44 protein-coding genes (1 of these 44 cut by a window edge) are annotated in these 54,146 nt (G+C 51.6%); 5 read left to right on the forward strand and 39 right to left on the reverse strand.

What is annotated here, in order from left to right:
• Window positions 1-1,887 carry the beginning of an NPCBM/NEW2 domain-containing protein gene (locus ACFO9Q_RS05715; protein ID WP_379179609.1) on the reverse strand. The gene continues 5,958 nt to the left of window position 1, outside the view, so the window shows 1,887 of its 7,845 coding nt (coding positions 1-1,887); it begins with the start codon at window positions 1,885-1,887; its stop codon lies beyond the left edge, outside the window.
• A 142-nt stretch (window positions 1,888-2,029) separates the two neighbouring features.
• Between ACFO9Q_RS05715 and ACFO9Q_RS05720 the strand changes: the two genes are divergently transcribed.
• Entirely contained in the window at window positions 2,030-2,872 is an 843-nt protein-coding gene (locus ACFO9Q_RS05720) for an AraC family transcriptional regulator (protein ID WP_379179611.1), read from the forward strand.
• 134 nt (window positions 2,873-3,006) lie between these two features.
• Window positions 3,007-3,777: an SDR family NAD(P)-dependent oxidoreductase gene (locus ACFO9Q_RS05725; RefSeq protein WP_379179613.1), complete on the forward strand. Its 771-nt coding sequence runs from the start codon at window positions 3,007-3,009 to the stop codon at window positions 3,775-3,777.
• 34 nt (window positions 3,778-3,811) lie between these two features.
• Here ACFO9Q_RS05725 and ACFO9Q_RS05730 read toward each other — a convergent pair whose 3' ends face one another.
• The 17 genes from ACFO9Q_RS05730 to ACFO9Q_RS05810 form a co-directional block, all read right to left on the reverse strand.
• Window positions 3,812-4,561, reverse strand: a complete 750-nt coding sequence (locus ACFO9Q_RS05730; RefSeq protein WP_379179616.1) for an IclR family transcriptional regulator — start codon at window positions 4,559-4,561, stop codon at window positions 3,812-3,814.
• A 30-nt stretch (window positions 4,562-4,591) separates the two neighbouring features.
• Window positions 4,592-5,266 carry a hypothetical protein gene (locus tag ACFO9Q_RS05735; protein ID WP_379179618.1) on the reverse strand — a complete coding sequence of 225 codons (675 nt, stop codon included), beginning with the start codon at window positions 5,264-5,266 and terminating at the stop codon, window positions 4,592-4,594.
• Complete coding sequence (locus ACFO9Q_RS05740) at window positions 5,263-6,108, reverse strand: amidohydrolase family protein (RefSeq protein ID WP_379179620.1); 846 nt, start codon at window positions 6,106-6,108, stop codon at window positions 5,263-5,265. The genes ACFO9Q_RS05735 and ACFO9Q_RS05740 overlap by 4 nt, the downstream gene beginning before the upstream one ends.
• A gap of 280 nt (window positions 6,109-6,388) precedes the next feature.
• Window positions 6,389-7,243, reverse strand: coding sequence for a patatin-like phospholipase family protein (locus ACFO9Q_RS05745; RefSeq protein WP_379179622.1), 855 nt, complete (start codon window positions 7,241-7,243; stop codon window positions 6,389-6,391).
• A 179-nt stretch (window positions 7,244-7,422) separates the two neighbouring features.
• Entirely contained in the window at window positions 7,423-9,693 is a 2,271-nt protein-coding gene (locus ACFO9Q_RS05750; protein ID WP_379179624.1) for a GH36-type glycosyl hydrolase domain-containing protein, read from the reverse strand.
• A 51-nt stretch (window positions 9,694-9,744) separates the two neighbouring features.
• A complete protein-coding gene (locus tag ACFO9Q_RS05755) occupies window positions 9,745-11,043 on the reverse strand; it encodes an FAD-dependent oxidoreductase (RefSeq protein WP_379179626.1) in 1,299 nt (432 codons plus the stop codon).
• 26 nt (window positions 11,044-11,069) lie between these two features.
• A complete protein-coding gene (locus ACFO9Q_RS05760; protein ID WP_379179628.1) occupies window positions 11,070-11,864 on the reverse strand; it encodes a sugar isomerase domain-containing protein in 795 nt (264 codons plus the stop codon).
• A 25-nt stretch (window positions 11,865-11,889) separates the two neighbouring features.
• Window positions 11,890-12,669, reverse strand: a complete 780-nt coding sequence (locus ACFO9Q_RS05765; RefSeq protein ID WP_379179630.1) for an SDR family NAD(P)-dependent oxidoreductase — start codon at window positions 12,667-12,669, stop codon at window positions 11,890-11,892.
• Window positions 12,666-13,655 (reverse strand): phosphotriesterase family protein, encoded by a 990-nt coding sequence (locus ACFO9Q_RS05770; RefSeq protein WP_379179632.1) that lies wholly within the window; start codon window positions 13,653-13,655, stop codon window positions 12,666-12,668. The genes ACFO9Q_RS05765 and ACFO9Q_RS05770 overlap by 4 nt, the downstream gene beginning before the upstream one ends.
• A 338-nt stretch (window positions 13,656-13,993) precedes the next feature.
• Window positions 13,994-14,176, reverse strand: a complete 183-nt coding sequence (locus tag ACFO9Q_RS05775) for a hypothetical protein (protein ID WP_379179635.1) — start codon at window positions 14,174-14,176, stop codon at window positions 13,994-13,996.
• Window positions 14,177-14,183: 7 nt separating this feature from the next.
• Window positions 14,184-15,146, reverse strand: coding sequence for an ROK family protein (locus ACFO9Q_RS05780; RefSeq protein WP_379179637.1), 963 nt, complete (start codon window positions 15,144-15,146; stop codon window positions 14,184-14,186).
• Window positions 15,147-15,374: 228 nt separating this feature from the next.
• Window positions 15,375-16,112 carry a GntR family transcriptional regulator gene (locus ACFO9Q_RS05785; RefSeq protein WP_379179639.1) on the reverse strand — a complete coding sequence of 246 codons (738 nt, stop codon included), beginning with the start codon at window positions 16,110-16,112 and terminating at the stop codon, window positions 15,375-15,377.
• A gap of 91 nt (window positions 16,113-16,203) precedes the next feature.
• Complete coding sequence (locus tag ACFO9Q_RS05790) at window positions 16,204-17,979, reverse strand: right-handed parallel beta-helix repeat-containing protein (protein ID WP_379179641.1); 1,776 nt, start codon at window positions 17,977-17,979, stop codon at window positions 16,204-16,206.
• A gap of 71 nt (window positions 17,980-18,050) precedes the next feature.
• The gene (locus tag ACFO9Q_RS05795) at window positions 18,051-22,037 is read right to left on the reverse strand and encodes a sugar-binding protein (RefSeq protein WP_379179643.1); all 3,987 of its coding nucleotides are present in this window, start codon (window positions 22,035-22,037) and stop codon (window positions 18,051-18,053) included.
• Window positions 22,038-22,218: 181 nt separating this feature from the next.
• The gene (locus ACFO9Q_RS05800; RefSeq protein WP_379179645.1) at window positions 22,219-23,790 is read right to left on the reverse strand and encodes an extracellular solute-binding protein; all 1,572 of its coding nucleotides are present in this window, start codon (window positions 23,788-23,790) and stop codon (window positions 22,219-22,221) included.
• A gap of 61 nt (window positions 23,791-23,851) precedes the next feature.
• On the reverse strand, window positions 23,852-24,721 hold the full coding sequence (locus ACFO9Q_RS05805) for a carbohydrate ABC transporter permease (protein WP_379179647.1): 870 nt from the start codon (window positions 24,719-24,721) through the stop codon (window positions 23,852-23,854).
• A 31-nt stretch (window positions 24,722-24,752) separates the two neighbouring features.
• Window positions 24,753-25,736 carry an ABC transporter permease gene (locus tag ACFO9Q_RS05810; protein ID WP_379179649.1) on the reverse strand — a complete coding sequence of 328 codons (984 nt, stop codon included), beginning with the start codon at window positions 25,734-25,736 and terminating at the stop codon, window positions 24,753-24,755.
• 333 nt (window positions 25,737-26,069) lie between these two features.
• Between ACFO9Q_RS05810 and ACFO9Q_RS05815 the strand changes: the two genes are divergently transcribed.
• The gene (locus tag ACFO9Q_RS05815) at window positions 26,070-28,337 is read left to right on the forward strand and encodes a helix-turn-helix transcriptional regulator (RefSeq protein ID WP_379179651.1); all 2,268 of its coding nucleotides are present in this window, start codon (window positions 26,070-26,072) and stop codon (window positions 28,335-28,337) included.
• A 178-nt stretch (window positions 28,338-28,515) separates the two neighbouring features.
• Here the strand turns inward: ACFO9Q_RS05815 and ACFO9Q_RS05820 are convergent, their stop codons facing one another.
• From ACFO9Q_RS05820 to coxB, 16 genes are all read right to left on the reverse strand, one after another.
• A complete protein-coding gene (locus ACFO9Q_RS05820) occupies window positions 28,516-29,865 on the reverse strand; it encodes an extracellular solute-binding protein (RefSeq protein WP_379179653.1) in 1,350 nt (449 codons plus the stop codon).
• A 114-nt stretch (window positions 29,866-29,979) separates the two neighbouring features.
• Window positions 29,980-31,554: a response regulator gene (locus tag ACFO9Q_RS05825; RefSeq protein ID WP_379179655.1), complete on the reverse strand. Its 1,575-nt coding sequence runs from the start codon at window positions 31,552-31,554 to the stop codon at window positions 29,980-29,982.
• Window positions 31,551-33,332 carry a cache domain-containing sensor histidine kinase gene (locus ACFO9Q_RS05830; protein ID WP_379179657.1) on the reverse strand — a complete coding sequence of 594 codons (1,782 nt, stop codon included), beginning with the start codon at window positions 33,330-33,332 and terminating at the stop codon, window positions 31,551-31,553. Before ACFO9Q_RS05830 ends, ACFO9Q_RS05825 begins: the two co-directional genes overlap by 4 nt.
• Before the next feature lie 26 nt (window positions 33,333-33,358).
• On the reverse strand, window positions 33,359-34,207 hold the full coding sequence (locus ACFO9Q_RS05835) for a carbohydrate ABC transporter permease (protein ID WP_379179659.1): 849 nt from the start codon (window positions 34,205-34,207) through the stop codon (window positions 33,359-33,361).
• 14 nt (window positions 34,208-34,221) lie between these two features.
• Window positions 34,222-35,109 (reverse strand): carbohydrate ABC transporter permease, encoded by an 888-nt coding sequence (locus ACFO9Q_RS05840; protein ID WP_379179661.1) that lies wholly within the window; start codon window positions 35,107-35,109, stop codon window positions 34,222-34,224.
• Window positions 35,110-35,297: 188 nt separating this feature from the next.
• Window positions 35,298-36,608 carry an ABC transporter permease gene (locus tag ACFO9Q_RS05845; protein WP_379179663.1) on the reverse strand — a complete coding sequence of 437 codons (1,311 nt, stop codon included), beginning with the start codon at window positions 36,606-36,608 and terminating at the stop codon, window positions 35,298-35,300.
• The gene (locus ACFO9Q_RS05850; protein WP_379179665.1) at window positions 36,605-37,504 is read right to left on the reverse strand and encodes an ABC transporter ATP-binding protein; all 900 of its coding nucleotides are present in this window, start codon (window positions 37,502-37,504) and stop codon (window positions 36,605-36,607) included. The genes ACFO9Q_RS05845 and ACFO9Q_RS05850 overlap by 4 nt, the downstream gene beginning before the upstream one ends.
• Window positions 37,505-37,587: 83 nt before the next feature.
• Window positions 37,588-38,505 (reverse strand): ABC transporter ATP-binding protein, encoded by a 918-nt coding sequence (locus tag ACFO9Q_RS05855; protein ID WP_379179667.1) that lies wholly within the window; start codon window positions 38,503-38,505, stop codon window positions 37,588-37,590.
• A 2-nt stretch (window positions 38,506-38,507) separates the two neighbouring features.
• Window positions 38,508-38,900: a GntR family transcriptional regulator gene (locus ACFO9Q_RS05860; RefSeq protein ID WP_379179703.1), complete on the reverse strand. Its 393-nt coding sequence runs from the start codon at window positions 38,898-38,900 to the stop codon at window positions 38,508-38,510.
• Between the two features lie 43 nt (window positions 38,901-38,943).
• The gene (locus tag ACFO9Q_RS05865; RefSeq protein ID WP_379179669.1) at window positions 38,944-39,666 is read right to left on the reverse strand and encodes a hypothetical protein; all 723 of its coding nucleotides are present in this window, start codon (window positions 39,664-39,666) and stop codon (window positions 38,944-38,946) included.
• A gap of 167 nt (window positions 39,667-39,833) precedes the next feature.
• Window positions 39,834-40,298, reverse strand: coding sequence for a DUF420 domain-containing protein (locus ACFO9Q_RS05870; protein ID WP_379179671.1), 465 nt, complete (start codon window positions 40,296-40,298; stop codon window positions 39,834-39,836).
• A gap of 54 nt (window positions 40,299-40,352) precedes the next feature.
• Window positions 40,353-41,243, reverse strand: a complete 891-nt coding sequence (ctaG, locus tag ACFO9Q_RS05875; RefSeq protein ID WP_379179673.1) for a cytochrome c oxidase assembly factor CtaG — start codon at window positions 41,241-41,243, stop codon at window positions 40,353-40,355.
• A 78-nt stretch (window positions 41,244-41,321) separates the two neighbouring features.
• On the reverse strand, window positions 41,322-41,639 hold the full coding sequence (locus tag ACFO9Q_RS05880; protein ID WP_379179675.1) for a cytochrome C oxidase subunit IV family protein: 318 nt from the start codon (window positions 41,637-41,639) through the stop codon (window positions 41,322-41,324).
• A gap of 3 nt (window positions 41,640-41,642) precedes the next feature.
• A complete protein-coding gene (locus tag ACFO9Q_RS05885; RefSeq protein ID WP_379179677.1) occupies window positions 41,643-42,263 on the reverse strand; it encodes a cytochrome (ubi)quinol oxidase subunit III in 621 nt (206 codons plus the stop codon).
• Complete coding sequence (gene ctaD, locus ACFO9Q_RS05890; protein WP_379179705.1) at window positions 42,260-44,077, reverse strand: cytochrome c oxidase subunit I; 1,818 nt, start codon at window positions 44,075-44,077, stop codon at window positions 42,260-42,262. The genes ACFO9Q_RS05885 and ctaD overlap by 4 nt, the downstream gene beginning before the upstream one ends.
• 69 nt (window positions 44,078-44,146) lie before the next feature.
• On the reverse strand, window positions 44,147-45,196 hold the full coding sequence (coxB, locus tag ACFO9Q_RS05895) for a cytochrome c oxidase subunit II (protein ID WP_379179679.1): 1,050 nt from the start codon (window positions 45,194-45,196) through the stop codon (window positions 44,147-44,149).
• Between the two features lie 345 nt (window positions 45,197-45,541).
• Between coxB and ACFO9Q_RS05900 the strand changes: the two genes are divergently transcribed.
• Window positions 45,542-46,282, forward strand: coding sequence for a hypothetical protein (locus tag ACFO9Q_RS05900; RefSeq protein WP_379179681.1), 741 nt, complete (start codon window positions 45,542-45,544; stop codon window positions 46,280-46,282).
• 47 nt (window positions 46,283-46,329) lie between these two features.
• Here ACFO9Q_RS05900 and ACFO9Q_RS05905 read toward each other — a convergent pair whose 3' ends face one another.
• Together ACFO9Q_RS05905 and ACFO9Q_RS05910 are read right to left on the reverse strand one after the other, a co-directional pair.
• Window positions 46,330-47,178 carry a DUF421 domain-containing protein gene (locus ACFO9Q_RS05905; protein WP_379179683.1) on the reverse strand — a complete coding sequence of 283 codons (849 nt, stop codon included), beginning with the start codon at window positions 47,176-47,178 and terminating at the stop codon, window positions 46,330-46,332.
• Between the two features lie 522 nt (window positions 47,179-47,700).
• On the reverse strand, window positions 47,701-48,660 hold the full coding sequence (locus tag ACFO9Q_RS05910) for a carbohydrate kinase family protein (RefSeq protein WP_379179685.1): 960 nt from the start codon (window positions 48,658-48,660) through the stop codon (window positions 47,701-47,703).
• A 164-nt stretch (window positions 48,661-48,824) separates the two neighbouring features.
• On the opposite strand from ACFO9Q_RS05910, the gene ACFO9Q_RS05915 reads away from it, so the two are divergent.
• Window positions 48,825-49,799: an aldo/keto reductase gene (locus tag ACFO9Q_RS05915; protein WP_379179687.1), complete on the forward strand. Its 975-nt coding sequence runs from the start codon at window positions 48,825-48,827 to the stop codon at window positions 49,797-49,799.
• A gap of 85 nt (window positions 49,800-49,884) precedes the next feature.
• Here ACFO9Q_RS05915 and ACFO9Q_RS05920 read toward each other — a convergent pair whose 3' ends face one another.
• From ACFO9Q_RS05920 to ACFO9Q_RS05930, 3 genes are all read right to left on the reverse strand, one after another.
• Window positions 49,885-51,438 (reverse strand): ATP-binding protein, encoded by a 1,554-nt coding sequence (locus ACFO9Q_RS05920; RefSeq protein WP_379179689.1) that lies wholly within the window; start codon window positions 51,436-51,438, stop codon window positions 49,885-49,887.
• Window positions 51,439-51,627: 189 nt separating this feature from the next.
• On the reverse strand, window positions 51,628-52,362 hold the full coding sequence (locus ACFO9Q_RS05925) for a GTP cyclohydrolase II (protein ID WP_379179691.1): 735 nt from the start codon (window positions 52,360-52,362) through the stop codon (window positions 51,628-51,630).
• 220 nt (window positions 52,363-52,582) lie between these two features.
• A complete protein-coding gene (locus ACFO9Q_RS05930; RefSeq protein WP_379179693.1) occupies window positions 52,583-53,893 on the reverse strand; it encodes a glycoside hydrolase family 140 protein in 1,311 nt (436 codons plus the stop codon).
• Window positions 53,894-54,146 lie beyond the last annotated feature (253 nt).

Raw genomic sequence — 54,146 nt, forward strand, 5'->3', positions numbered from 1 at the left:
CACGTTCCCAGCTGCATCATAGGCCTTAACCGTGAACGTATAGGACGCGCCCGGTGTTAGACCCGTTGCACTGAAGCTAAGCTTGTTCGTACTTCCTGCCAGCTCTGTTCCGTTATAGATATGATAGCCGCTCACGGCAAAATCATCTGTCGATGGATCCCAAGCGAGATTAACCGTAGTCGACAAGGCATTGACCGCGGTTAGCTGCGCAGGAGCTGTCGGAGCTGTCGTATCCGGGGTCTGAAGCTTCTCCGACACGGCAGCAAGTGCATGATACTTCGGGGTATTCAGGTTCTTAATATCTTCCACCGCTCCCCAGCTTCCATAGCGGGAGAATGGACCGGACAGGCTGAAGTAATTGAACAGCTCTCCCCCCTCCGCATACCAATTCTGCATAAGATCCTTATAGACGAGCTCACCCATCCTCGGATCGCGATTCGCCAGGATGCGATTGCCTACATTCTCTGTTCTTCCGCCGCCATTGTCAGGACCGCCTTCGTATACCATGTTGTGCAATCCGTATGTGCCAGCCACATTCCTTAGATCCTGCCTTAAGGCCCGATAGTTATCGCTGCTCTTACTCATCGCCTCAATGATCTGATCGACGGTAGCATCGTCTGAGACGTTATCTGGTCCGAAGTAGGGAGCTCCTGCAATCGCATACAAGTATTGGGCGGGATCTCCATAGGTGGCCTTCAGCCAGCTCAGCTGCTCCTCATACTGCCAAGGCTGTACAATCTGCCAGGCGTGAACAGGGCGGATTCTCTCGTTAATTGCATCCTCTCCGAACACTCCCTTGAACAAGCGGCTTATATCTACAATGCGCTTAGCTGCATTGCGTCTGCCCCACAAGTACTTGTCATCAGAGCCATCATTGTTCAGTACAGAGCCGCCCATAGCCACTTCTGCTTCGGCTTGCTGCTGGTTGTACGTGGCCTGAGAGAACATCCAGTTCCACACTTCATTGGAGTTCTCCACGTAGATATTGGCCTCAGGATCAAGCGTTGTCTTGAGGAGCTCAGCAAGCTGGGTAATGTAATCCTCTGTTGCTGCTATTGGAATATTAATCCATACATGCTTGCCAGTCTGATTAGCGAGCGCAATAATATCTTCCCATGCTACGCCATGTCGATCCCCTCTAGGCGCATCGTCCGGCAGCTTACGCTCGTTCCAATCCCATGTATGATCCGCATCGCCGTAATAGGGGTTCGTCCCGTTCGTACTAAGCCAATCCATGAAGCGGATTGTACTGAACGGAGCAAGAGAGGCTATGAACTCATTGGTGAATAGCTGAGTGGTATTCCCCTCATAGCCGGGGCGGATAATGCGGACATCCTTAATTCCGCCATTCGTATTCGCGAAGTTCAAGTACATTAGCTGCGCGCCTGAAGGCATCACAATCTCAGCAGTAGTCGTATTCGTATCTGCAGCGTAGACTTGATTCTCAACTAGCAGCCCCCCTCCTTCAGCCGAGCTGATCTCAGCCTGACCTGTGAAGGAGATATGGTATATACCGCTAATATCTACCCGATAACCCTCCGGATCATCAATCGTTCCGGCCCACTCTGCAATTGGCCGTACATCAAGTACCACGGTTCGCGCATCGGCGAGCGGCCAGCCTTGCTCATCGAGAGCGACCTCTCCACCCCCTATTGCTTCGAACGGTCTAGCCGTTCTCATCACATCAACGAACTCCATTGCTCTGCTGCCTGTTCCTGGTCCTTCCAGATTAACCCCAAGCGGGAACTCCTTGAACCGAGAGTCCGCTGACGCCGGCTCTGGAGCAGCTTGCGCAACGGCACTGAGAACGGGCAGAGGAACCCCCGTTACTACAAGTACGATCGACAACAGCATGGCTAACCACTTCACCCTTACTTGCCTGTTCACGAATATTTTTCCTCCTCGACACATTGTAAACGCTTCACATGCATTGTACTATCAGTCTCAGGGAGATTGACATGGAGGATTAAGACATCTGCTGGATTTATACGTGTGGAATTATTTGTATATGATTAAGGAGGTTACGAGGATGAACGAAGAGCTTGATTGGTCGTATGTCGTCAACCCTGCACCTGAACGAGGAGAGATGGACGTGCTTAGCGCGGGATATCAGCATTGCAAGGCAGGTACATTCGAGCCCTATCGAATGACCAATGTCTGCCTTATTCACCATGTCACATCGGGAAGTGGAACATTCCATTACGGGGATCGAAGCTTCCAGATTCGCACTGGCGAGAGCTTCTTCATCTTCCCAAGGGAATTATACAGCTACTCTCCTGATGCTAATGATCCGTGGAGTTATCAATTCCTAGCCTTGAGCGGTACCCGAATCGCCCAGATGCTGACCAGCTTAGGTCTGTCCTCTATGCATCCCGTTCTTAAGCCTCCGAGACCAAGACGTGTCTCCCTCTTGTTCCGCCAGATCTATCGTACCCTAAGTGAACGCAAGGCTGGCTATAACCATGAGGCAGCAGGACTGGTCCGGCTTGCACTTGCCCAGTACGCCAGCGGTGCTGAGCTGACGAATCCATCCGCTCTTCTAGCCAGCAGCCAAGCCGACCGAAGAATCAAGTCCGCTATCCAATGGTTGAACAGGCATTACACCTACGATATCTCACTCCAAGATCTTGCTGACCAGCAAGGCTGCACCCTCGACCATCTGACGAAGAAGTTCAAGAGCTTAGTTGGAGTTACGCCCAAGGAATATTTAACCCGTCTGCGGCTGGAGGCAGCCAAGTCCATGCTGTACTCCGAGCTGCCCATCAAGGTAATTGCCTCCAAGGTCGGCTACCTTGATCCATTCTACTTCTCCCGCCTGTTCAAAAAAGAATACAACCTCTCACCCGAAGCGTTCCGTCAACAAATTCATTGATTAACGGGAATAGACGTCTAAGCTTCCTACCGTTTTCCCCTGTCAGCTTGACGGAATTCTCTGTCGGAGACGGTCTTGACTGTACTATGGTTAGCTTACAGAGTACAAGAGTGGAAGGGTACAAGGGGGCGGTCATGATGAGGACATTCGCGGAGCAAGGACTGCAAGGCAAGATTATTGCCATTACAGGGGCAAGTCGAGGAATCGGACAAGGAATTGCAGAGGAGCTTGCTGCCTCAGGAGCAACTATCATAGCGATGGCTCGCAGCCTGGAAGACTTAACGATCCTGTGCGCTGCCATTCGAGCAGCAGGGGGACAAGCCGAACCTGTGCATGTGGACCTTCGCTCTAGAGCCAGCATTCGAGATGCCTTCTCTCATATTCGAAGCAGCTTCGGCCGATTGGATGTACTGGTGAACAATGCGGGGATGGGCAAGCCGGTTCAGGCTCTGGAGGTAACGGAGGAGGACTGGGACGAGCTGATGGACCTTAATCTGAAGGGAATGTTCTTCTGCTGCCAAGAGGCAGGGCGAATGATGCTGGAGCAGGGCGGCGGTAAAATTATTAATATGAGCTCCCAAGCCAGCATCGTTGGCATTCCCGGGGAGACGATCTACTGCGCTTCCAAGGGCGGGGTTAATCAGATGACGAAAGTACTCGCGTTGGAATGGGCTTCCTCAGGCATTACCGTTAACGCCATCGGGCCCACCTTCGTCTATACGCCAGGTACAGCCGAGCGTCTCGATCAGCCAGAATACCTGAACGAGGTCATGGCACAGCTGCCCCTCGGCAGAGTGGGTACGATTGCCGATATTGCCGGAACTATTAAGTACTTGGTGTCCTCTGCGTCAGACTTGATGACAGGCTCGCTGCTGCTGCTCGATGGAGGATGGACAGCAAGATGAGTCTGACGCTAATCGCTATTCCAACTCTGAATGCTTACAGAGCAGCTCCAATCTCGCCAGCCAGCCTCTGAATCTCACGGGCTGCCGTCTCTCGCTTCGTCTCCCACTGCTGGGACGGAAGGGTGAAGCTAACCGCAGCAACCGCTGCACCGCTGCGATTCAGGATGGGGGCAGCGATGCAGGAGAAGCCCGGCGCGAACTCCTCTTCATCGGTGGAGAAGCCTTGCTTCCGAATGACCGCAAGCTGGGCGAGCAGCTCCTCAGCAGAGGCAACCGTACGGTCCGTGTAAGACTTGAAGCTGACCTCCTTATGCAAGAGAATAACCTCAGCATCTTCCAGATGAGACAGCAGCATCTTCCCCATCGCGGTCGAGTAGGCCGGCAGCCGCATCCCCGGCTCGGATAGAAGCCGTACCTGCGAAGGAGCTTCCTTCTTAGCCAGATAGATGATATGACTGCCGTCCAGCTTAGCCATCTGTACCGTCTCTCCCAGTCGTTCGACCGCTGCTCCTGACTTCTGCATGAACAGCTCGACCAGGTTAATGCCAGAGAAGTAGGCGTTGCCCAGATAGGCGAAGGCGGCTCCTAGCGAGTAGGTATCTCCCTTCTCCCGATTCACCCACCCCAGAGTCTCCATCGTATGCAACAGAGAGAACATCGTGCTCTTGTTAATGCCTGTAGCAGCCGTAAGATCAATCAGCCTCAGCTTGGACGGCTCAGCTGCAATCGCCTGCACGACCAGATTGGCTCTCTCCAGCGCAGGCACCCAATATTTACGATCCATATTCTAGTCTCCTATAATCAACTAGCGGTATTATACCACATCCCGATGCCAGCCCTCCCGCGTGACCGTACATAGATGCTTCACCCTCTTCCACAGCTCCCCATCCTCCCACGGGTGGAAGTGCGGCTCCATCAACTCATGCCAGCCTGCCTCAGGCGAATGACTCGTACGGAGCTTCCCCTCCGGCTTGATAGGGCTGACTACTGCAGGCAGCTCTGCATAGGAGAACAACAGATTATCATAGTAGCCGATGAGATAACTCTTGTTGAAGCTCTCGGGCTTCTCTTCCTGCTGCTGATAATGATAGAAGATGTAGCTTGCTGCCCAATCTGGCCTAAGCCTTGCGATTGCGCCTACTCTGTCGTCAATTCTACGCCCTTCCTTCCAAGATGTCCGATCATGAGGTACCCCATCATGATAAACATCAGTCAGCTCCACCGCATATCGGCAGCCAGTCAGAGTCGGCCAAGCAGCAAGCCTGCTGAGCAGCTCTCCTGACCAGTCGAAGGAGCCGACCGCTACTCCGTCGTCATGTTCCAGATACGTGCATAGATATCTCTCTTCATGGAATACCGTTGCCTCATTAATGCCTTGATTGGTTCCCACTAGACGACGAAGCTGCTGCTCCACAAGCTGCTTCAGTACCAGTGCTTCCGCTTCGCTAACGGCTTCATTCAGGTAAGAGAGGTATAAGCTGCGTATCATTCAGCCTGTCTCTCCAGCTTATAGATTCGAATCGCGTTACCCTTGCGAACGGCTGCTCTTGCCTCATCATCCCAATGATTGGGCAGCAGCTGCTCCATATAGCGAATGGTATCGCCGTAGCTCCCGCCATTCAGCGCAACTGGCCAGTCACTCCCGAACAGGAGACGCTGTGAACCGAACAGCTCGATTGCTGCGTCGGCATAAGGAATATGCCGGTCCTGCTGCTGACCGTCGCCTTGGGTAATCATACCCGACAGCTTAACGAATGTATTCGGATAGTGTGACAGCTGCTCCATCTGACTCAGCCAGACCGCATACCCCTCTGCTGTGAACGGAGGGGCTGCCAGATGATTCACGACTGCCGTCATCTCCGGGAGCTCCTTCATTACATCGAGCAGAACTTCCCTAACGCCTGGAGAGATGAGCCAATCCAGCACCATTCCCCTGCTGATCAGATATGCCAGACGATTCAGCAGCACCTGCTTCGCCCCGCCCGTGTAGGAGGCGGCGAACCGTGCGTCCAAGCGAATGCCGGACAGGAGCTGCTGCTCCGCCAGCCAGACGATGGCTGATTCGGAGTAGTCCGCTGCGAGGTCGGTCCAGCCCACTACTCCTAGTATCCGCGGATACTGCTCCGCCAGACTAAGCAGGTATTCGGTCTCCTGCAAGGAAGGGGCAGCCTGCACAGCAACAACGCCACGGACGCGATGCTCGTCCAGCAGCGGCTCCAGCTCCTCATACTCGTAATCCCGGTATAGAATACCGGACTCGGGGGTCAGCCATTCATAATCTCCCCGCTCAATCTTCCACAGATGGACATGACTATCAATGTACTCTGGCATGTTGGGAATTCTCCTCTCGAGTGACGATAGATGGAATGTGAAGTCTTGGTTCAATATAATAAACTTAATTTATCATATAGAACAATTCTATCATCGGTCATGGAGGAGGGTCAACCGCTATGTCGCGGGCTCCGCACTGCAGCTCGTTGCACAAAAAAAAAAAAAAATAACCCCGACCAGCCTGCTGCCTGACTAGGTAGTCAGAACAGCAGGTGCAGCCAGAGCTGCCGGGGTTATCGAGGTTATATGATGATTGTGCGAGTCACGTTCCTTCCATTCCTTAACGCTCCAGCCAGGCGCGCAGCTCGGACAGCACCTGCTGTCCATCCTCGCAGCCCTGGTTGTACAAGGCGTCCAGCTTAGCCGGGTTGCGCTCCATCCGTCCTACGGTTAACTGCTGCTGCGGGCGGATAACGAACACCTCTCCCCGCTCCTCCTGGCGCTGAATGTGCTCAAGGGTTGCATTATACACGTCATGCCTGCGCTGCATGGCCTCGATTAGCTTCGGATACTTGCCATAAGCTCTTCGAGCCATCCAGGCGAACCGGTTCGGCGACTTCCGGTAGTCCGCATTCCTTGTCAGAATGACCACATTCCGCCGGTAGCCATCCTGCTCCGCCTTGCGAATGGGAATGGGATCCACGATGCCGCCGTCCAGCAGCTTCTTGCCGCCATACTCGACAATCGGCGCAATGAACGGCAGCGAGCTGGACGCCCTCAGCAGCGTCAATAGGTCATACTCACTATCCAAGCTGCGATCATAATAGACCGGTTCACCCGTCTCACAATCCGTCGTGCCGATGACGAACTGCTCCAGGCTGGCCATGAATGCCTCGTAATCGTAAGGAATCAGCACATTCGGAATCTCGTCGAACACGAAGTCCATCCCGAACAGCTCCCGGTTCCTCCAATAATTGCGCCAGGAGAGATAGCGAGGATCGCTAATCATGCCTACGTTCACTTCCCGGTTGCGGCCAATCTGTCTAGACAGATAGCTGGCGGCCATACATGCACCGGCTGACACTCCTATAATATAAGGGAAGTACAGATTCTGCTCTGCGAAGCTGTCCAGCACACCTGCTGTATACACCCCGCGCATGCCTCCGCCTTCCAATACCAATCCTGCTCCGTTCAAGTTCTCTCCTCCTCGCTTGCATCATACAACTTCTTAGATTGTATCCAATGAAGCTGGGGAAGGTCAACTTGAACAGGCAGCATGTGGGAATGGGCAGCATGTGAACGTGACGCATGTAGGAACGAGCAGCTCGTGTACTGGCCCCATGTGGACTGGTGCCATTGGAACAGACATATATGCTAGTCTACATTGAGATCTCGATATAAGCGATAGTAGCTGTACAGCATCCAGGCATGAACATGAGCGCAATACGGCTGGAATGGCTCCTCCAGCCAGCCAGAGTACAGCCCTTCCCGATTGGATAGGGTCGAGTTCAAGTAATCGGTGGCTGTCCAGGCGCCAAGCCAATAATCCGGATAGTTCTCCGCGAATCGGTGGAAGGTCAGCTTCTTCAGCAGCTTGCGAGCTTCTTCCTGATCGAAGCTGGCAATGCCGGCGATGAGCGGACCTTGATGAGCGAACCAGATGCCGCCATCCTCTCCTTCTCCACTGCTCCAGAGAGGAACCTCTCTCGTTCGTGCGCCATGCTTCTCCATACCCAGCACCCTTGACTTAATCTCTTCATACAGCTGCAGCTTCCTCTCTACCGGGAAGCTCTCTATCTGTAAGAGATAGGGCTGCGCCTCAATGCACATGGTCTCCATACCGAACTTCAGGTGAGGCTCATCATGCTCCCCTAAGTAGCAGCGCGGGGAGAAGGTACGGCCCTCCAGATCGGCCATGTAAGCCGAGTGTACCTCCTCGTAATACTGAGATAGACTGTTCACTAGCTCATCCAGCAGCACCTTGTCATTCCCTAGCAGCTCACGGCCTTGTACCAGTTGCTTCATTAGAGATGGAATGACGGCAAGAGCCATCGCGGTATTCATATGAGACTCCGCGAATAATGTGTAGATATTCGGGCTGTACGGGTGGAAGAAGCTATCACTCCAATCGGAGTTCAGCATCCTCACAAGTCCATGCTTCCCTCTGCCCACTGTATCTCTCAGGTAGATGAAGTGCTTAACGAGGAGCGTCAGCACCTTCTCCGTCTGACCAGCTTCCGCAGGATAATAGTGAATAGTCTCACTAAGGAAGTCGTAATCCTCAGTGACACGCAGGTACTCCGACACTGCCATATACATGTAGAGCTGCGGATCACTCTCCATATAGACACTGGGATTGCTGTAGCCGAAGCCGATATTCTGTCGCTTAATCTCCCCATCTTGCGAGCTGTGCTTCATCGCATAGCGAATGGAGGACTTGGCAAGCTTCGGATTCGTATAGATGAGCGGCAGGCTATGCTGTAGATGGTCTCGGTTAGAAGCGTTCTCGCCAAGGTGATACGCGTAGACGGAGCCTTGGGGAACATACGTCTCATGGAAGTACTGGCTGTACGTCGCCATCGCTTCAAGCGTATAGGCATTCCACAGCATCTCTCTGCGCAGAATCTCATCCTCTTCGTCCTCAAGGTTAGGCAGTACGCGGCGCCACTGCTTCGAATAGAGACCACTATCTTCCGCTCCATGAGCTCCCCGCTCCGAATCATGTGCTCTCGTCTGCTCTTCCACAGAGTCCGCCGCTTCAAGGAAGGTTAGTCCGATTACAGTACGAATGGTGGTCTGTGCCCCGGCCTCCAGCACCCTATCATACGAGGCAGACAAGATGTCTCCGATCTCTTCCGTGCGGAAGGCGACCTGACATGCTGCAGCTCCCACATCCGCTGACAAGCCCTTCATATAGAGCGATGGAGGTGCGATGTCATGCGTATAGCTGGCTGCGGTGCTCTCTGGGAAGACCATCAGCTTCAGAGGGGTGCAGCCGATATTAGCCTTCACGAGCTGCTGCTCTGGATAAGCGGCGAGCTCATTGCGATAGTCTACCATCCGGTCTGCTGCTGCAGTCGATTGATCGTTCATCATCATGTACTTGGCAAGAAGCTCTTCCGTATACGTCACGGATAACGGGTTGTCACTAGGATTAGATAACGTTACTTCTATTATAAAAGAAGGATTACCCGCATGAAGCTCCTCCGATGGCTGCATTGCTATCACCTTATGCACGAGGAGTCCTTCCGGCAATTCATAGGTATAACTGGCATAGCCGGCACCGAAGCGCTGCCTCGTCACCCGCTGTCCCAAGGTCAGCTCCCCTACGAGCGGATAAGCCGCAGCTTCCTCATCCAGAGGCTGCCTGCCTGCTGCCAGCCTCACCGTCGATTGATTCCATCCCTTGTTCTTACCGCCGTAGTTCAGTCTGGCCCATCCGCGCTCACCGGTCACGAATTGGAACATGCCGCTGGCATGCACGAACAGTGTAGCCCGGTAGTTCCCAAGTATGAAGCAGGGATCCTCAGGCAGCCTTGCATCCTCGCCTATCTTATTGTTAGCCGCGCAGGGATACCCTCCGGTATAGGCATATACCGGCAGCCTATCACGGTCCCAATCCCAATACCCATATCTGCTGCTCAAGCTTCAGCACCTCCGACTCCTTAGTTGTTCCTCTACTCTAATTCGTCTAGTCTAGAGGATCGCACCCTGTGACACAAGACGATCTCGCAGCAGCTCAGCATCAACGGACCTGACCATCGTCCGCCCTTCAATACTAAGCGCAGCAGCAGTACCAGCAGCTTGCCCCATCGCCATACACTGAGCGGAATTACGTGCGGAAGCTTGCGCCCCATGAGTAGCGGACAGGCATCTTCCCGCTACCAGCAGATTGCCGACTCCCTGCGGGACCAACGAGCGATAGGGGATGTGATAATAGCCGTCATCCTTCACATACACCCAGCGAGTATCCTTGCCGGCACCATGATCCTCCACCGGCGCGCCGCAGCAGGCAATGCCATCCTCGAAGCGGCGGCCTGCAACGACATCTTCTTCGGTAAGCATGTACTCACCGATGATTCGCCGCGTCTCCCGAACGCCAATATAATGACTCGTACTCATTAAGAAGGCATGCTCGAAGCCTGCCACGCATTCCTTCAGGAAGGCGACATATTGCTGAGTCTGCTTACGGCCCTCCACCTCAGCGAGCGTCAGCGCATAGGGATCGGTCGCATCGACTCCGCTGACCCGCACCATGTTCGCTTGGATGACACCAGGGTTCGGGGTAATATGCCAAGACCCTTCTTCCCTCGGGAGCACATACTTGCCGCTCGCATTGGCTTCCTTCATCATGGCAGCCATATCCGCATGGCTTACTCTCTTGGCCGCAGCTGTATCTACTCCCCCCATGAAGAAGATCGTAGACAACGACTGCAGGTCCTTCGTCTCACTCTGCTCGAAGAGCGCGCCAGATCTCGCGGCAATATCACCATCGCCTGTCGTATCCACATACACCTTGGCGGACACCTCGGTCAGCCCTCGCTTGTTCGCGAGCAGCACACCCGTTATAGTTCCCTCCGTCACATGCACCTCGCTTGCATAGGTGTGGAACAAGAGCTCAGCGCCTGATTCGAGCACCGCTTGTTCGTACACCATCTTCAACCTCTCCACATCATAAGTGATGCCGGTGCCCGCCCCATACGTATTCTTCCGCTCGAAGGCTGCATTCGCCTCCGTCAGTTGACTAGCAATCTCCCACGGAATGCCGCCGACGATGCGCTGCTGCTCCTTCGGTGTATAGAAGCCGTAGAACGTATCGACTCCTGTCGCTGTCCTCGAGCCACCCAAGCAGCCTTGGGATTCAACGAGCAATACGGATAGCCCGCTGCGGGCTGCACTAATCGCCGCACATACGCCTGCTGCTCCACCGCCCAGCACGAGTACATCAACTGTCTTGCGGTGTTGTTGTTGATGGTGTTGTTGTTGCTCCGTCATTGGCTTACTCTCCTCTGCCCTTGGGATTAGATGGATCTCGTCGTCCGCCAGTACTCCTCATACGAAGCATTGAACAACCGCTTAGATTCCTCGTCTCCGACAAAAATAGAGCTAGTCAGCACCTTCGGCGGCTTGCCTGCAGACGTCAGCTGCTGGGCCACCTTGCACTTGATCAGGTTGACAATAATCGTGTTGCCAATGGTCGATCCCGGACCTACCGGGGTGTGCAGACCATCAATCTTCACCATGGCGTCGCCCGGCACGGCTCCGTTGTCGATGACGATATCCGCCAGCTCGAACAGCCGGTAGCCGGAGCTGTGCTTGGAGCGGCTCAGCTCGCTGTGTCCGACCGATGTGACGGCGATAACCGGAATGTTGCGCTCCTTCATGGAGAGAGCGATATCGATTACGACGCTTCCCGCTCCACTGTGGGAGAACAGCATCATGCTGTCATGCGGGCCATAGTGGACTTCGTCCGCGATGACGCGGCCGAAGCCCTCGACATTTTCAAGGAACATGGCCTGACGTTGTCCGTTGCTGCCTACCACCGCATGGTGATTGGTTAGAGAGAGCTCGACCATCGGGTGGAAGCCGGGGAAGCTGCCGTAGCGTGGATACATCTCCTCGACCGCCATCCGCGAATGTCCGCTGCCGAACAGATGCACCAATCCGTCTTGGTTAATGCTGTTGAAGCAGATCTCTGCGGCTTGCTCAATAGCTGCCATCTGCGTGCTCTCCACACGCTCAATGACCTTCTTCACGCCATCGAGGTAGTTCACATCAAGTGCTGCATAAGCTTGCTGTTCATTCGTCGTCGTCATCGTATTGACACTCCTCTAGATTAAGTTATTGGGCCGTCCAGCCGCCGTCTACGGGCAGCGCAATGCCGGTAATGAATCTGGCTTCCTTGCTGGCGAGGAACAGAATGGCCTCGGTGACATCTGTCGGATAGCCGACATGCGGCGCCAGAGGCTGCAGCTCCGTTAAGGCCTCCTGTATAACAGGGTCGTTAATGGCACGCTGGGACATCGGGGTATCCAGCAGTCCAGGGCAGACGACATTCATCCGGATGTTATGCTTGGCATAATAGACAGCGGCCGACTTCGTTAAGGAGATAACTGCTCCTCGGCTCGCCGCATACGCATGGGTCGTGAAGTGGTCCCTCGCCCCGACCATGCCAAGAACTGAGGAGATGTTCACGATCGCTCCGCCGCCGCTCTGCTGCTTCATGAGCTGCAAGGCAAGACGGTTGCTGTTGTAGACGCTCTTCACATTGACGCTCATCGCCTGATCCCAGCCCTCTTCCGTACACTCGTCAAGGGGACCGTCGCCATACCGTCTGGCACTGATTCCTGCTACATGGACGAGTACGTCCAGCCTGTCGATCGACTTGCCCAGCTGGGATGCCGTGTGGTCCATCTCCTCGGTATTCGCGGCATTAGCCTGATAATAGATCACGTTAGGGGAGGATAGGATAGATAACTGCACATCAGAGAGCTGCTCCCATGACTCTAAGCCGACAACGGCTACTTGGCTCGCTCCTTCTGCTATGAAGCGCTTCACCGTCTCCAGCCCGATACCTCCGGTGCCCCCTACTACAAGGACATTCTGCTCGCCCAATCTCATGCTCGCTCCTCCCTGACGGCTGTAAGTGATCGCAGTGAGTAAGCTTCTGCTGGATTATGGCGCAGCATCCGATCAACGTACTCATCGGATACCCCCTCTGCTCTCAAGCGAGGGACGAACGAAGCCAGCAGGTGGGCCATGCCTGGGCCGCCGCCATAGGCCTTCCAGTAGGAGCGTAGAGCGAAGTCGGTGCCGAGGAGCAGCTGCCGCTCGTATCCCGCTTCAATCATGCCGCGAATAATCTCGACACCGTGCGAATCCGGGTGATACTTGATGCGGGAAGCATTGTCATACTCGAGGAAGCAGCCGGTAGCCGCTAACTCCTTGTGCAGATAGAGGTCAGGATTGCGATCCATATGACAGATGATGACATTCCTCGGGTCAACTCCGAATCCGGCTAGCAGCTCAATCTGGTCCAGGCCGCATGTACCATGCTCGGTATGTGTAGCAATCGGCACCCCAGTAGCCAGATGAGCGATGGCGGCTGCCTCGAGCAGCTTCCTCGATACAGGTGCGATGACGTTGTAATCCGAAGCTCCCTTCAGCACTCCTGCACGCGCCGGCAGACGGTCTACGAGCGGTCCGTTGTAGCTGTGCCGGTCCATCCCGATCTCACACTCGGCAATGAGCAGCTCCGCAATCTGATCTGTGGAGTAATGATAGATCCAGTGCAGATCATCGTAGTACATCGGCTTGTGGAACCCGGTCACTGCAACGATATGCGCTCCAGTCTGCTGAGCAATGTCCACCAGCGCTGCAGCATTCCGGCCGCTGTCTAGCGGCATATAGTCAACGAATGTCTTGGCCCCGTGCCGCATGCAATCCTGAACCTCGGACACGGCATAGTCCATTCGGTTCAGCTGCAGGTCCTTGTTTTTCATGACGCCTAGCCCGCCTTGAATGATGAGATGCTCATGAGCGTACACGATGCCCAGTTGATCCGCCGGCACATCTCCAAGCACGGTTCTTACCTTACGTCCTTCCATGTCAACCCCTCCTCGTACAGAATGCTTCGTATTAGTACACACAACTACGTGCTGATGCCTTCGTGAGCACAACTTTGGGCACGCTAGTAGTTCTAGGATGCTGTAGGTACCTAACGGAACTCACAGCCTCTATTTGGTCTTTTCAGCCTCGATTTCGCAGCTTACGGAACTAGGAGCCCTTATTCAGTGATTTGTGATGAAAAGAACCTTCGAAATAGGCGAATAAGGTTTCTCAGTTCCGTTTAAGACCTCGCATTTCGCCTAATTTCGCAAAATAAGGTCTGTGAGTTCCGTTAGCAAGCTCAGCCGAATCGTTGCAGCAGCGGCAAATTAACTGCTTAGGCAGTTAAGCGGCTCATACCGCTCTGCCCGCTCTGGTAGCTCTGGCGGATCATACCGCTCAGCCCGCTCTGGTAGCGCTGGTGGCTCATACCGCTCAGCCAGCTCGTGTGGCTCAGCCCGCTCAGCCCGCTCTGGTAGCTCTGGTGGCTCATATGGCTCATACCGCTCTGGTGGCTCATACCGCTCTCATTCCTCCATCCTGGTTAGCGCCCAAGCTGCTGCACCGACGGCCCCTGCATAGTGCTCGAACTTCGCTCGCACGACATGAACTCCGCCCAGCTCGGCCGGGAACAGGATTGTCTCCCGCGTGAGCCTGCTCCTCACCATCTCCAGGAGCCGCTCGGAGGCCGACACACCTCCGCCAAGGATGACGGCTTCAGGGTTCAACATCGCAGTGGCGTTGCGAATCGCTTGAACGAGCGCATCTGCTGCATCAGCCAGAATCTCCAGCGCATAGGGGTCCCCTATTCCTGCCGCAGCATCGACCGTCTCCGATGTTACTAGTCCAACATCTCCGCGGACTATATCGCGCATCGTCGTAGGCAGCCCTTGGCGAATCATGCGAATCGCAGCGGAAGCAATAGCTGATCCGCTCGCAATCGTCTCCAGACAGCCTCGATTGCCGCAGCCGCAGCGAAGCCCTCCAGGACGAATGACTTGATGACCTAGCTCACCGCCTACCCCGCGGCTTCCAAGCATGAGCTCCCGGTCTATTACGATGCCGCCTCCTACACCGGTTCCCAGCACCAGGCAGATGAAGTCCGAATACCCCTGCCCAGCACCTGCGTATAGCTCAGCGAAGGCTGCCGCTCTCGCATCATTGAGCAGCTCTACCTTAACCCCCGTCAGTCGGTGCAGCTCACTTCGAAGCGAGACCTTATGCCAAGCAACTGGGAAGTTAGGGAGCAGCAGCACCTGCTCCCTAGCTTGGTCGAGCACACCGGGGACGGTGACGCCAACGGCACCCAAGCCCTCTGCTGATTCCCGCTTACATGCCGCGATCAACTCAGCCAGCCTAGCGGTCACTGACTCCGGTCCCTCCTCTGCCTTGGTCGAGACATGCCGTTCACCATGAATCTCCCCGCTGTCGCTGAGTAGCACGACCTTCATCGTCGTACCGCCTATGTCAATGCCCAGACTAAGGGGCATAGTTCCACCCAGCCTCTCTTGTTTGTTTATATTATGTTTGTACGTACAATCGTATTAATAATGTTATTATAGTATATACAATACGATCTGTCTACGTTATTATGCCGATTGTTCGTACAAACTAAGGAATAAAAAAGACTGCGTTCTCCCCTGCTGTAAACAGCAAAGGAAAGACACAGTCTTCTTAGAGCTTGATCGGCATTCCCGTCCAGAGACAGGAACTAAGCCTCAAGTTATCTGATCCCGGCTCAGTCGAATCTCATACGAGTACTTATCTGCGCGGATGGTCCCGTCTTCATACACCAGCGGAGCTCCAGCCGAATCATAGGCGGTCCGCCGGAACCTGAGCCCGGGGAATCCAGGCTCGACAGACAAGAGCTCGGCGGCTGTACCATCCAGCACGGCGCCTTCAATGACATGCAGTGCTTCGCTTACAGACCTTCCGGTATGAAGCTGAATGAGCTCATAGAGCGACCCAGAGTAATCCAGCTCCTTCTCCATTCCTAAGGACATAGGCAGATAAGCCTGAGAGTAGACAATGGGCAGTCCGTCGCCTGTACGGATCCGGTTAACTAGCAGCGTCTTCTCGTTATCCCCCAGCAGCAAGCCCGCTGCTGCATGCTTGGGCGGAGAGATGACCTCCACATCCAGCAGCTTGGAGCCCGGAGTCATTCCGCGCCGCTTCATCTCTTCGGTGAAGCTTAACAGATTCGGCAGATCGACCTTCACCTTCACTGGAGCAAGGAAGATCCCTCTGCCCGTTATCCGTGAGATGAGACCATCATTCTCAAGCATGGTCAGTGCATTGCGAATGGTGGCCCGGCTCACTTGGAACCGCTCCTGCAGCTCCACCTCTGTGGAGTAATAGTCTCCAGGCTTCCGCGATCCGTCGCTCAGCTCAGTCTCCAGCCGCTGATAGATCTGATAATACAGCGGTATAGGCAAGTCCCGATCCAGGTGAACCATGCTATTGTACGCCTCCCGTCTAATTACGTTTGTACGTACAATATTAACATAGTCCGATACCCTTCGCCAGATGAAGCTTAAGCCGCCTCAGCTACTGGACAGAGACATCATCCATGCCAACCCAGCCGCCAGCCGCCACCGGTGCGCTAATCCATACTTTAATCGCTTGCCCAGCCGATGCGCTCACGGTGAAGGTCACTTTCTGATACCCTCCACTGGCTGCTACGCTCTGCTGCCCTTTATTCACTCCGGCAACATCCGCTCCAAGCTTCACATTGCTTGCGATGTTGGTCACAATATGAGCGGTTACCGTGTAGGTTTTCGTTACAGGTGCGTTCACCGTCTGAGAGAGCTTAGTCACTGCAGTTGTGCTGAAGGCAGCCTTGTGCGTGCCGGAGTATGGTCCTGTTCCTTCAACCGTTATGCCTGTGCTATTCTGCTCGGCCGTCCAGCTTCCGAGATTTCTCCATTCGAAGCTAGGATTGCCGATTAGATTCTGGTTCTCGAGTGCTCCGCGGTCTGGCCCAGCCCCTCTAGGACGCGGATTGTAGCTGAAGTCATTCGTCGGAGCTCCTGCTGCGACACCCTTGTCAACCGCTCTAGAGCCGATTTTGAGACGGAAGTCTCCGCCTGCCGCATTCTCAAAAAGAGGATCTGCCCAGATGTCATTCACCCCGCTCACTTCAGGAGTGCCGTTCGAATACACATTGTAATTGTACGTAAGATTCGTGTTGTTGTAGTTTGAATTAACTTTTTTGCCGGTACTGGCCACTAGAATATTGTTGATGATCTTGACCTTATCTGTGGAGTTGGCGTAGATCTCCCCCTCATTAAGCTGTGTATTATTCTGATAAGCTGTGTTGTTCACGATATCTACATTATGGCTGTAGTACGCATGAATTCCTGACCCGCCATTGCTGTAGCTGATGTTATTGGTTACCAAGGTCTTGCCATTATAAGCAGGATACTTGTCTAAGATCTGATGATTCTGGTTGTCATCAATAATAATGCCGTTCCCGTCGGAATAATCCTTAATCTTGGCCCACTTCACCAATGTCTTGTTATTATACACTCGGTTATTACGAACTACATTCTTGTAGCTGGTCGTATTGGTATCCTTATCGACAGAGTGCAGGATCGACATTCCGCTCGTCGCGTAGAGGTTGTACCACGACGTATTGTATACGGTGTTATTCTCGAAGTTGATGTAATCGGATTCCTCTGCGCCAATTCCTCCTCCTGGTGTGTCATGTACGATGTTGTTCTTAATCGTCACATGCTGCGGATTCACAGTCGTTCCGCTTGCAGGCCTTATGCTAATGCCATTCGTCTGGGTCTTCCGAATATAGTTCCAATCAATCGTACCCCCAGCCTCATTCGCTATAAAATGATTATACCGGGCTTCTCCCTCCTGCAAAGTCAGGTTGGCGGTATCTCCTTCAATCTCAAAGCCTTCAATATGGATATATGAAGCGTTTACAATTATGTGATTCCAAGCGTCAATCGCCTTGAGCTTAGGACGATGTCCAGGGTAGGCTAAGTACTTAATATCGCCGCCTGTTGCACTCCCCGAGCGGGTTACCTGGAAGACAGATTGGTTATCGCTCTTTTTGTAGTAAGTGCCGTTCATGACATATACGGTATCACCAGCGTTAGTTCGATCTGCCGCATATTGAATAGTCTTGTAAGGCTGTTCAGGCGTCGCACCATAACCAGTCCCGTCTACCCCTGTATCAATATCAACATAATACGTTGCTGGAGCAGCCTGGGCCGCACCCGCGAAGGAGAATAAGGAGCACGATACAATTAGAGACAAGAACAGACTAACTGCCCTTCTAGGCTTGCTTAATCTGGACTTCTTCTTCATTATTATTCCTCCTCTTGAATGTGCAGAGAACCGGGTTACCCCGGTCCCTGCGTATGCCTTACCATGAACGACTATTTTCCAGCAATTTTCTTAACGATCAACCTCAGATCCAGCATGTTAATAATGCCATCCTTGTTCAGGTCAGCATGCTGCAGACTTGCCCAATCCTCACTAGCTGAAGTCTTATTGCAGTTGCGTATGATGAACAGCAGGTCATAGACGTTCACAACCCCATCCTTCACTCCGCTAACCCGTCCGCTAACGTCCTCTGGAAGGGCTGGTGCTGGAGGTGCTAGGACCGTCACATTAGCAACCGCCTTAATCGTTGTTCCCTCAACCGTACCGTTCACCTGGAAGCTGCCTGCGCCTGCATAGCTGCTGGGAGCAATTGCATCCCAGACAACCGCAAGCTCAGCAGTAGTCCCATTGCTGTATGCAGCTGAGACGATGGCAGGGAGTACAGGCGCCTGGCCGGCTGTCGTTGTGACAGAGGCTGGTGTCAAGCCTGTCACGGTCACTGGGACCGGAGGCGCGGCCGACTTCAGCGTCACATTACCGAACCACTGCGTGGAGGCGAAGGAGTTCATACTGCGGTTGCTCCACATCGTTGAGTTGTCGCGAATGCCATCTGCGTTGCTGTCATCGCTAGCCCCTGTGTCGAAGCCAATAACCGTTCCTTCCGCCGCTGTGATGCTCGTGAGTGGAAGCTGCGCTTCAATAATGTAGCCGCCTTCCACCGTTCGTGCAGCTGAGGTGAAGAGGCTCGGTGTGACGTTCGTACCGCCGCTCTTCAAGTTCTGATAGTTCACGCGGTAATGGCGATCATCCGCTTGATATGAGGTTGTCTTCTCATTGTTCTCGTCAACGAAGAACTCCATGGAGTCATGCTCCCATAGATTCCCGCCTGAAGCATTCAAGCCCGAATCCTTCACTTCCGCCAGCACATAGATATTGTTCTCGTCCCATAGGAGACGTACAGTTGCTTCTGGAGCCGACTTGTTGACGTCACTGAGATACTTCGGCTGGAAGCTCTCGGCTGCTGCCCACTTCGCATCAACCTCTGCATCAATGACAGGTGTTCCTTTTAATGCAGTTGCTTCCTTAGAGGTTGGAGGAGTAGGCTCCACAATAACGACTGCGTCATCCTCCAGGAAGTTAGCTTTGTTGTAAGCTGTCTCGTAAGCCCCGATATCTACTCGCTGATGAGATCCTGCTCCGGCATAAGGCCGTGCATTCCCTTCATAATCAACGTCAGGAGCTAAGGTGCGTGTTCCTGTATCGATAGCTGGTGAATCCGGCTGAAGATGGAAGTTGTAGGTTGTGTCTGTCACCTCTACGAACTTCGGATCCATGACCTTCTCGTTTTTGCCGAGGAACCGGGTTAAGCCGCCATAGATATTGTTAGCGAACAGATTGTTCCAGCCGCCGCTGCCATTCGCGTATTCGCCCGCTTCGTCTCTAGCAATGGAGATGTTGTTCAGGAAGATGTTGTCATTGCCCGCGTTCGCATCCATATTCGGATACTTCAGATGAGGGCTCCTACTGTTATGATAGATTGTGTTGTTGATGACATGAACGTTATTGCTCTTGTAGATGTGAATGCCGCCGCCGCCATTGTTATAGACGATGTTGTTGTAGACCAGCTTTTTGCCTTTGTATTTGTCGTCTACGTCGAAGATGATGCCGTTTCCGTCCGAATACCCTTTTGTTTTTTCCCATTTCACCTTCGTCTCGTTGTCATAAACGTGATTGTTGCGGACAATGATTTTATAATCGGTCGTGTTGTTGTCAATGTCCCAATCATTCATGAAGCTGATTCCGCTCGTCGCGTAGAAGGTATACCAGCTGTTGGAATGAATATGGTTGTTCTCGACTGTAATATAGTCTCCGCCCCCGCCTATGCCTCCACCGGATAGGTGATGGACATGATTATTGCGGGTGATGACGTGGTGGCCGTTAATGTTCACCCCGTTCGTGTTCGTCAAGGCATATCTCGACCAATCGGATCCGCCTGCAATCTTATGCTCGTAAGCTGCCTCCGCTTCGGCTAAGGTAAGATTCAGGTTATTGCCTTCGATCTCCAGACCATCAAGAATAATATAGTTGGCCGAGATATCCACCATATCCCACACGCCTCGGACGCCTGGAGGGAGGAGCAGCTTCGGCTTGTTATTCGGATCTGCAGCCTTATACGTAATGTAATACTCTTGTCCCGTCTTCACGTTCTTCGCCCCGGAGCGGTTAATAAGCAGGAAGTCATTCGCATCGTTCACCGGTGAGTAAGTGCCCGGCAATAGATTAACGGTATCTCCAGGATTCGTGACGCTTGCAGCCTTGGCCAGCGTCTTGAATGGAGCGTCAGCCGACTTGCCGTTATTCGTATCCACACCTGTCGGGCTCACATAGTAGTTGTAGAAGGTATCGTCGATATACGGCTGCTCGTCGAACAAGGCGCCGGGGTTCGGCTGAACGACCGGAGCAGTGCCCGTCCTGCTGGAACCGGACAGCTGAATATCATCAAGGAGCATCTGGGTCTGCTGATGAGCGCCATCCTTCACTTCCATATAGAAGCCTCTCAGACCGCCTGTATATGCATTATCCTGCAGCGGCTCGCTGGTCACGATCGGGGTACCGTTCAGGATCATATCATAGCTCTTCGTATCCAAGTGGAACACGAGCTTCACCTTGTAGGCCGAGCCTACGCTCCAGTCTGCACGGGCAGCTAAGCCCCCGCCTGCCGTGTTATTCGAACGGGCGTAGATCTTGTTGTAATCCATCCCGAAGGCGAAGATCGGGCTCTCCATACCGGCTGCGCTGACCAGCTTGAAAATATAATTCGCATGCTCGTCCTTCGGCTTGAAGGTTGCTTCCACGGTATAGGTGCTGAGCGGCACCGGCGCGAGCCAGCTGGAGTGGAACGGGAATCCGATGATCCCCTGCTTGTACTTTGGTGTGGTCACCTCCGCCCAGCGAGACTGGGTGTCGCTCACGATTCGCACCGTGCTGCCAGCAGCAGGCTTCAATGCTGTGCCACTGATGAGCGGAGATACCAGAGCGGCATCGGTAGCCGTGCCAGCGATAACAGCGTTCACATCCGTCGACTCGAAGGTCGTCGTCCGGAACGTCTGCTCTCCTACCTGGAAGGGGGCCTCCGTGACCAGCTCTAACCGGTCAATGACAGGCGTGCCTAATGGTGTATTAGCAGCGCTCAGCGTAGGCTCAATCTTAATGACGTTAGGCCCTTCATTAAGGGTGATGCCGGTCATCTCCTCGAACGTCCAATTGGCCCAAGTTCCCGTGCCAAGCGACTTCGACTTGGCGGTCTGCACACCGTTGACAATTAGATTATAAGGACGCGGTGTGTTCCCCATGCTGTATCGTACCTTCAACGTATACTTGCCTGCTGCAGGCACAACCACATTATTATATTGCAAGTACCCTGCTGCTCCTGGGGCAACGCTAATGTAGCCGGTTCCGGAGAAGCCGGGAGCTGTACCCGTATTCGATCCAATCGTCGCTCCTGAATGGGCAGCGCCTGCTCCGTTCTCTGCCTCGAAGATCGTTGCATACGGGCTCACTTCTACAACATCAATTAGCGGACCATCCACATTCACCGAAGCAACCTTAAGAGTGTTGCTTCCTTGATTCAACAGGACTGCCGCCGTCAGCGTCTGCCATGCTCCATCTGCAGCGGTCTGATCTCCTGCGAAGACCGTATAGATCTGCCCGTTCACGCTTAAGCTGAAGGGCTTAGATCCTCCTTCCGTATTCTTATACTTCACACTAACGATATAATTGCCAGCAAGCGGCGCGTTCACATTAGACCAAGTAATGCTTGATTGGTTCGCTTGGTCTCCCAAGTCTACATACCCTGTTCCGGAGTAGACGGAGCCTGTAACCGACTGTACCGGAGCATCTACTAGAACAGCACTCTCTGCTTCATAGAGGCTCCCTCCTGCTGCTTGTACCTTGGCCGCAGGCACGATTGGCGCTAACAGAGCGGTGGAGACGAGAGACACCATTGATAACCATAATCCTAATTTTCGCAAAATACGCATCCTCCCTAAAATAAATGACCATCCTACATCATTAACCGAGCAGTCCCTTCCACCTCCTTCATCAAATTCACTATTCAAGCGCTTACATTTGTACGATGAAAAACAGAGTGGTTAGTCAAACTTACCTGTACCAACCACTCTGTCTGTCCATAATTGCTGTCTACGTGTTACTGCTTGCTGCTTACTTGCTGCCGAATAGTTCCTTGTAGCTGGCATCTCTCTCTTCGAGAATCTTCTTCATCGTTGCATCTTTCTTCATCGCTGCCACATGCTTATCCCAAGCTTCAATCGGCTGCTTGCCGAGAATAACTTGAATCTTAATGTCTTGGAATTTCTTTCCGATCTCACTCTGGAATTTTTGCTCCGTCTCAGAGCTCACTCCGTTGTTATTGTAGAAGACACCATGCTTTAAGCGCTCATCAATGACTTTCTTGTCCCGCTCGAAGTATTCCGCCGGGTAATTAGGCGCTGCTTGCGTTAGACGGCTGTAAGGATCGATGAAGGTCCAGATGTTGCCGTGAGCTGCACCGGCAATTTTTTTGAATTCGTCGTTTGTTGCTTTTTTGCCGTCTGCACCAACCGTGAAGTGTACATCCTTAAGCCCGAAGCTCGCCAGCTCCATACCTTCAGGAGTAGCACCATAGTCGAAGAACTTCAGAATCGCCTTCACCTTCTCTTCAGGCACCTTCTTGGAGATGAGGTAGTTGCCGAAGAATCCGGCTTCCTTAATCGCATAAGGCTTGCCTGTCGATGGGGAGATTAGAGTCGGTACATGCTCAATATTGGCTTCTGGCGCAGACTGTCTAAGGGCTGCTACCATATCTCCGATCTTGTTAGCATCCATCGAAGTTGGGATCATCCCGACCTTGCCCTGCTTCATCATATCAATAACTTGAGTACCCTTCATAATGGCGAAGTCGGGAGCCAGGACGCCTTCCTTGTAAGCACGCTGCAGCCACAGAATCGCGTCACGCTCAGACTCCAGGAAGTCCCGGTTAATCGTAGGCTCTCCGTCCTTGGTCAAGTAGTAGTTGTTGAACCCATGGAAGGTGCTCTCTACGAATTCAAGATTATCCATCCAGCCTTCAGCAACACTTCCAGTGAATCCGTAAGTGTCCGCCTTACCGTTGCCGTCTGGATCCTTCTCCTTGAATGCCTTCAGCGCGGTGTACAATTCATCCATTGTCGTCGGCATCGGAAGGCCAAGCTTGTCTAACCAGTCCTTACGAATAGCTGGGAAGGCTGCTCCCCCAACTAGCGGTCGCGGACGAGGAAGACCGTAGACCTTGCCATTCACCTTGGAGTTCTCGATGCTCTCCTTCGGATAAGCCTTCTCAATATTCGGATAATCCTTCAAGAATGGAGTCAGATCCCAGAAAGCGCCATCATCAATCGCTTTCGTTACTTCTGCCGCATGAATATAAGTCGTTAACAGAACATCTGGCAGTTCATTGGAAGCCAGCATAACGTTGAACTTCTCTCCATAATTGTTCGAAGGCAGATAAGTGACATCAATCTTCGTGTTCGTACGCTTCTCCATCTCCAGCTCAATCGGATTGTCGTTCACAGGCGTGTCCGGTGAGTAGTTAATGGTTGTAATGGAGAACTTCGTTGGCGCCGCTTCCTTCGTCCCAGCATTCGTTCCGTTTGTTCCATTCGTCTCGTTCTCCTTATTGCTGCTGGAGCAGCCGGCCAGAACACTGGTCAGCGCAATTGCAGCCGTAAGGGCTAAGAGTGATGCTTGCTTCTTCATTCTTCTTCCTCCCTAATGTCTTCTCTTGATTGAACCCCATGTTACATTGTCTTCTATGTGATCATCCCTTGACAGAGCCTAGCATAACGCCCTTGGCAAAATGCTTCTGAAGGAATGGATACACCAGTAAAATTGGTACAGTTGCAATGACGACAGCAGCCATCTTGATCGTCTCTGGCGGCACGATCTCCTCGCCTAACCCTCCAGCTTCCCCTATGCTCGTATTCGACTGTACAAGCATCCCTTGCAGAAGCACCTGCAGCGGGAACTTACTGGAATCGGATATATAGAGGATAGCATTGAAGAACGTGTTCCAGTATCCTACGGCGAAGAACAAGCCGAAGGCGGCCAAGGCTGGCAGGGACAGTGGAAGAATAATCTGGAAAAATATCCGAAGATCATTCGCCCCGTCAATATAAGCAGACTCCTCTAAGCTCTCTGGAATTCCGTCGAAGAAGGTCTTAAGCAGCAGGGCATTCCATCCGCTAAGCAGACCAGGCAGAATAATGGACCAGAGCGTATTAATTAGGTTCAGTTCCTTAATAACCAGATAGTTCGGAATGATGCCCGGGTTGAACAAGATAGTAATGAGCAGGGCAATCATAAGCAGCTTGCGGCCGAATAATCTCTTCCGCGACAGCATGTACCCGAAGGCTGCCGATACCATTAGGCTGAGCAGAGTTCCTACGATAGCCAGATAGCCGCTGACTCCTACCGCCTTAATGAAGGTGTTGGTAGACAGAATATACTTGTACGCGTCAAGTGACCAGGACTCCGGGAACAGGATGAAGCTTCGCTTCAGGAATACGTCCGGATCCGCGAACGATACGATGACGACATAATAGAACGGGAATAGAGAGATAAGTCCAATTAACGTTAGGATGGTGATGTTCACACCTGAGAATATTCTCTCTCCCAGTGATTCACGCATAGCTGACACTCCTTGCTTGTGATAGTACTTCTTAATAGAAGCCTTCTCCGCCGGCCTTCTTCACCAGCTTGTTCGACAGAATGACGAGCAGCAGACCTACTACGGACTTGAACAGCCCGACAGCCGTCGTATAACTGAATTGTGCTCCCTGCACCCCGACGCGGTAGATATAGGTGTCGAAGACATTAGCAACATCGGATACAGCCGAGTTCTGTAGCAGGAATACCTGCTCGAAGCCTACATCCATAATATGGCCCAGTCTCAGAATGAGCAGAATGATAATAACATTCTGAATGGCTGGAAACGTAATCTTCCACATCTGCTGAAGCCGGTTGGCGCCGTCAATCTTGGCAGCCTCGTATAGCTGAGGATCCACATTCGCCATCGCTGCGAGGAAGATGACCGTTCCCCAGCCTGCTTCCTTCCAGATGCTCTGCACCGTTAGGAATCCCCAGAAGAACTCGGGTGTCGTCAGCCAGTCAACTGGCTTCATTCCCATAGCCACAAGTACGTTGTTCACAAGCCCTTCACCCGTAGCGAACATCGTGAAGGTAAGCCCGGCAATAATAACCCATGACAAGAAGTGGGGCAGGTAGACGATGGATTGAATCGTCCGCTTGAACACTTCCTTCCTCACCTCATTCAGCATGAGAGAGAGAATAATGGGAACTGGGAAGTAGAAGATGAGGCCCAGTACATTAATTGCAATCGTATTCCTTAATAGAATATAGAAGTCAGGATTGTTGAAGAATCTCTCGAAGTTCTCAAGGCCGACCCACTCGCTTTTCAAGAACCCTTGGTAAGGAGAATAATCTTGAAAAGCTATCAACGTTCCCCACATGGGGACGTACTTGAAGATGAGCATACATAGCAGGCCGGGCAATCCCAGCAAGTAGAGATATTTATCTCTCTTTAGTCTGTTCCATATTCGGTTCCGGCTGCTTGCCGGCTTTGATAACTTTGCAGTAGATGCTGCAGGATTCGCAATACTCATGTTCATCTCCTTCGCCTTCATGTGACATTAATCATCGTTGTGTCATTGCCCTAACTATAGGTGCTGGGTCTGCTTTCCTGCAATAATAGTTATTTTTCTGCCTTTTCCCTTATAGAATGAGGCTTGTCTTGTTCTGAATTTACCTGTTCAAAAAACTCTTAGAGAAGGAAAGCCGCTTTTGCCCCCGGAGCGGTTGCAGGATAAGGGACAGCCGTTTATAGTTGATTTAGATGAACTCGGGAAGGTGTCAACATGTTTAAGACTTTTTTTGCAAGGCTTTCACCGAATAATAGAAACCGTATTCAATCGTCATTTTTTCGCAAGAGCCTAATTCTTGTCTTACTGATTACTTGCTTGCCTACCACCTTCATCGGACTCAGCCTATATGTAATCGGGGTCGATCGGATCGAGTCCGAAGTGAACAAGACTCACCAGCTCAGACTTGCACACGTTACGAAGCAGATGGAGGAAGAGTTGGCGGGTATGGAAGTGCGGCTGTCCCAATGGTCCTTCAATCCTACCTTCGGAGAGAAGCTCCGGAATGTGGATTATTCGGACAACTACTCGTTCACGCGCGAGCTGCTGCAGACGCTGTTAGTGATGCAGGAGACGAATCCTCTTATCGAAGAGGTGTATCTGTTCATTGACAACAATCGCGCCATGATCAGCAGCTCTCGAGGTGTGAACTATATAGCCGAGGGGGAGCAGGACTTCCTCACCTCCTATGCGTCTATCATGAAGACAGACAGCAGATTGTTCTGGACGAAGTCTCTGCCTATTCCAGGGCTGAATTCGAACAACCAATCATTGAAGACAGACTTCAAGTATAGTCTTGTCCACAAGCTGCCTAGAGACGGGGTTAACTCGTACGGCGCTATCATCGTACGATTGAACACAGCCAAGATGAGTGCCTACTTCCAGGAGTTCGCAGAGGATGGCATTTCTCTGCTGATGGATGACGGCGGTGACTGGCTGATTCGAGAGTCATCCGTTTCGGAGAATCGGCGGCAGCTGCAGGACCAGATTCACGACAACGTTCTGAAGCGGTGGCCGAACAAGGAGCAGGATACGTTCCTAACTACGCTCGATCGCACCAAGTTCTCGGTTTCATACTCGACTTTTCACCGGCTGGGGACAGACTGGATTTTTATGACAGCTTCCGATATTTCCAAGCTGTCGGGTCCAGTTGTCCTTATGTCGCGCCTCATTATCTTAGTGAATGTCATTGCGCTGGCGACGGCCATTCTTCTTGCTTGGCTTGCTTCCAGGAAGATATATAAGCCGATTGGGCAGCTGATTGGGGCGATTTTCAAGGATAAGTCAGATCGCGGTTCGGGGCATGAGGATGAGCTTAAGCTCATTGAGAAGGAATGGCTGAACCTTACGCGCGAGAGCCATAATCTGCAGATACGGGTAGAGGAGCAGCTGCCAACACTACGAGAGAGCTTCATGCTGCAGCTGGTGCAGGGGCGGCTGTATTACGCAACGGAGGAGGAGCTTCGCTCCAAGATTGCGTTCTATGGCTGGGAGACCGAGCACAAGCAATTCACGGTGCTGGTCGTTCAGCTCCTTGGACTTACGAATGCCGGGGGCAAGTTCAATGAAGAGGATGAGCAGCTCGTGACCTTCGCAGCCGCGAACATTGTAGAGGAGCTCACACGTCTCCACCTCCAGCAATGCTACGTCGTCAACTTCCAGGACCTGTCGGTTGGCATTATCATTGGTCTGCCCTCCGGTCTGCCGCGTTCGTCCGTCAAGAAGGAGCTAACCATGCTGTCCCAAGAGATGATTACGACACTCAATCATATTCTGAAGCTGGGGGTCACCGTCTGTATGGGGCAGGTCAGCGAGGAGCTAAGTCGAATTCCAGAATTACTGGATGAAGCGAGGCACACTCTCCGATTCCGCAACCTGAGAGAGGCGAATCAGGTTGTAGATATGGATGACGAAGTCGTTCAAGGCAACTACACGTTCCGATACCCCTTCGAGCTGGAGAGGGATCTCATTCACGCCATCCGATTAGGACAGCCCCAGGAAGCTCTCGCCAAGGCGGAGGAGTTCGTTGCTGAGCTTGCGAGCACCGCCGATGTGGAGCACTTCATGCAGCAAGCGTTAGCGCAGCTCATCGGCAATATTAACAACACGCTCCTGCAAGCCGGCTTCCACGTCTACTCCTTCCATGAAGGGCGGAATCTGTACGAGGAGGTTATGGAGCTCAGACAGACAGACGAGATGCTGAAGTGGCTGCAGAGCACCATCGTCACTCCTTATGTGAGCGAGATGAATCAGACTCACCATGCGCAGCTGAAGCAGACGGTGGAGAAGGTCGTTCGGCTCGTTGAGGAGAAGTATATGACCGACCTGTCGCTGGAAGAGTGCGCGGATCATCTCGGGGTAGGCGTCTCTACTCTCAGCAAGACGTTCAAGCAAGTGAAGGGGATTGGCTATGTAGACTACGTCACGAAGGTGCGTGTAGACGTGTCCAAGAAGCTGCTTATAGAGACGGACCTGAAGATCAGCGAGATTGCTGAGAAGGTCGGCTACCAGCATTCCTGGTTCAACCGGGTATTCAAGAAGTCCGAAGGCGTGACACCTACTCAGTACAGAGAGAGTCATCAGTGAACGTGAAGAGAGAGCCAGCCATCTCAGATGGCTGGCTCTCTCTATTGTATGGGAATTGGCTGGCTGCATGCCAACAGCTCATAAGGCGCTATAGCATCGTATTCTATATGCTGCAGCTCTGATCAGCCCTTGTCTAGCCTAGCGGTCATATAGGTAGTCCTATGCAAGCGCCTGCCCTCTAACTGTTGTCAATGACATCCTGCACCTGCTTCGTCATATCCTTAGGCGACTTCCCTAGCAGCATCCCCATTAGCGCATCCTTGCTTGCGCTCTCGATAGCAGGCAGCGGATCATAGGAGAAGGTATCGAGTCCAGGTACCGTCACCTTAGCTCCATCTTCTATAATATCCTTAGTTAATTCATCCAGCTTGGAGGTGTCCACGTTCTTAATAATAGGCAGCCTTGCATAGTTGTCCAGCAGGCTCTGCTGATTCTCCTGATTCGTCAGGAACTTGATGAAGGAGATGGCAGCATCCTTCTCAGCTCCTTCCATCTTGCCGCTCAGCACCCATTGCGCGAGGTAGTTGACGCCATTATTCTTATACTCCGGCTTATCTGAGAAGTAAGGGAATGGGAAGGACTTAATGTTCATATCCTTCGGAAGGTCACCAGTTCTCCAGGTTCCATCGAGTGTCATCGCTGCCTTGCCAGATCCGAACAGCTGCTTCTCCGAGTCGTAGTTAACTCCTTCGAAGTTCTCCTGGAACGCTCCAGCCTCTCTCAGCTCAATGAGCTTCTGGAAGGTAGCTTCTACTTCAGGATCCGTCCACTTCGCCTTCCGTTGTCCGATCTCCTTCGCCTTCTCTACTCCAGCAAGCTTGTAGAAGATAGAAGTATGGATATGTCCGACACGCCAGCTGTCCTTCCCTCCAAGCGCCCATGGCGTCACGCCGGCAGACTTCAGCTTAGCAATGGCATCCAGCAGCTCATCCCAAGTCTCTGGCTCCTTCGTTACACCTGCTTGCTGGAACAGGTCCGCATTGTAGAAGATCGGCTCGTAGTTAATGGACCATGGAATGGAATAGATGCCTGGCTTGCCTGCTGCTTCCAGATTGAAGCTGTCGAATAATCCAGGCTGGAACCCGTCTGCCCATTCCTTGTCTTCCAGCATTGGAGAGATGTCCATAATCGTTCCGCTCTTGGCATACGGAAGCAGACTGAGTGCGCCTGCATAAGAGAAGATATGCGGAGGATTACCGCTGGCAATAGATGACTTCAGCTTATTCAAGTAAGCGGTCTCATCTCCAATTGAATCATCCTGAATGTGAATCGCAGGATTCGCTTCCTCGAACTTCGCAATGACTTCCTTGATGAACTGGGCGGAAGGGGTATCTCCTGTCTCCCGCGACATGAAGGTAATCGTTACTTGTTCCTCGCCATTCTCTCCGTTGTTATCCCCCTTCTGTCCTGTGCTTCCCTCCGTGTTTGATTTCTCCCCGTTCCCGTTATTGGAGCACGCCGACATGACCAAGGCGACGGCTAGGAACACGGTAAGCAGCAGAGCCGCTGGTTGTTTTCTAATCCCCATAGTATTCTCCTCCTTCATAATAGCTGCATCATTAAGTTAACAGAGGGGGCGCTGCGCTTGAATGGAATATCTTTGGAGCTCTTCGTAATTTATTTTGGAGTATAGCTGTATGGATTACTTAGTTAGATATTGGCTCGGTGATAGTCCGAATTTTTTCTTGAAGCTTTTACTGAAGTAATACGGATCGGAGTAGCCTACTCGAAGAGCAATCTCTTGAATCGTCAGCATCGGGTTCTCGCGTATGAGAGCATTGGCCTTAGAGAGACGCCGATCAGCAAGGTATTCGGCAAGTCCAACTCCTGTTTCTTTTTTGAACATGGTGCTGAAGTATGATGGGCTAATATTGACCGCGGCTGAGATATCGGCTAACGACAGCTCGCATCTCGCATAGTACTCTTCAATGAAGGCGCGCGCACGTTCAATGAATTCAGTATTACGTGTGCGATGCCTTGCCACACGGGTGGCTGCGAGCTCCAGCAGGCGGTTGAGCTCAGCTGCTACATCATCCATCGTCTCCTTGCTGCTCAGATGTTCATACCAATCGAGATTAAGCAGCTCGGAGGGGGAGGGCTCGCATTCGCTTAAGACTCTCAGGATAACGGCCAAGTAGGTGAATGCCGCATGAAGCATGGTCTCCTTGCTGTAGGCTCCTCCCCTCATCACCATGAATGTCTCTTCAATTCGTTCTCTACACCAATCGGTCTTACCCATTCGCAGCTGAATAAGTATCGAATCAGAATGTGTAGCATCTAGTAACATTGGCAATCCGTGCTCAGCAGTCTCGGTGTATACAAGCACTTGACCTCTCCCTGCAGTGAACTTGCCCCTCAAGGCTTCCAGCGCCTCTGCATAGGATCTTGGCACAAGGTCATAACCATCATATACTCTGCCGATACCAATTGTTATGGTGTACTTCAAGTACCGCTTAACGGCTTGCGCCGCACGGCTGCATGTTGCCGTAAGATCAGACTCACTATGAGGCCGAATAAGGTAGACCAGCCGATTCCCATCTCCTTGGAAGGCGTAGAATGGCCCAATACCCTGTAGAATCTCATCGACCACATTGCGTGTAGCGAATCGCCATAGTTGCTTCTCCTCTTCGCCCATCCAGCGGCTATCCATATCATCAATCTCAATAGCCGCAGCTTGCAAGCCAGCAGCCTCTAGCTGAATCCCATAGAATTGTCTGGCCTCCTCGAATGCTTCCTGCTGAATGTTCAGCTTGTTCAACACCCAGGCATTAAGCCATGTGCTCCGCTGAAGCTCTACAGCAGACTTAGCCTGATGCAGAGCTTCCCTGTAATACTTCGCCTTATCCAAGCCGGCCTTCAACTTCGTCAAGCAATCTCTTAACTCCGATACCTCAATCGGCTTCAGAATATAACTGTTAACGCCTAACGATAGTGCTGTTCGGGCATACTCGAACTCACTGTAGCCGGTTACAATGACGATCTGCTTGTCGGGGTATTGGTCTCTTACAATTCGTGACAAGGCAATGCCGTCAAGGAATGGCATATTAATATCAACCAAGAGGACATCAACAGCAGAGCATTGCTCCAGCTGCTGGAGCGCTTCTTCCCCGTCACCCGCTTCAGCCACAATCTGGAACCCGAGCTCTTCCCAATTCAGCAGGCTTCTAATGCGATGGCGCACCAGCACCTCATCATCTACCAGCATGACTGGAATCATAAGATATCACCTTCAACCTTCATACCCCTGTCCGGAATAACAAGCATGACGCTGGCGCCTCCTTCAGCCCGATTCGATACCTTCATCGTGAACTCATAGCCGTAGATTAACTTCAGCCGATCCTGTACGTTCTGAAGACCGAAGCCTCTCATCGAACCTGCAGCAATATCCGATCCTGCAACAGTTCCGTTCATTCTCTGTATATCTTCCTGCCGGAAGCCCTGTCCATTATCCTGTACTTCCAGAATGATACGACTTCCTGCAAGACTGCCTAATATGACAATCTCGCCAGCAGATCTCCTATTGCGAATACCGTGATACACCGCATTCTCTACAATAGGTTGGAGGCTAAGCTTCACCATCATCCGCTCTAACAGTTCATCCTCCATACGAATGTCGAATCGGAATTGATCTGGATAACGAATCTGCAAGATGGAGACATAATGTCTGACGATATGAAGCTCCTCTCGAATTGTGACGATCTCTCTTCCCTTATTAAGCAGCGTCTTGTAGAACATAGACAAGGAATTCACCATCGTATAGGCATCCGCCTTCCGGTCTAGCTCAACTAAGGCTGCGATACTCTCTAACGTGTTATATAGAAAATGAGGCTTAATCTGGGACTGAAGGAGAGTCAGCTCAATATCCCGCTTCTCTCTCTGTTCGCGGTAGACTTCCTCGATGAGCTCGGCAATTCGGCTAATCATGCTATTATACGTATAAGCCAATCTCCCAATCTCATCTCTGGATTCCATATCGAGCTTATTCTTGAAGTTGCCCATCCCTGCTTCATTCATGGAACGGTTCAGCCTGACAATCGGCTTCGTAATCGATCTTGAAATGATGAGGAGAAGCATAATCTCCAGCAGAATAGCAGCTGATCCCAGCAACAGTATCTTACGGCTGAGGCCTCTCGTATCCTTAACGAACTCCGCATAAGGAATCATGCCAACGACATGCCATCCCAGATGACTATACCGGCTATGCAGCACCATCAGCTGTTCCCCGTTCACGGAGAAGGCCCTGCCATCTCTATCTTGTTCAGACAGCCATTGGAAATATGGACTATCTATGGCATGGCTAACGTAAGGACGTTCCGCTGCAGAGATGATAGAACCATCTTCACTTAATATGGCAATCTTCATCCTATCAGAAGGTGCGGATTGCTTGTATAGGCCCGACAGCACACGATCGTGTATGGCGACTACTAGGTAGCCGAAGGAATTACCCGTGTCGTAATCATAGATCTCACTAACCGCATAGACAACCCTCTCCCCGTATACCCAGAGGGGCTTGCCAGCAGGAATAAGCCAAGGGCCCTGCGAGGATAAGGAATGGTGGGCCATTCCCACTTCCGTCGTCGAGCTGGCGAGCTGCTTATGGGTCTTGTCATATAGTGCGACTGCAGACAGGTTGGTGCCACTGCCAATCATATCATCGAACAAGTCTGCCAGAACTAATTGCTGACGATATCTCGTATTGGAATCCATCCGGCTATTCTTCTTCAACATATCCTGGACATCCTTATGCGAGCTCAAGAACTTGGAAGCATCCTCTACTCTGTCTATGAGCGGAGAGATTCCTCGTGTAATAAGATCAAGATTCTGCAAGGACGTATCCAGCTTGCCCTGAAGCACCGTATCCGCCGACAGGGAGCTGAAGACGAGCAGGAGAGCGACTAACGGAATGAAGATGAAGATAGTGCTGTACATCTTGTTAACAATGGATAGATTCATATACCATTGCTTCACACGCAGGATAATTCTAATCCTCCTCACCTTCGCTCTCCTTGTTGTATGAACAATCAGCCCTTGACGGCTCCAGCTGTAAGACCCGACTGCACCTTCTCTTGGGCAGCAATATAGACGAGCAGCGGAGGGAGTATAGCAATGACAATCGCGGCCATCAGCGTACCGTAATCGGAGCTGTATTGGCCCTTGAAGGAGATTAATCCGATAGATATCGTCTGGTGCTGCTGCTCCTGGATGAAGATAAGCGGGATGAGCAGATCATTCCAGGACTGCATGAAGACGAAGATGCCCACGGTTGCTAACGCTGGGACGGTGAGCGGAAGCATAACCTTGATGAAGATATCGATAGCAGATGCCCCGTCCATAATCGCCGATTCTTCAAGCGAGGCAGGAATCTGTCCCATGAATCCGTTCAAGATGAATATAGCAAGCGGAAGATTCGTCGTCACGAACAGCATAACGACCACAAGGAGGTTGCTCGTCAGATCAATCTTGGCAATCATATAAGTCAGCGGAATTATCGTCGACTGAATAGGAATCATCAGTCCTATGAGGAAGTAGATGAGCGCTCCGCTCTGGAAGCGGAATGTGAACCGAGCTATGACGTACGCTCCCATTGCCGCTGCTATAAGAGTAACCAATACGGTTGATCCTGACAATACTAGACTATTGGCGAACGCCCTGCCTATGTGAGCCAGGTCCCAAGCCTTAACGTAATTATATAAGTCTAGAGAGGACGGTAGGGAGAACGGAGAGGTGAAGATGTCCTCTGTAGACTTGAACGATGAGACGAGTGGAAAATAAATGGGATATGCAAAAACAATAATGACTAAGAAAAACAGCAGGTAAACAGCGCCTTGCTTGACTGGGTGAGGACGAGTTGCTCCATCGGGTCTCATCATGGTTCCCTCCACAATTAATATTGAAGTACATCCCGCCTCATCAGCTTCAGGCTGAGAACGGTGAGCGTTATACTGAGCAGGAAGATGACGACAGCGATTGCACTGCCCCCGCCGAAGTTATCGTAACGGAACGCCAGGTCATACAGCAGCGTGGTGGGCACATGAGTCTGGCCGTTCGGCCCGCCCTGTGTCATAACGAAGACGACATCGAAGGTCTTGAGCACGGCCGTCACCACAATGATGACACAGATCTTGACACTCTCCCATACGAGCGGCATTACCAGATAGATTGCATTCTGCCACCCGTTCACCCCGTCGATCTTCGAGGCATCTCTAATATCCTCAGGAATTCCCGAGATAGCAGCGAAGAAGACGACCATATGGAAGCCAATTCCGACCCAAGCATTAACCAGAATAATGGAGCACATCGCTGTATTCGGGTCAACTAGCCAGTTCCGGCTAAGCTCTTCAACTCCTATAGCAGATAAGAACATCGTAAGCACGCCGTCATTAGGGTAGAGAATGAAGTACCAGATCATGCTCGTCGCTGTAATAGACACAATCTGTGGCAGGAAGATAATCGTCTTGAACAGCTTGTATCCCCTTATCTTCGTGCTGAGCAGCAGCGCGAATAGGAATCCCAGCGGAATCTGAGTAAGAAGGGTTAAGAGCAGGAAGTAGCCAATGTTCCGCAGTGACGTCCAGAAATGGTCATTATGCAGCAGCTTCTCGTAATTGTTCAGTCCGACGAATTCCATAGCTCCTCCGAGCATAGCTTCCGTACGTGTGAAGGACAGAACGAAGGAAGCAGCGATCGGCAATATGGAGAACAAGGTATAGATAGCAATAGCTGGGAACAGGAATAGAAGGATTACCTTCATGTTGCGCTTGTACGATTCCATTCAATCATTCCTTTGACCTGAAGTATGCCTTAACTGTAACATTAGGAACGACCTTGACTGAATGGATTATCTTACAACTCGCTAGTAAAAAATTACGGAAATGACCTATGCCCTTAGCATCTCTACAATAAAAAACTGCTGACCATCTCTCCAAACTCGGAGGGGGGTCAGCAGTCTATTGTTAATGCCTACTTATAAGCCCGCATCGCTCGGCGAAGCTCCTTAATTGTAGGGCGCTTGCCGTACATGAGGACGCCTGTGCGATAGATCTTCGCCGCAAGCACGCCGCATACATAGATGGCGATGAGCAGCAGGCCAATGGATGTCCATACCTCCCACAACGGCGGATCCGACAGCCCTAATCGGAGCAGCATCACATAGGGAGAGAAGAAGGGAATGAATGACGTCACATGGACGAGCATGCTGTCAGGATTGGACAGAGAGAAGATCGCAATGTAGAAGCCTGCAAGCGAGGTCATCGTTATTGGAATGACCGCCTGGCCTAAGTCTTCTGTCCGGCTCACAATGGAACCGACCGCTGCGAACAGCGTCGCGAATAGGAAGTAGCCTGTCAGGAAGAATACAACCGCATAAGCCAGCAGTCCAGGATCAATCTCGCTTAAGCGAATATCCATATCGGCTAGTATGTCGACGTTCTGAGGCAGCATGACATTAATGACGATCACGATGACATAGATAGCCATCTGTGACAGGCCTACCAGGAACATGCCTAGAATCTTGCCGAACATCTGCTTCAGTGGAGATACGCTTGTAATGAGAATCTCCATGACACGAGAGCTCTTCTCCGCCGTGATCTCCGAGGCAATCATCTGCCCGGTCACCATGATAGCCATGAACAGCATAATAACCATGACATAGATGAGCGCCATATCCATCCCTTGCTGAGCAGCCGTCTTGCCATTGCTGTCCTTGCCACCGGCGGAAGAGGAGATCTGTACGCTATCAACAGCTACTGGCGCGTAGAGCAGTGTCTTCTCTTCTTCGGTCAGACCTGCATTCTTAAGCACCGTATCCGTCTTGATTGCTTGAAGAGCTGTCTTCAGCTTCTGAGCCGTCGAGTTGTCCATGATCTTCTCGGACTTGTAGGTCACAGCCGGGAACTGTCCTTCGTCAGCCGAACCGAAGGTAATATAGCCCTTAATCTCCTCACTCGAGATGCCCTTCTTCATAGCCGCTTCGCTCTCCTCCAGAGTAGCACCGGCCGGGAACTCTACCAGCAACAGCTCAGGCTCTGGCTGCGCTTCATAGTAGGCCTTCAGCTGCAGAGCAAGCGCAGTTCCTGCTGCTTGTTCCCCCTGCTCCGCCGCTGCATACCCGATTCGAGCAGGGCCGTCATCCTTATTGAATAAGGAGAATAAGTAGGGCAGGTTCGCAACGATCGTAATGATAAGAGCAATAATAATGGTCGTAATGACGAATGCCTTCGTCTTGAACTTGTTCCGCAAGGTGAAGCCTACAACCGTCCAGAAGCTGTTCATACCCGCTCACCTACCGATCTAATAAATATCTCGTTCAACGTCGGCTCCATAATCTCGAACCTCTGAATCGTCGATTGATTCATCGCAAGCTGCAGAATGCCTCGGCCAGCTCCTTCATTCTCAACGTGAACCTCGTAGCCGTATTCATGCCGGGTAACCCTTGCCACCCCTGGCAGCTGATCAAGGCCTGACACTTCACTCTCTGTCGACAGGAGAATCCTCTCCTTCGGGAACTGCTTCTTAATGTCCTTAATTCCGCCTTGGAGGACGACGTTGGAACGGTGAAGAATTGTAATGTTCCGACATAGCTCCTCAACATGCTCCATACGGTGAGTAGAGAATAGAATCGAAGTTCCAGAGTCGCGCAGCTCCTTGACGGTAGACTTGAGCAATTCAACATTAACAGGATCCAGACCGCTGAAGGCTTCGTCCATAATGACCAGCTTCGGCTTGTGAATGACCGCGGCGATGAACTGAATCTTCTGCTGATTGCCCTTCGACAATTCCTCTACTCTCTTGCTGTAGTATTCCGGAACCTCGAACCGCTCCAGCCAGTACTTCAAGCTTCCTTCAGCATCCTTCTTCGACATGCCGCGCAGCTGTCCGAGATAGATAAGCTGATCATTCACCTTAATCTTCGGATACAGCCCCCTCTCCTCCGGCAAGTACCCAAGCTGACCAAGCAGTTCCTTCGTGTACGGCTTCCCGTCGTACCTAATCGTGCCGCCATCGGGATAGATGAGTCCAAGTACCATTCTCATCGTCGTTGTCTTCCCTGCACCATTGGCCCCGAGGAGACCATAGATCTCACCCTGTTCAATCTTCAGGCTAATGCCATTCACAGCAGTCTTGTCTCCGAATTGCTTCACTACCTTCTCTACGGCTAGAGTGCTCATCTTCGTATTGCTCCTTCCCGGCTTACAGCCGAACGCTAGTGAGACTTAAGTGATTATGCTCCTATTACATTGAAAAGTACCGCCTATATCGTAAGCATTCGATCTCGCTGGATCATAGCTGCAAGAATGTCATCCAGCTCCATCTTGTGCATACTAACGATTCGAATATGGTGCTCTTCACACCATCTCTCTATCTCTGCAAGCTTAGAAGTCACGACTCGCATCGTGTCCTTGCCTGCTGCTGTCACACCAGATTGTCCAGGCAGCTGCTCTGCTTGCTTCGCATCCAGCCCCTCCCGATAGAGGAACACAACATGCCATGAACTGAAGAGTTCATCCTTCTCATACTGACCAAGCACTCGGCCTTGGGACATGATGACGATGTAGTCCGCGAGTCTTCGGACCTCCTCGACAATATGCGAGGCGATCATAATCGTTCTTCCCTCTCTCTCCATGTAACGGTGCAGAATGTCAATCATCTGCTTCCATGCGAGGGGATCGAGCCCTGAGGAAGGCTCATCGAGCAGGAGCAGCTCAGGAGCATGTGATAAGGCCAGCGCCAGATCGAACTTCCGGCGCATCCCCTTCGACATCCTGCCAAGCTTCATTCCTTCATCAATCTCGAACAGCCGCAGCAGCTCACGATACAGCTTATCATCCCATGCGGGATACCATGCTCTAGTGAAGCTTGCCTTGTCTGAGGCCCGCAGCCTGTCATCTGGGCTCTGTGATTCCTCCGCGAGATAACCGATTCGACGCTTGAGCTCTGTGTCGTCGAACTCTCCTACAGGCGTACCGAGTATGCTCATCTCACCAGCATCCGGCTTCGACTGCCCGAGGAGCAGACGGAAGGTTGAACTCTTCCCGGAGCCGTTAGGTCCAATAATTGCCGTCACATATCCTTGCGGAATGTTCAGATCCAAGGGACCCAGGGAGAATCTCTTCCGATTCTGCTTCACTCCGCGAATCTCAACCGCCCATTCATGATCGTCCATCCTCATCGTCATCTCCCCTCCTTATCCTTAGCGAGCGCTTCCTCGAATAAGGCTCTGAGCTCTTCATCCGTGCACTGCACTCTTCGACCAGCTGTAATCGCCGCTTCCATCGCTTCTGCAACGGAGCTTAACCGCAAGCGGTCACGATCACCTTCAGCAGCCTTAGCCACATAAGTCCCTGTACCCTGACGCGTGCGAAGCAGCCCTTCCGTCTCCAGGTCCTGGTAGACTCGCCTCACAGTAATGACGCTGCACTTCAGCATCTGTGCAAGTTCACGTATCGATGGAAGCAGCGTTCCCTCTGCTACTTGCCCGCTTACAATGAGTGCCCGCAGCTGCACTTCAATCTGATAATATAGAGGCTCTGCGCTCTGTTCATTAATTTGTATCGGCAGCCACACGGCTTCACCCTCTCTGCTAACCAAGTTCATTCATCCGTAGGTCTTAAGATAGATAACTTCTATAATGGAGCCTCCTGCAGATCAACCTGTAGAACAGCAGGAGAACTGCTGCCCCTAGAGCTAATGCTGCTGCTGAGATCCACCATTGCCCTTGTTGGGTGGCTCTCAGTATAGTGATAAGGATGCTCCCCCCTTGCAAGTTAATTACAATTGTCGTTGGAATGAGAATGATGATATAGAGAATACAGGCGATGAAGTAAGTTCTTCCGCTGTAGCCCAGCTCCCAATAGATATAGCTGCTTGACATAGCGACACAGTAGCCGTACCAGAACAAGCTGTAGAGGATGAACTGTCCTATACTCATCATCTCTCGCAGTGACCCGTTAACTACGTACATGAGAGTGAAGAAGCTAACAATCGCAGGCGTTAGAATCAAGAGCAAGACGATGAGTCTTCCAGCTGCAATCTGCTGAAGAGAGATGGGCATCGTACGCAGCTGTGCCAGGCTCTTCGTAATGCCGTCTTCGCTCCATAGGCGGAACATCGTCTTGTTCATCGAGAATCCAAGGCAAGGTAGCACAGTCAGGAAGAAGAAGTCGAACGGGATTGCGGAGAGAGCGGAGACCGAATTCTCAGCTATTTCATTCATGAAGGGAAAGGTAATGAGAGCTAGATATAAGGTGGACAACAATGTGAAAATTAAGCCAACACGACTTACCGCAAGCTCTTGCCTAGCAAGCAGCCATGCACCTTTCCATAAGCTCAAGCAGCTCTCCTCCTTCATCCAGTCATTATACTGTATATATCTTTATACACAGTATAATCACACCTCGCTTCATTGTCAACATCTGTATATTTATTTTCATGAAAAAAAGACTACCTCCCTGCTCCACAAAGAAGCTAAAGAAGTAGTCTTATTACGATGTTCACACGTTACCAGCCGAATATTGCATGGATAACCGGCTTCGTATGCCCGCCCGGATAGAGCAGGTATAACAGGACATAGACAGTTGTTCCCGTAATGGCTGTGAAGAACCAGATGACTGAAGTCACTCTTCCCCACTTGCGATGCTTGGCCAGCTTGTTCTTGAAGCCTAATGTCAGCGTTGTAATGCCGAATACCGCTGCCACTGTAGCTAGTACGATATGGAACAATAAGAAGGCAAGATAATAGGGCTTAAGACTGTCCGGTCCGCCCCATGCCGTGTTCCCTACTAGAATCGTACGAGAAGAATAGATAATGAAGAAGATTAGCGCAGCTGCTGCACCGGCTGTCATCACCTTCTTGTGCGCCTCCAGCTTACGCTGAATGGCGAGCCGCCACCCTATTGCAACCAGAATTGCGCTGATGACGATGAAGGCGGTACTGATCGTCGGCATAATTGTATAGATATCCATAGTTATCCCCACCTGCTTCATATTCGGTGAACTTATTCGACACTTGCTTGCCTGTTATACAGGCTCCGCATTCGGTAGATCATCTTCCCTATGCTCTCTTCTATACCATTGCTTGAAGATAAGGGCCAGCACACAGCCGTACGTGAACTCCTGAACAAGCTTCATCACAATGCCGCCAGTCTGCTGATCATCCGCCGCTCCTAGCAGATTGAAGAAGCTTGGACCGCTGAAGCTCTCGAGCAGACGTGATGGATCACCCGATAGGCAGTAGCCCATCGCTTGAACCCATATCTGAGGATTGCTATAAGTGGCGTACATCGGCTCAGCCGCAAATATAATCAAGGCGCATGCGGGAGTCAGCAGCACTCCGTTCGCGAACACATACGCCATCTTCTTCATATCCGTAAGTCTGTTCCACTCCGGAACGGGACAGATCACTTGCCACCACATCATGAACGACGTAAGCAGCAATACAAGATAATAGAGACTATGAATCCCATAATGAATCATAACATAGTCATGGACTGCAGGAATGTGATAGATCGAGAACAACATATTGAACAGCACTAACGTCATGATTGGATGCATCAGCCAGTTCAGCTTATTCCAGTAGGCCTTGCTGAACAGCTGCTTCCACAGGAAGCCGGGTACTGCGAGCAGAACCAGCGGTGGAACAATGAGATAGGCGATGGACATATTGACCATATGGAACGTGAACATCAGATGCCCTAGCAGCTCCAAGGGACCGCCTTGAACGAGGTAGAACAAGATTGCAGATACGACGAATATCGTCTGCTGACCTCTAGTAGCAGGAGCAGCTGTTGAATCCGTCTTAAGTCTCCATGGGCCAATGAGATAATAATAGAGGATGACGACAGCGGACATCGCGAAGAAGAACATCGGACTCCACAGTTCCACGAAGCTGAAGTATTGTAAGCCTAACATAGGGAACCCCCTTCTAACCTTAATTCAGCAAAAGAAGGCCCCCATACAGGGACCCTCTTCGTGCTGAAATTGTTACGTTTACCACCAAGTCCAATAGAGGGCCATTACGACCATGGTCAGGACTACGAATACTCCGAACAGAATGCCGACGATCGGGAACAGGTGTCCGCGATCCTTCATATGCATCCAGAACGACATCTGGATGAATACTTGCAGGATAGCCATTCCGACAATGAGAATATAGATGAAGGTCTCATTCACTTCACCGGCTGCGACCGTTGCGAAGGCAACGAGCGTCAGCAGGATGGAGAAGATGAATGCAATGATGTGCTTCTGCGGGCCTTCGACCTTATGACGCTTAGTCCGCTCTTCCGCAGCAGAATGATTGCTTGCCATGGATTAGCCCACCTTTCCCATCAAGTACACGACGGTGAAAATGAATACCCATACGACGTCGATGAAATGCCAGTACATCCCGGCAACATATACCTTAGGTGCGGTAACTACGGTCAAGCCCTTGCGAAGGACTTGCCCGATCAAGAGTGAGATCCATACGATACCGAAGGCAACGTGGCCTCCGTGGAAGCCGACCAGTGTGTAGAAGGATGAACTGAATGCACTAGTCGTGAATCCATGTCCTTCATGCACATAGTGGTAGAATTCATAAATCTCAAGGCCTAGGAACGCAAGGCCAAGAATAACGGTAATGATAAGCCAGTTCACCATCGCCTTCACCTGATTCTTGTGAAGGGCCTGTATCGCGAATACACTCGTCAAGCTTGAGGTTAGCAGCAGCATCGTAGCTACGGCAACGAGTCCGAGTGAGAATAGCTCATGTGGTGACGGATTGCCGTCTCCTACTTGATGGCGAAGTGCCAGGTAAGCGGAGAACAGCGTACCGAACAATACGGTCTCGCCGCCAAGGAACAGCCAGAAGCCTAATACCTTATTACGTCCCTCAAGGGTCGCTTTTTCCGGCTCATGAGGCAATTGACCATCTACATGTGAATGTGCGCTCATGCTTTTACCCCCTTGTCGTGCAGTTCATCCGGTTCAATATGGAAGCCGTGGTCATCCTTCAGCGAGCGGATTACCATACAGCCGAAGGTAATGAGCAAGCCTGCGCCAGCGACCCAGTATCCGAGATCCGAAGCGTACATGAATCCGAAGCCCGCAATGAACAGACCAAGAGACATGAAGAACGGAAGGATTGAAGGTGATGGCATATGAATCGGACCAAGCGGTTCAGCCGGTGTCATTGCTTTATTTCCGTCCATTTTTTCCTTCCAATACGCATCATAGCTGCGAACAAGCGGCGTCTGAGCGAAGTTATACTCAGGTGCTGGGGATGGAATCGTCCACTCCAGCGTACGGCCGTCTTCCCAAGGATCATTGCCTGCATCCTTCGGCTTGAACGCGGTAACGATGATGTTGATGATGAAGAAGATCGTACCGAAGCCCATTAAGAAGGCGCCGACTGTTGAGATCAGGTTCATCTCGTTGAAGCCTAGTCCATCCAGGTAGGTCCAGATCCGGCGAGGCATACCCATCAGACCAAGGAAGTGCTGGATGAAGAACGTGAGATGGAAGCCGATGAAGAACGTCCAGAATGTAAGCTTACCAAGCGTCTCGTTCAGCATACGTCCGAACATCTTCGGCCACCAGTAATGAAGGCCGGAGAAGATACCAAGCACAAGTCCGCCAACGATAACGTAGTGGAAGTGAGCTACGACGAAGTAGGAATCATGATACTGGAAGTCAGCCGGAGCTGCTGCCAGCATGACGCCTGTTACGCCGCCCATTACGAAGGTAGGAATGAAGCCTACCGCGAACAGGTTAGCGGTTGTATAGCGAATCGATCCGCCCCACATCGTGAAGATCCAGTTGAAGATCTTAATACCGGTAGGTACCGCAATCAGCATCGTCGCGATGGAGAATAGTGCGTTCGCTACTGGACCAAGTCCAGTTGTGAACATATGGTGAGCCCATACCATGAAGCCTAGGAATCCGATCAGTACCGTAGCGAATACCATCGAGCTGTAACCGAATAGACGCTTACGGGAGAAGGTACTTATTACCTCGGAAATAACGCCGAAGGCCGGTAAGATCAGGATGTACACCTCAGGATGCCCGAAGATCCAGAAGATATGCTCCCACAGAACGGAGTTCCCGCCGTTGGTCGGGTTGAAGAAGTTGGCTTGGAAGAGCCTGTCGAACATTAGGGCGACCAGACCGACCGTCAGCGCAGGGAAGGCGAACAAGATCAGCGCTGAAGTGATGAAGATCGTCCAGGTGAACATAGGCATACGCATGAAGCTCATACCTGGTGCACGCATGTTGATGATGGTAACGAGGAAGTTAATCCCCCCGACTAGTGTTCCGATACCTGCAATCTGAAGACCGAGAACATAATAGTCAACGCCATGTCCAGAGCTGTAGGTTGAACCGGCTAGCGGTACATATGAGGTCCAGCCTGCATCTGGTGCTCCTCCTGCGAACCAGGAGATGTTAAGCAGCAATCCCCCGAACAGGAACGTCCAGAAGCCTAGAGCATTAACGAATGGGAAGGCAACGTCGCGCGCTCCTATCTGAAGAGGAACGATAGCGTTCATTAAGGCGAACAAGAGCGGCATCGCTGCAAGGAAGATCATCGTCGTACCATGCATCGTGAGCAGCTCATTGTAAGTATCCGCGCTAACGAAGTCATTCAGCGGCTTCCATAGCTGAACGCGAATCAAGATAGCTTCCAGACCGCCGATCAGGAAGAAGAATCCGCCGGCAATCATATAGAGGATGCCGATTTTCTTATGGTCAACCGTTGTCAGCCAGTCCATCAGACCGCTGTAACGCTTGACCGTGTGTCCGTGAGCCAAGGTTGGTACCTCCTTCAATTACCGATGTATTTATTGTTCGAAATCGACCTTAAGCTCTGAGAGGTACTTGGCAATGCCGTCCAGCTCTTGCTTCGTCAATTCAATCTTGCCCATTCCGTTGCCCGGCTTGATCTCATCCGGATTCTCAATCCAACGGTGAAGGTTCTCATAGACTGTTCCTTCATTACTATACTTCTTATCATCGGTATTGATGAGAATACCGCCTACGCTCTCACGGCTGCCGATACCGGTAAGGTTCGGATAAGCGAATCCGCCTTGATCACCTACTGCGTGACAAGTTAGACACTTCTTGACGAAGGCTTCCTTCACCGCAGGATCGCTCGGCAAGGCTACCGGCTCTTGAATAGCCGCTGTCCAACGGTCGAATGAGGACTCGTCCACTGCCTTCACCTTGAAGTCCATCAAGCCATGAGATGGTCCGCATAGCTCGGCGCACTTGCCCAAGTATACGCCTTCCTTAGGAGCAGAGAAGTAGATTGCGTTGGCATTGCTGCCAGCATTGGAGTCTGTCTTGCCCGCTAGTGACGGTATCCAGAAGGAGTGCTTCACGTCAGCTGACTTCGTAATGACAGAGATCGTCTTGCCGGTAGGGATAATCAGTTCTTGTGCCGTCTTAATTCCGAGCTGTGGATATTCGAACTCCCACCAGTATTGGTGCGAAGTTGCTATAACTTGAACCGCGTTAGGGTCCTTTGTTTTGTCCTCGGCAAGGCTGAATACCGATTGAACGGTAGGTACGCCTAGAATGACAAGCAGGATGACCGGAATGACCGTCCATATGATCTCCAGCTTGTGATTCCCTTCAACTTGCTTCGGAATCGTGTTGTCTCCCTTGCGTCTGCGGAATTTGATGATGACATACAATGAAATCGCAAATACGACGACAATCACGCCCAGCATGATTGAGATAGAGAGCTTCATTAGATCAAATTGACTTTGCGCGACTGGCCCTTGAGGATCTAGTGTTGACAGGTCACTGCGACCGCATGCCGACAATAGCAATACCATAATGGCCAGAAGCGGCGTAAGCCGTTTCACAAACTGCCACCGATTCATCATTAATCAACCCCACTTTTGACGTTTTCGCAGATGCCTATGTATCGCGTGGCTAGCGACATTCTGCGTGTTCTACAGATGTTATTCCATTCTACAGCTTAAGCACTTTATTAAATATAAAGTTGAAGCCCCTATTTGTCAATGTTCCACAGAGAGTTCACAAATTGTTCTCAAACCTGTCAAAATCGCGCTATTTCAAGGCTTTTCGGCTCTTGCCAAGCGACAAATTCACGGTTCTCTATCCTACATTGTGCACCAATTCCATGGTCAATTATGTATGCTCCTGCACAAGTATATTTCCCCCCTACTTACAGAAGCTAAGTGCAGTACGTTAGGATGGAGGTCAGGATGATGGACAAACGACTGGCAGGTGGTATGCTGTGCCTGTTGCTGCTGCTCGGTTCAATCGGCTGCAACTATAAGCAATTCGTCCAGAGCAGCGATGCGGATTACGGGTCTAAGCATGGTACCGATCCGAAGATGCTTGGCAGCAAGATGTACGGAAGCGCAACCGGCAATCCTCATCAGCATGACAATCACTTTTTTGAATACAGCTCCATGCTCTCTCGTCAAGTGACCGCTCTTAATGGCGTAGCGAGCGCAACCGTCATGCTCACGGACAAGAACGCTTATGTCGGCATCATGCTCGATTGGACTTCTGTTGGAACTAGGAAGACAGGCGGAGCGGATACGAAGGAGCAGGACAACGGCGGGATGGAAGAAGGCGTGTATAATAACACAACCGGCTCACCGTATTGGGATAATCGCAAGCTCGTCACTCCTTACAATTCCTACTTCTCGGTGAATGACCACAATCAGCTGTCGAGCGAGCTTAAGCAGACGATTGCCGTCCGCATTCGCAAGCTGGCTCCTATGGTGCAGGAAGTGCATATCTCCGCCAACATGGACTTCGTGAACGAGATGACGGAATTCGCCAAGGAAGCCTGGCTCGGGCATTCCCTAACGCCTTGGGTGGATGACTTCAATACGCTTGTGAAGTATCAATTCGACGGTGGAGTTGAGATGCCCGTCCCTCTCCAGATCAGACAACAGCAGCTTCACGATCAGGAGATCATTCGCACCGAATAAATCGCTTCTATTATATAGTCTCTCATTGAAGCTCTAATGCGCTGCCCTCATGGCTTGCGGATTAGAGCTTGAACCTTAGCCGATGCTTCTTCATACGCTCTCTTCTCCGTATCCGAACGTGCATAAGTCTCCATGAGCTTAAGCTCTTCACCGCAGCGATGAAGGATGGCGCTCACCTTATCCTTATAGTTGCCAGGAGGCTGATGCGAGACATGGAACCCCTGCCTGGCGATAATTGACAGCTCCCCGCCAGCAGTCACTTGGCCGATGAATACCTGCTCAAGCGGTATAGCTTGTCGACGAAGCTCTCGCATTACCCAATCCCGGTCGTATCCGCTCTCTTCTAATGACTCCTTAATCAACTGACCGTCCATGATTATGGTGGTGGGAACCGCCTCACTCATCATACTGCGGCCTAACAAGGAAGGGGTTAAGGTCTGATGCTCCCTCTTCATCATCAAGGTAATCTGTCCACTCGACTCCATCGCTGCGAATTCAACATCGGCAACCTTGAACACGTCCTTCTTGCGAAGCTGCTCAAGGAATTCGTCTATCGTAAGCTTCTCCTTGCGCAGATTGTCCGACAGTATACGGCCATTGTTAATGAGCACTCTGCCCTTGCCGTCGATGAAGTCTCGGATTCGCTTGCTTCTCATCGTGGCGATCTCCGCCCCGAAGGAGACTGTGGTCCACACAACGAGGGAGACAACCCCCAGGTACCACGAGCTGTCCATATCCAGCGATACATAGGAGGCCAAGTTGCCCAGCGTTATTCCTGTAATATATTCGAATAAGGACAACTGCGAGATCTGTCTCTTGCCGAGCACCTTAGTAATGGCGAACAAGATAACCATGGAGCTCAACGTTCTTAGCGTTACCTCAAGCCAATCTGGCATGCTCATCGCCTCCTCCAATGCCTATAATCTCCATCTCCGCTATGGATCATTCACACAAGGTCATGCTGACTCGCTATTCCGAAGTCTCATCCTATTTTTGCGATGAACTTGCATATTCAGACATCATGATATATAATATAATTTATGTGTTATATTTAACCCCTAATTGAATGCTGATCTCAGGTATAATCCTTCCAAGAGCAGATCACATTTACCCCTTGCTAGAATTCAATATTTACCCTCGAATTTTGAATTTCTTTTCTGTTAATTTTCCCAACCATGTTACGTGCATAGAATTCTGATTCACACTGGCGCGGTCATCGGAGCCGCAAGGACGGAAGAGAGGCAGGGCTTTCGTTGTGTTAGAGAATGCAAGGTTCAACTATCATTAGAATTAACATTACTACTTGTTAACAAGGGGTTATTACAGCGCTCTTCCTGATGCATAGAGTGCTCGGTTAAATATACATTACACAACAACGGCACCCCTAAGGGGTGCCGTTATCCATATGTACAGTGCTATCATCTGCTACCTTGTAGCAAGGCGAGTACCTCCGGCAGCTCCGGCAAGGCGGTGATGCCCCCTCGCTTAAGCGTCGTCAGTGCGCCTGCCGCATTAGCGAAGCGTGCGAACTCACCAAGCTGCTCGCCCGTTAATTCATTCACCCTTAGACCCGATTCCAGTATCTGATAGAGCATACTGCCCATGAACGAATCGCCGGCGCCAGTCGTGTCTATGGCCTTCACAGTGAAGCCAGGAACTGCAATGATCTGCTCTCCCCGTCTTACCAAGCAGCCTTCCGGACCGAGTGTGACACAGATGACTTGCGTACCGTACTCCTCTGCAATTCGTCTCGAGCCTTCCTCCATATCAGATGTGCCTGTCAGGAACTCTACTTCTTCCTCGGAGATCTTCACCAGATCAGCAAGCCTGAGCGCTTGAATAATGGCAGCTCTTGCCTCATCAAGACTTCTCCACAGCGGCGGGCGAAGATTAGGATCATAGGAGATGAGAGCCCCATGCTCCTTCGCATACTCAGCTGCTCTAATCGTTGCCTCTGCCGCTGGATTGCTCGTCATCGAGACGGAGCCGAAGTGGAATACCGCCGTCTGCGCCAAGCGCCTCAGTTCAATCTCCTCGAAGCGAAGCATCTGATCCGCGCTATGCTTGCGGTAGAAGCTGAAGGAGCGGTCCCCCTCATCATTCAGATGCACGAAGGCCAAGGTCGTTGGATACTCATCCGTGACTATGAGTCCTGCTGTATCCACTGCTTGCTGCTCTAGTGTCTCCTTCAGGAATCTTCCGAACTCGTCATCCCCTACCTTACCAAGGAATGAAGCTTGACGGCCAAGCTTGGCTACAGCCGCAGCAACATTGGCCGGGGCGCCGCCAGGGTTGCGCTCCAGCAGCACACCTCCCTCCGGCGTTCGTCCAGCCGGCGTGAAGTCAATCAATAACTCTCCTAATGCCGTTACATCCATACGTTGAATGACCACCTTTGCTATCGAGAGATCTCCTAACTCAATCCCTACTATTATACATGCCCTATGCGGATATGGCTTGCTTCAGATAACCTCAGTTGATAGAATGAGGACGTTACCAGAGTACACGGAGAATAACACTTATAGAAGGAGCTGAACGAACGATGAGAATGATGCCTCTTAGACAACATAATATTGAAGCTAGCCGACTCGTGCTAGGCTGTATGGGACTTGGCGGAGGATGGGATGAGAGCCCGATTACAGCTGACCATCTGAAGCAAGGAAGGGAAGTCGTTGATGCCGCGCTGTCCATCGGCATCAATATGTTCGACCATGCCGATATCTATACTAGAGGCAAGGCTGAGAAGGTATTCGGACAGGTGCTGAAGGATTCACCTGGGCTGCGGGAGCAGATGATTATTCAATCCAAGTGCGGCATTAAGTTCGCAGATGGACAAGGCTTGCCAGGACGCTTCGACTTCTCACGGGAACACATCTTAACGAGCGTAGATGGAATTCTCGAACGACTTGGTATCGAATACTTAGATATTCTGCTTCTTCACCGCCCAGATGCCCTAATGGAGGCGGAAGAGGTTGGAGATGCCATTCAGCTCCTGAAGTCGTCCGGTAAGGTAAGAGCCTTCGGTGTATCCAACATGTCCGAGGGACAGATCAGACTGCTGCAGGCTTACAGCAGTGAACCGTTCATTGTGAATCAGCTCGAGATGAGCCTTGAGAAGATTGGGTTCCTGGAGAATGGCGTGCATGTGAATCAGCTTGCTGCTCGGGATAATGTTTTTCCCGAGGGGACGCTTGAGTATTGTCAGCTTAATGGCATTCAGATTCAAGCATGGAGTCCGCTGGCAAGAGGAATCTATTCGGGTCGAGATGTGTCCGAGCACAAGGAATCTGTTCAAGCGACAGCGAAGCTGGTTCAGCACTATGCGGCAGAGAAGAGTACGACCGCTGAAGCGATCGTCCTTGCCTGGTTGATGAAGCACCCCGCACAGATTCAGCCTGTCATCGGTACGGCGAATCCCGATCGTATTCAGGCTTGTGCAGATGCTGAGAAGGTCGTCCTGACGCGCGATGAGTGGTACACTCTCTATGTCAGTTCAAGAGGCGTGCCTCTGCCTTAACTATATCGAATGAACCAAGAGGGTTGTGCCGATGCGGCGCAGCCCTTCCTGTTGTTCTCACTACCCGTGTGTACACTCCTCGCTCCTATCCAGCTGCCGGCAGCTCAATGACGAAGGTTGTCCCTCTGCCAGGAGCGGATTGAAGGGTAATTCGGCCTCCATGCGCTTCCATGATGCGGTAGCAGATCGACAATCCCAGTCCGAGACCATCGTCCTTCGTTGAGTAGAATGGGGTGAACACCTCTCTGCACTGCTTCTCGGTCATGCCGCATCCAGTATCTCGAACCAGCAGCCTGGCCATTCTGCGCTCCACGTCCACTTCAGCCATGATTCGAATAGAGCCTCCACCCGCCATAGCATCCATTGCATTCTGTAATAAGTTAATCAATACCTGCTTAATCTGTCCCTCGTCTGCATGCAGCCAGACCGGAACCCTTGCAGGTTCATACGTCAGTACGGTATTCATCAGCTTGGCTTGGCAGCTCATGAACGATATCGTATCCTCAGCCAGCTGACCCAGCTCGAACAGACGTCTCTCGGGAGAACTAGGCTTAGCCATCAGAACGAATTCCGAGACCAAGCGGTTCAGGCTGTGCAGTTCACTCTGAATAAGCGACAGGTAACGTGAATCCCGGCCTTCCTTCATGTTCTGCTCTTGCAAGAGCTGCATGAAGCCTATGATAACCGTGAGCGGATTACGTATCTCGTGAGCAAGTCCAGCAGCAAGCTTCCCTACGGCTGAGAGCTTCTCATAGGTCATAATCTGCCGCTCGAGGTTATGCCTCTCAGTCATGTCTCTCGCTTGGAGATAAGCTCCTACGATCCATCCCGATTCATTCCGGATGGGAATAGAATCAATCAGACAAGTAAGACGGGTGTCTTCATGCAGCGTGAACGTTCGCTCTACATGCTCGAAGCTTGTCCCGTGCTTAAGTGAATCTCCCAAGTAAGAGGCCAGTTCCGGCAAGCAAGTATAGGATTCACCTATAAGCTCATCAATTCGCCGGTTAACCATGCCTGCAGCAGATGCGTTGCATTCCATAATCACTCCAGCCTGATCAGTGACGATGATACCGCTGTTCACGGACTGGAGGATGAGATGGTGCAGCAGATATTGCTCTCTATTCTGCCTTCTCAGCAGCAGCTCACGCTCGATCGCTTCAGCCATATTGATAAGCAGAGTCAGTGCGAATGGGCTATGATGCTCCATCGTCGTCATGATCGCTATCGCCCCAGACAAGGCCGGACGCTGTTCCGTATAGGAGAAAGGAACACTATAACAGACGTTGTGTACTAACGGCTTATGATAATGCTGCGGCCCGACAAGCTGCACCGGCAGCCCAATGGCTAGAGAGAGGGAGATCGCATTGGTACCCATTACCGCTTCGGTGAATTGAATGCCGATATCAACCCCGGAATCTCGCATAGCTCTCGTCAGCTGTTCATCACCGAATCGCTCTAGGATGAACTCTTCATTATCTATTAGAGTGAGCAGTATAGGCGTCCCTTCCATAGATTGAATTACCTTATTGCCGCAAGACTGCATGACTTGGATGAACTCTTCGAACTTCTTCCGGCGTTCGGTTAGTTCCGTCTGCAGTAATCGTCGCTCTGGCAGCGGGAGTCTATCATCTCTCATCCCCGCCTCCCTGCACCGCCTGTTAGAAGCTTGAATTGCTTCTGTTACCGGCTTCAATAGCCTCAACTCCATATAGGTTATGATGTCCCTGCTATAATAATAGGAATAGTATAGCTGATTCACTCATAGGAAGGAACCCCGTCTGGTACAAGACGGGGTTCCTTCCTTGCTATGGATGAGATCCATTCATTATTCGTTCGGACAGCCGCTCGCCATATGGCCGGACTTGCTCACCTTCGTATCCAAGTACTTCGCATTATACTCCGAGCGGTCGCCCCATAGTGGAATTCGCCCAGATACATTAAGCCCGGAATCCCGAAGCGCATCCAGCTTCCTCGGATTATTCGTAATTAAGGTGACAGGCTTCTGGCGAAGCGTCTTAAGGACGCGGATCGCATCTGCATAACTGCGTGAATCATCAGAGAATCCGAGCTTCACATTCGCTTCAACGGTATCGTATCCCTTCTCCTGAAGCAGATAGGCCATCGCCTTGCTGAACAGCCCGATCCCTCGTCCTTCATGGTTCGCTAGATAGAACAGCGCACCTGTTCCATGATTCACAATCATACGCATCGATTGATGGAGCTGATAGCCGCAATCACAGCGGCGAGAACCGAATATATCGCCTGTATGACAGATGCTGTGCATACGGATCAAGGCTTCGTCTCCATGCTCGAAGTCTCCGTAGACGAGTACGCTCGACTGCTGCATCTCGGCGAGATTCTGACTGGAGAGCTTCGCAACTATTCGGTCTATATCTTCCGTCGCTTCTTGGCATTCCAACCAGCAATACCAATGGAAGAAGGCCGTCTCATCCCCAAGCTCTACAGGCAGGAGGATAGGTCCTACCAGGTAGAGCGCGCATTCATCCGTCTTAATGAACTCAATCTTATCGTCCAGTATGGACCGCACTTGTTCGTTCATCCGGGTCTCCTTGTCAGGTGAGGCAAGATACTGGATAGTATGTCTGACCCGAATGTCTTCTATTCCACTATGCTAGGTCAACGTGCTTGCTGACTATGTTAGTTCATCGGAGAACATGGTCATGTATTCCCACGGTGCTCATACGAGGACCCAATCCTCACCTCGATCGTGTGAAGAGGTGCGAAGGACACCTCTCACAAGCCTGCTCTCCGAGTGCTCATTACCTCTCTTCAGACCACTCCAGCACCAGCACCCAGTCGTCACCTCTGCCGCTGGAAGGAGGAGTGAATGATATACCCGACTCGGCGCTGTCCTTCCTCTCCACTTGCCAATCAGATGAATGTTCGCCGCTGCGCGGATTGTACCACGACGCCTGAAGCTGAACCTCCGGCAACAGCGTCGTATTCACCTGGGCGGGCAGTCCGTTAGGACAGTAGAGGAGAGCGTAGCCATCCCCACGGGTAGCCGCAATATAGTTGCTGCCTGTGTAGTTGTCCAGGATTAGCTCTTGGCTAGGCACACGGCTATAGAAGTCCTTGGAGAGCAGCAGCGTCTTCAGGTGCTTCATCTGATTGGCAGCTGGCCGGTCTAACGCATCCTTCCAGGTCACAATGAAGTAATCCTTCGGTTCAGTCGTCATCGACCAGATGGAGTGATGACCATATGTATGGCCGAACGCCCCTGCGAATACCGCATAATAGGCAGCCGTTCGTACATCTGCCGAATCGAAGTAGCCAAGAGCTGGATTGAAGCCAATCGGATGATCCTCGTAGCAAGGCTCGCCGTCAAGGGTGGGCTTGATTGGTGTACGTGCATAGTCGGCCTCCACCTTCGTGTAGTTGTCTCTTACCCCGGCTCCATGCCCGCTCTGAATCATATTGAAGTCAAGCCAGTCTTCTTCATGGACATGCTGAGAGGAGGACTGACCGCCCATCGGATGGAAGGTGATGAGATGCTCTCCCCCATCCCCTTCCTTAATGCCTTGAGCCATTCCATGAATAATCTCGAAGTGTTCCCGGGTATGCAGCGGCCGGTCGCCGCCTAGCACCCAGATGATGTTGCTGCGATCACGGTACCTCGCCCCAATCCACTGTCCGAATACTCTCGCATTGTCCGGGGTGAAGATGACAGGACCTTCCCCCCACATCCTGTTAATCTTGTCTCCCCATGTTGGCAGCAAGGCCATATAGAGCCCCAGTTCAGCAGCCTTGTCGATAATGAAGTCCATATGTGCCCAATACGAATAGTCGCCGCTCACATCAGGCTGAGCAGGATCGTTCAGTCCTGCCTCATTGTGGAGCAGAGGCTTGCGCCCATAGGCATTTCCCTTCGTCAGTCCTTCTACCTCAGCCAGCCCGACGGCTTGAATAACATTGAAGCCCTGTTCAGCACGACTCTCCAGATACAGAGCAGCTTCCTCGCGGCTAAGCTTGTGGAACAGCTCCCAGGCCGTATCACCAAGCCAGAAGAATGGAGCCCCGTCCTCGGTCATTAGAAATCTGTTGTTAGCGCTTACCTTCAATGCTTGCACAACAATCCTCCTCTCTCGCACGTCCCCTCACACAGTCTATCTTCGTCTGAACGGAACGTACTGTCTAAGAATAATAGTTCTCTACGTATAGGTATACTAGAAAATCGCGAATTTGTATACCTATTGTATACAATTATTAGTGGCTCGAGGCTAAGGGCTGGCGCTTCGAACTCTCACCGAAAGAGCCTTAAACATTCCTGTATACGCTAATATTTCGGCTTAGACAAAAACAGGAGCGCCTCGTATGATGGGG

The sequence above is a fragment of the Paenibacillus sp. GCM10023252 genome (assembly GCF_042653305.1).
Taxonomy (GTDB): domain Bacteria; phylum Bacillota; class Bacilli; order Paenibacillales; family Paenibacillaceae; genus Pristimantibacillus.

What these genes read in the sequence shown, in the direction of transcription:
- ACFO9Q_RS05720 (WP_379179611.1), top strand. Translation starts at nt 2,030, where the DNA reads ATGAACGAAGAGCTTGATTGGTCGTATGTCGTCAACCCTGCACCTGAA.
- ACFO9Q_RS05725 (WP_379179613.1), top strand. Translation starts at nt 3,007, where the DNA reads ATGATGAGGACATTCGCGGAGCAAGGACTGCAAGGCAAGATTATTGCC.
- ACFO9Q_RS05730 (WP_379179616.1), bottom strand. Translation starts at nt 4,561, where the DNA reads ATGGATCGTAAATATTGGGTGCCTGCGCTGGAGAGAGCCAATCTGGTC.
- ACFO9Q_RS05735 (WP_379179618.1), bottom strand. Translation starts at nt 5,266, where the DNA reads ATGATACGCAGCTTATACCTCTCTTACCTGAATGAAGCCGTTAGCGAA.
- ACFO9Q_RS05740 (WP_379179620.1), bottom strand. Translation starts at nt 6,108, where the DNA reads ATGCCAGAGTACATTGATAGTCATGTCCATCTGTGGAAGATTGAGCGG.
- ACFO9Q_RS05755 (WP_379179626.1), bottom strand. Translation starts at nt 11,043, where the DNA reads ATGACGGAGCAACAACAACACCATCAACAACAACACCGCAAGACAGTT.
- ACFO9Q_RS05760 (WP_379179628.1), bottom strand. Translation starts at nt 11,864, where the DNA reads ATGACGACGACGAATGAACAGCAAGCTTATGCAGCACTTGATGTGAAC.
- ACFO9Q_RS05765 (WP_379179630.1), bottom strand. Translation starts at nt 12,669, where the DNA reads ATGAGATTGGGCGAGCAGAATGTCCTTGTAGTAGGGGGCACCGGAGGT.
- ACFO9Q_RS05770 (WP_379179632.1), bottom strand. Translation starts at nt 13,655, where the DNA reads ATGGAAGGACGTAAGGTAAGAACCGTGCTTGGAGATGTGCCGGCGGAT.
- ACFO9Q_RS05775 (WP_379179635.1), bottom strand. Translation starts at nt 14,176, where the DNA reads ATGAGCCACCAGAGCGGTATGAGCCATATGAGCCACCAGAGCTACCAG.
- ACFO9Q_RS05780 (WP_379179637.1), bottom strand. Translation starts at nt 15,146, where the DNA reads ATGCCCCTTAGTCTGGGCATTGACATAGGCGGTACGACGATGAAGGTC.
- ACFO9Q_RS05785 (WP_379179639.1), bottom strand. Translation starts at nt 16,112, where the DNA reads ATGGTTCACCTGGATCGGGACTTGCCTATACCGCTGTATTATCAGATC.
- ACFO9Q_RS05790 (WP_379179641.1), bottom strand. Translation starts at nt 17,979, where the DNA reads ATGAAGAAGAAGTCCAGATTAAGCAAGCCTAGAAGGGCAGTTAGTCTG.
- ACFO9Q_RS05795 (WP_379179643.1), bottom strand. Translation starts at nt 22,037, where the DNA reads ATGCGTATTTTGCGAAAATTAGGATTATGGTTATCAATGGTGTCTCTC.
- ACFO9Q_RS05800 (WP_379179645.1), bottom strand. Translation starts at nt 23,790, where the DNA reads ATGAAGAAGCAAGCATCACTCTTAGCCCTTACGGCTGCAATTGCGCTG.
- ACFO9Q_RS05805 (WP_379179647.1), bottom strand. Translation starts at nt 24,721, where the DNA reads ATGCGTGAATCACTGGGAGAGAGAATATTCTCAGGTGTGAACATCACC.
- ACFO9Q_RS05810 (WP_379179649.1), bottom strand. Translation starts at nt 25,736, where the DNA reads ATGAAGGCGAAGGAGATGAACATGAGTATTGCGAATCCTGCAGCATCT.
- ACFO9Q_RS05820 (WP_379179653.1), bottom strand. Translation starts at nt 29,865, where the DNA reads ATGGGGATTAGAAAACAACCAGCGGCTCTGCTGCTTACCGTGTTCCTA.
- ACFO9Q_RS05825 (WP_379179655.1), bottom strand. Translation starts at nt 31,554, where the DNA reads ATGATTCCAGTCATGCTGGTAGATGATGAGGTGCTGGTGCGCCATCGC.
- ACFO9Q_RS05835 (WP_379179659.1), bottom strand. Translation starts at nt 34,207, where the DNA reads ATGATGAGACCCGATGGAGCAACTCGTCCTCACCCAGTCAAGCAAGGC.
- ACFO9Q_RS05840 (WP_379179661.1), bottom strand. Translation starts at nt 35,109, where the DNA reads ATGGAATCGTACAAGCGCAACATGAAGGTAATCCTTCTATTCCTGTTC.
- ACFO9Q_RS05845 (WP_379179663.1), bottom strand. Translation starts at nt 36,608, where the DNA reads ATGAACAGCTTCTGGACGGTTGTAGGCTTCACCTTGCGGAACAAGTTC.
- ACFO9Q_RS05850 (WP_379179665.1), bottom strand. Translation starts at nt 37,504, where the DNA reads ATGAGCACTCTAGCCGTAGAGAAGGTAGTGAAGCAATTCGGAGACAAG.
- ACFO9Q_RS05855 (WP_379179667.1), bottom strand. Translation starts at nt 38,505, where the DNA reads ATGAGGATGGACGATCATGAATGGGCGGTTGAGATTCGCGGAGTGAAG.
- ACFO9Q_RS05870 (WP_379179671.1), bottom strand. Translation starts at nt 40,298, where the DNA reads ATGGATATCTATACAATTATGCCGACGATCAGTACCGCCTTCATCGTC.
- ctaG (WP_379179673.1), bottom strand. Translation starts at nt 41,243, where the DNA reads ATGTTAGGCTTACAATACTTCAGCTTCGTGGAACTGTGGAGTCCGATG.
- ACFO9Q_RS05880 (WP_379179675.1), bottom strand. Translation starts at nt 41,639, where the DNA reads ATGGCAAGCAATCATTCTGCTGCGGAAGAGCGGACTAAGCGTCATAAG.
- ACFO9Q_RS05885 (WP_379179677.1), bottom strand. Translation starts at nt 42,263, where the DNA reads ATGAGCGCACATTCACATGTAGATGGTCAATTGCCTCATGAGCCGGAA.
- ctaD (WP_379179705.1), bottom strand. Translation starts at nt 44,077, where the DNA reads ATGGACTGGCTGACAACGGTTGACCATAAGAAAATCGGCATCCTCTAT.
- coxB (WP_379179679.1), bottom strand. Translation starts at nt 45,196, where the DNA reads ATGATGAATCGGTGGCAGTTTGTGAAACGGCTTACGCCGCTTCTGGCC.
- ACFO9Q_RS05900 (WP_379179681.1), top strand. Translation starts at nt 45,542, where the DNA reads ATGATGGACAAACGACTGGCAGGTGGTATGCTGTGCCTGTTGCTGCTG.
- ACFO9Q_RS05905 (WP_379179683.1), bottom strand. Translation starts at nt 47,178, where the DNA reads ATGCCAGATTGGCTTGAGGTAACGCTAAGAACGTTGAGCTCCATGGTT.
- ACFO9Q_RS05910 (WP_379179685.1), bottom strand. Translation starts at nt 48,660, where the DNA reads ATGGATGTAACGGCATTAGGAGAGTTATTGATTGACTTCACGCCGGCT.
- ACFO9Q_RS05915 (WP_379179687.1), top strand. Translation starts at nt 48,825, where the DNA reads ATGAGAATGATGCCTCTTAGACAACATAATATTGAAGCTAGCCGACTC.
- ACFO9Q_RS05920 (WP_379179689.1), bottom strand. Translation starts at nt 51,438, where the DNA reads ATGAGAGATGATAGACTCCCGCTGCCAGAGCGACGATTACTGCAGACG.
- ACFO9Q_RS05925 (WP_379179691.1), bottom strand. Translation starts at nt 52,362, where the DNA reads ATGAACGAACAAGTGCGGTCCATACTGGACGATAAGATTGAGTTCATT.